The sequence below is a fragment of the uncultured Deefgea sp. genome, from assembly GCF_947072475.1.
Taxonomy (GTDB): Bacteria; Pseudomonadota; Gammaproteobacteria; order Burkholderiales; family Chitinibacteraceae; genus Deefgea.
In genome coordinates, this window is the sequence record NZ_CAMTIA010000003.1 from 57,672 (window position 1) to 115,342 (window position 57,671).

Below are 57,671 nucleotides of genomic sequence, written 5' to 3' on the forward strand. Positions count from 1 at the left end.
GAGGCCGTCACAGCACAAATACCATTGAGCAAAAAGATGAGGCGGGGTAATACGCAACAAGCATCTGTGATGCCCAATAAATCCACAGGGCTGAGATAGGGCCATCCAGTTTGACAATTACCGCGTAGATTGCAGGATCAAATGATTTAGCTTTGCCGAAAAATAATATTCAAACTATGGATTGCTCGGCAAGATGGCAACCTCATCTTTGTTGTCTGCCAAAATATTTAGGGTCACGCGCCGATTTTTAGCGCGTCCTTGCGCCGCATCGTTGGTATCCATGGGCCGAAACTCACCGAACCCAATGGCCGCCATTCGCTGTGGCGCAACGCCTGCCTGCTCAAATAGACGCACCACACTCGCCGCGCGAGCGGCCGAAAGTTCCCAATTACTTGGAAACTGCCCTGCTCGAATCGGCTGATTATCGGTATGACCTTCTACTTGTATGAGGTTGTCACTCCCTTTAACCAAGTCGGCAATCGTGCTTAAAGCGTCTTCTGAACTGGCCTGTAGGTCTGCACGTCCGGTATCAAATAAAATTGAATCACTAATTTCCACAGCAATCCCACGTTTTGACTGTGTCACTTTCACCTTGCCCTGATCAATTAGACTGCCCAATGATTCGCGCAAGTCATTGGCCATACCTTTCATTTTTTGCGTTTGTTGCTCGAGCTTAGGATTATTTGGACTGGTTTGAGGCGCTAATTTAATTTGTGCTGGACTGCCTTTGATTGCTTGGTTGTCTAGTTGCACGGCAGGGGGATTTTGCTGCGGCTTAAAAGCATCGACCAATGAATTAGAGAGTACTTTGTACTTGCCTTCGTTGACCGATGAAATGGCATACATCACCACAAAAAAAGCAAACAACAGCGTGATAAAGTCGGCATATGAAACCAGCCATCTTTCATGATTTTCGTGCTCTTCATGCCGTTGTTTGCGTGCCATAACGCCTACTTATTTAATTTGTAAACCAAGATGGGTGCTTAATGTCGTTGCAGCAGCAACCCCGAGTTGACGCGCCAAGCGATCGGCATAGGTCGGTTGTGGCGTAAAATCAACGATGTTATCGACTTTGACAATATCACGCGCCACACTTTCAACTGAGCCTAAGCCATCGACTAAACCAAGTTTAACGCCGGTTTCACCCGACCAAACCAGACCCGAGAATAAATCCGGATTATCGGCCAATTTTTTACCGCGCCCCGCTTTAACCACAGCAATAAATTGCTGATGAATTTCATCGAGCATGTTAATGGCACGCTCTTTTTGCTCAACGCTTTGTGGTGAAAATGGATCTAAAAAGCCTTTGTTGGCCCCAGCAGTGAGCAAACGACGCTCAATCCCGACTTTTTCCATGGCTCCGGTAAAACCAAAACCATCCATCAATACACCGATCGAACCGACAATCGATGCCTTATCCGCATAAATTTGTTGACCGGTTACTGCGGCGTAATAACAACCCGAAGCGCAGATATCTTCAATCACCACATAAAATGGAATTTGTGGATGCAGTTTTTTGAGTCGCTGAATTTCATCGTGCATCATGCCCGCTTGAACTGGACTACCACCAGGACTATTGGCACGCAAAATAACCGCTTTGGTATTTTTGTCTTCAAACGCAGCGCGTAAACCTTCGGTAATCAATGCACTGGTCACCTCGCCACCAGCGGCAATGGTGCCTTGCAGATCCACGACCGCGGTATGCGCTTTCATGCTGGCTTTATCACCCTCTTTACCCAACCAGCCCATCAGCAACGCCAAGATGAGAAATAAGTAACTAAAGGTCAGTAACTTAAAGAAAATCCCCCAACGACGCGCGCGGCGCTGCTCTTTAATTGAGGCGCCGAGCACCTCTTGTAAAACACTACGCTCTTGCGCTTCATTCATTCCTATTTCCTTCCTCATTCAGCCAAATGGCCTCATCTTGTTCAAATACAGCAATCGATTGCAATCGTTGCCCCGCGCATGGGCCACCTAAACATAGACCATTGCGAGGGTCGTAATAAGCACCGTGGGTAGAGCAGACTAAATACTGTCGACTTAAGTCAAATACATCACCAAGATTGTAATCGAGTTCCATCGGAATATGCGCACATTCATTCAGATAGCCGTAGACCGCACCCTGAAAACGAATCAATATGGCTTGACGTTCTCGCCCTTGCCGCATCAGAACAAAGCGAAACGCCAAGCCGCACTCAACCACCTCTACCGACACGCAAATTTTGCGCTCAGCCATGCGCCAAAATCCAATCCGTCAATTGACTAAAATCATCAAAATGGGCCAACGGTTGTAACGGTAATAAATCATGCAATGGATGCGCACCATAACTTAACGCCACACTCGCCGTTCCGGCATTGATTGCCAGCTGTAAATCATGCGTGGTATCGCCAATCATTAAAGTACGGCGGCCTTCGATATCACACGCCTCAAGAATGTATTCCAACATCGCAGGATGTGGCTTAGAAAAAGCCTCGTCCGCAGTGCGGCTCACCTCAAAAAATGGCGACAAACCGGTTGCGGCCAACACACGATCTAAACCTGCGCGCGATTTTCCGGTGGCTACCGCCATGCGAAAACCTGCGGCTTGTAAACGTAACAAACCCGCTTCTACACCCGGATAAAGTTGTAACTCATGGTCTTGAGATAAAAAATGACCCCGGTAGGCATCGACAATGCGCAAAATCTGCTCAGCGTTTAATTCTGGCCCCAAGTATTGCATCGCTTCCTGTAAACCATAACCAATGACAAAGCGTGCATCTTTATCACTTGGTTCTGCTAAACCCACATCGCGAAATGCACGCTGAATCGAGCGTGCAATCATGCCGGTACTATCCATCAAGGTGCCGTCCCAATCGAACACCAATAAATCAAATTGTCGGCTCATTATTTTCCTTGAGAATTTAATATATCTAAATAAGATTGCAACTCGACAGGCAAAGGCGCTTCAAGCACCATCCGCTCGCCTGTTAATGGGTGATCCAAACTTAAACGCCAAGCGTGTAAAAACATCCGTTTTAAGCCCTGTCGAGCCACAGTTTTATTCACGGAGAGATCGCCGTATTTATCGTCACCTAAAATCGCATGACCACTGGCAGATAAATGCACCCGAATTTGATGCGTACGACCAGTTTTAAGCTCACATTCAAGCAAACTGGCTTGATCTGCCCACACTTGCTTGCGGTTTACGGTGGTCTGAGACGTTAAACCATCGCTATGCACTTTAACTCGCCGCTCACCTTCTGGTGTTTCATACTTGAGCAGCTTAAATTTCACATGACTACGCTCGTTTTCCCACACACCGTCAACCAAAGCCAGGTAACGCTTATCAATCCGGTGGTTTTCACGCAACACTTCGTGCATTTTAACTAAAGCACTGCGCTTTTTAGCCACCAGCAATAATCCGGAGGTGTCGCGATCTAAGCGATGCACCAATTCTAAGAATTTGGCTTGTGGCCTTTGCGCGCGCAAAAGCTCAATCACCCCAAAGCTAATTCCGGATCCGCCATGCACGGCCATACCAGACGGTTTATTTAATACAATCAAGGCATCGTCTTCAAAAACGACCGGAATTTGTACCGCCTGTGCAGCACCAGAAACGGTCGCTGGCACCGGCGCTTTCTCAGCAACGCGTACTGGTGGAATGCGAATCACATCATTCGCAACAATGCGATAAGTCACATCGACGCGCCCCTTATTCACTCGAATCTCGCCAGCGCGAACAATTCGATAAACATGGCTTTTAGGCACCCCTTTCAACATTTTTATTAAAAAATTATCGAGCCGTTGACCGGCATCTTCTGCTTCGACCGTCACGAAAGTGACAGACGCTTTGCTAGTCTCGGACATATTGACATATACTCTGTGACGCGCTGCAATTTGCAGCAAGTTGTGGCCGCTTTAAGCTAAATACTTAAAGACTGGGGTGGCAACGCAATTTAGGTATTGATGAAAAAATACTGCTAAATTGCCCGTGGTGAGGCTTTACAAAAGCGCACCACCGATCTAATTACAAGTTCCGCTCTTTGACCGCAAACTCAGCTTTATCAGCTGACGAATTCTTTCCCGCCGTAGATAAAACACTTTATCTGCCAACTCCAGATTTGGAGCTGATGCGCGGGGCTCGTCATGCCAGAGCGGTGACGTCGGTTATCAGAGTCGGAGAACGGTTATAACGCTCACCGTAGCATCAAGCAGCGATGGTAATTGATTTATTACATTAGTGCACTGACCGGATTGATTCACACTAAGTTGTCTAAACCAAAGAAACTTAGGGTATAGCTAGACAGACCTCATAATGATTATTGTGGAGAACGATACCCAGTTCCTAAGCCGCAACAACTAGCCATTTTGTTAGCGCCCACAGATTTAATTTCAATCTGTGCCAGATAGCATGGCTGCTATTGTGCCGAACTGCCGTCTTCATCACCCTGTTGATTTGCACTCAATCTGAGCAGTGTGCGCCGGAGCCCTACATGAAGCGCATGCTATTTAACGCAACACAAGCTGAAGAGCTACGTGTTGCGATTGTTGACGGTCAAAAACTGATCGACCTCGACATCGAAACCGTTGGTAAAGAACAACGTAAATCTAATATCTACAAAGGCGTCATCACTCGCATCGAGCCATCGCTTGAAGCGTGTTTCGTTGACTACGGTTGCGACCGTCATGGCTTTTTACCGTTTAAAGAAATTGCTCGCTCTTATATGGGTGACGGCGAAGGTGGTCGTGGCCGCGTCGCTGGCAATCTTTCTGAAGGCCAAGAAGTCATCGTTCAAGTCGAAAAAGACGAGCGCGGTAATAAAGGCGCAGCCCTCACCACCTACATCAGCTTGGCCGGTCGTTATTTAGTTTTGATGCCAAATAATCCACGTGGCGGCGGTGTTTCTCGCCGTATCGAAGGCGAAGAGCGCAATGAATTGCGCGCAGCGATGGATCAACTCGATACGCCAGTGGGCACCAGCCTGATTGCACGTACTGCTGCCATTGGCCGTAATGCCGAAGAATTACAGTGGGATTTGTCCTATTTGCTACAACTGTGGCGCGCCATTGAAGACGCTGCGACCAAACAAACGGGTGCGTTCTTAATCTACCAAGAATCTAGCTTGGTGATTCGCGCTATCCGCGATTACTTCCAACCCGATATCGGTGAATTACTCATCGACAAACGCGACATCTACGAGCAAGCCCAGCAGTTTATGGCGCACGTGATGCCCGGCAGCGCGCACAAAGTCAAATTCTATCAAGATGATGTGCCACTGTTTTCGCGCTTTCAGATCGAACATCAAATTGAAACCGCTTATTCACGCGAAGTGAGCTTGCCATCAGGCGGCGCCATCGTGCTAGATCGCACCGAAGCCTTGTGGTCAATCGACGTTAACTCGGCCAAAGCCACGCGCGGTGGCGACATCGAAGAAACTGCAGTACGTACCAACCTTGAAGCGGCCGATGAAATCGCCCGTCAAATGCGTTTGCGCGACGTCGGCGGTTTGATCGTGATCGACTTTATCGACATGGAAAACCCGAAAAACCAACGCGAAGTTGAAAACCGTGTTCGTGAAGCGCTGCATCACGACCGTGCTCGCGTACAGACTGGCAAAATCAGCCGCTTCGGTTTGCTTGAATTATCTCGTCAACGCCTACAACCTTCGCTAGAAGAAACCAGCCACATGGCGTGTCCACGCTGCCACGGCACCGGTTTCATTCGTGGCATTGAATCATCGGCATTGCACATCTTGCGCATCATTCAAGAAGAAGCAATGAAAGAAAACACTGGCGCAATCCACGCGCAAGTGCCAGTTGATGTCGCCACATTCTTGCTCAATGAAAAACGTGCTGAATTGTTCGCGGTCGAAGATCGCCTCAAAGTCGGCGTGATTTTGATTCCAAATACGCACTTAGAAACGCCGAACTACAGCATCACGCGTTTACGCCACGATGATGTCAGCCAACTTGAAGATATCCTGCCGTCTTATCGTATGGTGGAACAACCGACTGATGAAGGCTACCAGCCAGCCAAAGCCAAAGAAGAGCAAGCCAAACGTCAAGAAGCGGCAGTGAAAGGCATTACGCCATCACAACCAGCGCCAGCGACATCGGAGCGTCCAACGCGTCAAGCTGCACCCGAAGTTAAAGCATCGCTATGGCAAAAAATTGTTTCATGGTTTAGTGCGGCGCCAGAAGTGGCTAAAGCTGAAGAAGCTAAACCTGCACCGCGTCCACAACGTGGCCGCAATGACCAACGTCGTCCGCGTAACGAGCCACGTCCAGAGGGCCAACGCAGTGAAACACGTGATGCCACTCGTGATCGCACAGAGCGTAATGCACGCCCAAGCAACAAGCCTCGCATTGAAGAAGACTTGCAAAAACGTGACGGTCAGAATCGACCTGAGAAAGCTGAACGAGCTGAACGTGGCGAGCGGCCTGAACGCCAGCCACGTCCAGAGCGCCAACCGAGAACGGAACGTGCGCCACGCAACGAGCAACGCAGTGAGGCCCTCAAAGCTGATTTAGCAGCAGTCACCACTGCGCCGGAACACACCGCAACCTCGTCCGCCGATAGCAATGCAGAAACGCGTAGCCGTCGTCGCCGTGGCCGTCGTGATCGTCGCGACCGCATGGATGTAGAAACGACAGTTGCTGAGCATAGCGCGGTCATTGTGACTGAAACACCCGCCTCAGCAACGACAGTAGAAGCGATCAAGGCAAGCGCCGTGGCACAAATTATTCCGCTACCAATCGCCACTACACCGGCAGTGGCAGAAGCCGTCACGCCAGCACCCGTCGCTATTACTCCTGCTATTGTTGCTCCTGCTATTGTTGCTCCTGCCATTGTTGCTCCGGTTGTAGCCTCGGTTGTCGCTCCAGTAGCGCCTACAGCCAATGATGAAGTGCGTGTTATTGTGGCACCAGCGACACCACAGGCAGCTGTCAGTGAGCCGCTTACCGTCACACCTGCAATACACCAAGCAGTCGTTACCAGCGTGACAACCGTCAGTGTGGAGACCCCCACTATTGAAGCCACAGCGGTAGCAGAAGCCAGTGGCTTAACGCAAGTCGCAACACGTCAATCTGCCGCGGATCAGCCCGAAGTCGTGAGCAATACGACAGCGACGCGTCGACGCAATGCCGCGACTAAACCGACCATCGTCAATGAATCCATTGAGCTAAAAATGGTAGAAACAACCGCAGCCGTTGTCGTTGCAGCGTCAGTTGATGCTCAGCCACTAAAAACAGTCCGTCGCCGTAGCGATATTGCGACAGATACTCAGGCCAAAAGCATTAACGTAGATGGCTTGTCGCAAATTGAGACTCATCACGACTAGCTCTTAAATCAGTCACCATCGCCAAAAGCCGTACTCAATCTATGAGTACGGCTTTTTTACGTTTGGAAACTGGCATAGTGATTTCTGGTGTTCTAGTATGACTAGGCGCAACTGACAAAAATACACAGGGAGTAAGACCAATGAAATTAGAAGAAGTCTTTGAACAAACTCATAAATTACCCACCATCCCTAAAGTCGTTCAGGAACTCATCGATAGCTTTAGTAACGACGACATCGATATTGACACGATTGCAAAAAAAATCGCCCAAGACCAAGTCATTACCGCCAAAGTCCTGCGCCTTGCCAACTCAGCACACTTTGGTGCCAGCCGCCAAATTGGCTCAGTTCAAGAGGCCGTTGTCGTTTTAGGTTTTAATACGGTGCGTACACTGGTAGTGGCTTCTGGTATTACCGGTGCTTTTGTGGCAACGCCTGGCTTTGACCGTAAAGCATTTTGGAAAAACAGCCTCTCCGTGGCCACCATTTGCAAATGGCTCGCCAAACAAGCCAAAATTAATGGCGAGGTCGCCTTTACCTGCGGCATGATTCACAATATTGGTGAAATGCTGATTCATATCATTGCACCAGAAATCGCCGCCAAAATTGATAAATTTGTTGAAAGCGGCGGTGATCGCGTTGCGCTAGAGGCCAATAACATTGGTTTTGACTATGTGATGGTCGGCGAAGAGCTGGCTAGACGCTGGAATTTCCCGATTGAGATCCAATTGGCAATTCGCGGTCAAAACGCCCCACTAAACCAAGAGCACATCAGCAAACTAACTGCAGTGCTGTTTTTAGCCAAGCTCATTACCGTTTTGTCGGCAGAAAAAATAAGCATCGAAGAACTGGCCGAACAAATCCCTGACTCGATCTTAGTTGAGACCGGCATCAATAAAGACGAATTGTTCTTCAAACTCTCCGAATTGGCAGAGCTATCCAGTGGAATGGATGACATCATTGGCTAAGTGCTCATGATCGCCATAAACCGAGGGTCTGTTGGCAAACCAAACATCAACAGACCCTAGGGATAATCCTGATTATATTGAACTTTAAAGCTTACTAGCATCTGGGCAGCGTGAGAATTTTGTATATTTCATATACAATTCTCGTCCTGCCCTTTTTCTTGTTGTACCTGGAGATAATAATGAATACAAAAAAACTAGGTTTTCTTGCTAGCGTTCTGTTTGCCAGTCTGATGTTCAGTACACAGGCCCATGCTGCAAAAGTGTATCAAGTTGCCACCGATGCCGCTTATGCACCTTTTGAATCACTCAACAGCAAAAAAGAAGTGGTTGGATTTAGTGTTGATATTCTTGAAGCGATTGCCCAAAAAACGGGAATGAAAATCAAATTTATCAATACACCTTGGGAAGGTATTTTTGCCACCCTACCCAATGGTGATCGTGACATGATTATTTCATCGGTCACCATTACCCCAGAACGCAAGCAATCTATGGACTTCTCTGAGCCTTACTTTGAAGCTAAACAATTGATTGCCGTGAACAAAAAAAGTAAAGTCAGTAAATTTACTGATTTAAAAACGCTCAAAGTCGGTGTACAAACTGGCACGACCGGCGATGAAGTGATTCAAAAGTTACAAGGTAAAACCAGCCCCAACATCAAGCGTTTTGAATCAACCCCGCTGGCCATCAAAGAATTAGAAAATGGCGGTGTGGATGCGGTCGTTGCAGATAATGGTGTGGTGGTGAACTTTGTTTCAAACAACCCAAAATCGAACTTAAAAACCATCGATGATGCCACTTTTGCCAAAGAGTACTATGGTATCGCCGTGAAAAAAGGCAACAAAGCCTTGATCGAGCAACTGAATAAAGGCTTGGCCGCAATCAAAGCCGATGGCACTTACGAAAAAATCTACACCAAATACTTTGGTAAATAAGCGAATGACCAGCAGTCGCTGAGCATTCATTTCAGTTTGATCCGTTCAATTTGCATTCAGCATCAACCTGAGAAGCGCACCGCTGAACGGTCGCGCTTCTTTTTCTTCTGTATCAAATAGGTATGACCATGGATTTCATTACGATTTGGCAACAAATCCAACAAACAGCCCCACTTCTTGAAAACTTCCAACTACAAATTGTTTGGGAATATCGAGATCTATTTATTGACGGCGCCAAAATGACGCTCGGCATCACCTTAGTGGCGGTGACCGTTGGGACTTTAATTGGTCTGTTTGCCGGTATGGCTCGATTGGCAGAGGTGAAACACGGCGTCTGGAAATATCCCGTCAAACTACTACTACGCTGGCCAGCCACGGCTTATGTGACGTTTTTTCGTGGCACACCGCTGTTCGTACAAATTCTATTAACGCATTTTGCCGTCATGCCTTTATTGGTTCATCCCGACACCGGTATTTTACTCAGTGGCGATATGGCGGCCACATTACGCCAAGAATACGGTGCATTTTTATCCGGTCTGGTTGCGCTGACTTTAAATGCCGGTGCCTACATTACCGAAATTTTCCGCGCGGGGATTCAATCGATTGCCAAAGGGCAGTTTGAGGCATCACGCTCGCTGGGCATGTCTTACGGGCAAACCATGCGCTTTGTGATTATTCCGCAAGCCTTCCGCCGCATGTTGCCGCCACTGGGCAATGAAGCCATTATGCTGGTTAAAGACAGCTCCTTGGTATCGGCCATTGGCTTGGCGGAACTGGCCTACGCGGCACGTACCGTTGCTGGGGCCTATTCGCGGTATTGGGAGCCGTATCTCACCATCTCATTGATTTACTTAATCATGACCTTGATACTGGCCGCAGGCGTGAGTCACTTAGAAAAACGCTACCAACAAAGCGGTGGCATGTAAGTACCGCCAAGGTTGATCGTTGCCGCGCGCGACGATCAACCCATTCAAACCCCATTCAAACCCCATTCAAGCCTCATTCAAGCCCCTATCAAACCCTATCAAACCCGATTCAATACAGCGCTTCAATAGATTGCTCGACCAGCGATGTGCTACTCACGTTTGCCGGATAAATTTGCTTGCGGCCAATCGGATAATACTCAAAACCCTGCTTGGCCAAATACTGCGGCTCGTACAGATTTCGGCCATCAAAAATAATCGCTTGCGACAATAAGGCTTTTATTTCAGCAAAATCCGGGCTGCGAAACACCTTCCACTCGGTCATGATCACCAAGGCATCCGCCTGCACCAGCACCGCCTGAGGACTTTCCCCATAGCGCAACCCAATGGCATTGGGCATGATCCGCTGCGCCTCCGTCATCGCCACAGGATCATACGCCGCAATCGTCGCGCCTTGCGCCAATAGATACTCAATCAATATGCGGCTGGGTGCATCGCGCATATCATCGGTATTGGGTTTAAATGCCAATCCCCATAATGCAAAATGCATGCCACTTAAATTACCCGCAAAACGCTGATTGATTTTATGAATAATCACGGATTTTTGCGCTAGATTGGCTTGCTCCACGGCCGAAAGCACCTGCAACTGAATGCCATTTTCGTTCGCTGTGCGCTGTAATGCTTGCACGTCTTTCGGAAAGCATGAGCCGCCATAACCCACGCCAGGGTATAAGAAATGGTAGCCAATTCGAGGATCGGCACCGATCCCTTTGCGCACCAGCTCAATATCAGCACCTAAAATCTCTGCTAAATTGGCCAATTCATTCATCAAGGAAATACGCGTTGCCAACATGGCATTGGCCGCATACTTGGTCATTTCAGCCGAGCGAAGATCCATCAATAAAATTCGATCATGATTACGTACAAACGGCGCGTATAAAGCATGCAATAAATCGCTCGCCGTTTCATCCTCACAACCAATCACAATCCGATCTGGCCGCATAAAATCATCAATCGCCGCCCCTTCTTTTAAAAACTCCGGGTTGGCAACAACGGCAAAACTCGAATTTAAACCGCGCTGCGCCAATTGATTGGCAATCACTGCGCGGACTTCATCCCCCGTCCCGACTGGCACCGTGGATTTATTCACAATCACTTTATAGGTATTCATATGGCGGCCAATATGACTTGCCGCCGCCACGACATATTGCAAATCGGCCGAGCCATCTTCATTGGGTGGCGTGCCCACCGCAATAAATTGAATCGTGCCATGCGCCACTGATTCAGCGATATTGGTCGTAAAGCGTAACCGTAAGGCGGCCCGATTGCGCTTAATCATTTCTTCTAAGCCCGGCTCATAGATCGGCACGCCACCTTGATTGAGCAACTCAATTTTGCTCGCATCCACGTCCAAACACAGCACATCATTGCCGTACTCCGCCAAACACGTTGCCGTCACCAAGCCAACGTAGCCCGAGCCAATAACCGTCACTTTCATTTTATTTCCCCAATCAGGGTGAAAATTGGATGACTTGCAAGAAATCAGCCATGGGTATAAACACCTAAGGCTTATCTGTATTTGTCTACAAGCAAATACCTAACAAAAACTAATAAGCAACCCGAAATAACATTCATTCGACACAATGAAAATAACAGATTGATTTTACTAATTCATGACAAGGCAATTGAATTAAGTATGTAAAACCAAGGCCAAAACACGGCGATTTTCTGCCGTGAGCACATTAAAAGTTCGGCACAAAGCGCCGGTATCCATCACATCGACCCCAATCCTTTGCCGCGATAGCGCCGCATACAGCTGTGGATGAGGAAACTGAATCTTGCTTCCCGTTCCCAACAGCACCAATTCAGGCGCATGCCCCAACAAGTCAGCAAAATCTTCTGCCGTTAAATCGGCAAACGACGTTGGACGCCACGAATGGATTTCATTAGGCAACACCAAAACGCTGCCTTCAAAACGCTCATCGTTGACTTTGACGCCAGTGGCGTCGTACGCCGTAAATTGATTCACATTTTTTACTCTGGATTGGTGCAGCTTCATCACAACAGACCTTATTTAAATGATTTTTAACGATTCTACCAAAGCCACCGTGTGCAAAATGCAAAAATACGTGCGAACTCAGGATTTAATACACGTAGATGACCATTTCCCTCATTCTTTCGTTAGAATACGGGGTTTCCCTGAAAAACCTTTGCGCAGGCCATACGATGGAAGCCATCCTCAAGTCCAACAAATTATTGAACATCTGCTACGAAATCCGTGGGCCGATTCCAGAGCGAGCGCGGCAGATGGAAGAAGAAGGCCATCGCATTATCAAACTCAATATTGGCAACCTCGCCAGTTTTGGTTTTGATGCGCCCGAAGAGGTCGTGCAAGATGTGATTCGCAATTTGGCCAATGCCGCTGGTTATGTGGATTCCAAAGGTTTATTTCAAGCGCGCAAAGCCATCATGCATTACACCCAACAAAAAAATATCGCCGACGTCACCGTTGACGATATTTATATTGGTAATGGCGCGTCTGAGCTCATCGTGATGAGTATGCAAGGCTTACTCAATACCGGTGATGAAGTCTTGGTGCCGATGCCAGACTATCCGCTGTGGACGGCCGCAGTCAGCCTCGCTGGCGGTACGCCACGGCATTACCTCTGCGACGAAGCCGACGGTTGGCTACCATCGATCAGCGATATGCGCGCCAAAATCACGCCAAAAACGCGGGCGATTGTGGTGATCAACCCGAATAATCCAACCGGCGCGCTGTATCCAAACTCGGTACTGCTCGACATCATTGCGCTGGCGCGTGAGTTTGGCCTGATTATTTATGCCGATGAAATTTACGATAAAGTACTTTACGACGGGGTTAGCCACACCTCAATCGCTTCGCTGGCCGATGATGTGCTGTTTGTCACGTTTAATGGGCTGTCGAAAAACTACCGCGCTTGCGGCTATCGCTCCGGTTGGATGATTGTTTCTGGCGAAAAACATTGCGCCAAAGACTATATCGAAGGCCTGAATATGCTGGCTACGATGCGTTTGTGCGCCAATGTGCCATCGCAATACGCCATCCAAACCGCGCTCGGCGGCTATCAAAGCATTAATGACTTGGTTTGCGAAGGCGGCCGTTTAGCCAAACAACGCGATTTGGCTTACAACATGCTCAGCGCCATGCCCGGCGTTTCGGTCGTTAAACCGCAAGCCGCGCTGTATATGTTCCCTAAGCTCGATCCGGCGATTTACCCGGTAAGCGACGATCAGCAATTGATGCTCGAATTGCTACAAGATGAAAAAGTGCTACTAGTTCAAGGCACTGGCTTTAACTGGCCACAACACGATCACTTTCGCGTGGTTTTTCTGCCTAATTTGGACGACCTCACCGATGCACTCAATCGCGTTGCCCGCTTTTTAACGCAATGGCGTAAACGCCATGGCACGGGTGAGTTTGCTGCAAAATAACCGTAGGGTGGGTCTGCCACCCGCTAATAAACCGTCGGGTTACGCTAACCCGAGCGACAAGGGAAGCAAAATGAAAGCAATCAACGTTGGCCTGTGTGGCGTAGGAACCGTCGGTGGCGGTACCGCCACCGTTTTAAAACGTAACGGTAATGAAATCGCCCGCCGCGCTGGCCGCCCTATCGTCATTACCATGGCCGCCAATCGCGACTTAGTTCGCGCACGTGAATTACTCGGTGATGATGTTCTGCTTACCGACAATGCGATGGATGTGGTAAACAATCCCGATATCGATATCGTCGTAGAGCTCATCGGCGGCACTACCGTTGCCAAAGACTTGGTTTTAGCCGCGATTGCCAATGGCAAACACGTGGTGACAGCCAATAAAAAACTCATCGCCGAATACGGCAATGAAATTTTTGCCCTCGCCCAAGAAAAAGGCGTGATTGTCGCGTTTGAAGCCGCCGTCGCCGGCGGTATTCCAGTGATTAAAGCACTGCGCGAAGGTTTAACTGCCAACCAAATCGAATGGGTTGCCGGCATTATCAACGGTACATCCAACTTTATCCTGACTGAAATGCGCGATAAAGGTTCAGCCTTTGCCGATGTCTTAGCCGAAGCGCAGCGCCTCGGTTATGCCGAAGCTGATCCGACCTTCGACATCGAAGGCCACGACGCCGCGCACAAGCTCACCATCATGAGCGCGATTGCTTTCGGGATTCCAGTTCAGTTCGACAAAGCGTATTTAGAAGGCATCAGCAAACTCGACGCGGCCGATATTAAATACGCCGCCGAATTGGGCTATCGCATCAAATTACTCGGCATGACGCGCCGTCGCCCGAACGGCATTGAATTGCGCGTGTCACCGACATTGATTCCAGCTGGCCGCTTGATCGCCAATGTCGACGGCGTAATGAATGCCGTATTGGTCAAAGGCGATGCAGTGGGCGCAACCATGTATTACGGCCCAGGCGCTGGCGCAGAACCAACCGCATCATCGGTGATTGCCGACTTGGTCGACATCACTCGCCTGCACACGGCCGATCCAGAACATCGCGTACCGCATCTGGCGTTCCAACCGTCGCAAATCGCCAATCTGCCGATTTTGCCGATCGACGAAGTGGAAACTTGCTATTACCTGCGTTTAACCGCCAAAGATTTACCCGGCGTGTTGGCCGATGTCACTGGTATTTTGGCTGAAGGGCAAATCTCGGTCGATGCCATGCTGCAAAAACCCGCAGCGGCTGCTGGCGGAACCGCTGAGATCATTATCGTGACGCACATCGCGATCGAAAAAAATATCAACATCGCCATCGCCAAAATCGAAAGCCTCGCCAGTACGCATGGCAAGGTGGTGAAATTGCGTTTGGAGCATTTAAACGGCTAAAACAGCGGCTGCGAGGCGCGAATGCGGCTTCATCAGCGCCCCTCAAAATCCTCATGTACACGAACGTACATTCCGGTTTTTCGACGCGCTGATGCATTGCCTTCACGCCTCTCGCTCGCTGTTGAATTTTGATTGCAAGGTTGTCGTAGGGTGGGTTAGGCCGGGAGATTACGTCGATTAACGCCAATGCTAATCGGCCGTAACCCACCGTTTCGCGTTCTTATTGACAGCGCAATGGTGGGTACCCGGCATAAAAACCGCCTAAGCCACCCTAAGTCAGTGCCAAGGAAATGCAGATGAACCCGATTGAGCAAATTGAAGCGGAAAAATTAGCGAAAGATATCGTTACACGCGCTAAAGCGCTGGCGGTTTTAGCAGCTCCGAACCGGATTTCCAAATAGGCTTGGACTTCTCCTGTATGCCTCGCTTTCATTGGATTAATTCAATCCGGCGGTTTGACTTGGTTAATGGGCGGTAAATTAGTGCCACTCAACCCTTTTCACGATGTGTTTGTCAGCATTTTGGCATGGGGTGGCTTTTCCTTAGCCGCACTCGCCTACCAAGAAGCCAGAGAAAACCGAAAGCGCTTAGCAGCAGCACTTGCAGTATTAGATTTAACATAAAACGTAAGTATATCAACCCAAGCCTTAAGAATACTAACCTACAAGCAGATACCCATGAAATACATCTCGACTCGTGGCGGTATGAACGCCCAAGCATTCAGCGATATTCTTCTTGGTGGCCTCGCGCCCGATGGTGGCCTGTCGATTCCAGAGCAATATCCGCAACTGTCTCAAGCCGATTTAGAAAGCATGGCAACGCTCAATTACCGCGATTTAGCCTTTGCGGTCATTAGCCGTTTTGTCGACGATATTCCTAGCGACGATCTAAAAGCCTTGATCGACAAAACCTACACCGCCGAAGTGTATTGCAATGGCCGCTCAAAGAATCAAGCCGATCACATCACGCCGCTGATTAAGCTCGATGCTTCGCTCTATATCCAAGAACTCTCCAACGGCCCAACGTTGGCGTTCAAAGATATGGCGATGCAATTGCTCGGCAATCTGTTTGAATATGTGCTCGACAAAAAAGGCCAGCAAATCAATATTGTCGGCGCAACGTCAGGCGACACCGGCTCTGCTGCCGAATACGCAATGCGCGGCAAACGCGGTGTGAATGTCTTTATGCTGTCGCCGTTTGGCAAAATGAGTCCGTTCCAGCGCGCACAAATGTTCAGCCTGCAAGAGACCAACATTTTTAATTTATCGGTGCATGGTTTTTTTGATGCTTGCCAAGACATCGTTAAAGACGTGAATAAAGACGCTGAATTTAAAGCCCAATACAAAATTGGCGCAGTCAATTCAATCAACTGGGGCCGCATCGTCGCCCAAGTGGTGTATTACTTTAAAGGCTACTTTGCCATTCTTTTGGCAACGGGCAAAAAGGTCGGCGATAAAGTCGATTTTTGCGTACCGTCGGGTAATTTTGGCAATATCTGCGCCGGCCATATCGCACGCCAAATGGGCTTGCCGATTGGTCAACTGGTCGTCGCGACCAATGAAAACGACGTGCTGGACGAGTTTTTCAAAACCGGCGGCTACCATCCACGCGATGTCGCCAACACCTTTGAAACCACCAGCCCGTCGATGGACATTAGTAAAGCTTCTAATTTAGAGCGCTTCGTATTTGATTTAATCGGCCGTGATAGCGCGCGTTTAGCCGCATTGTGGGCCGAAGTTGAATCGGGTGGCGGCTTTGATTTGTCCCCCGCTGAATTGGCGCTGATGCAAGAGGGCTATGGCTTTAAATCATCAACCAGCAATCACAGCGAGCGGATTGCCCATATTCGCGAAGTATTTGAGAAATACGGCGTACAAATTGACCCGCATACGGCTGATGGTTTTAAAGCCGCCAAAGCCCATCGCAATCTTGCCGTACCGATGCTGATTATGGAAACCGCCTTGCCCGCCAAGTTTGAAGACACCATGCTAGAAGCCCTCAAACAAGCGCCGTTCCGCCCCAAAGGTTTGGCTGGTCTAGAAGCCTTGCCTCAGCGCTTTGATGCGATTGATGCCGATGCAAATTTGGTCAAAAAATACATCGTTAAACACCTGGCTTAAATACCCAATAAAAAAGCCCGCTGCGAATGGAGCGGGCTTTTTTCATCGCGATACGGCAATGGGGTATTCTCTTATCGGCTGTTATTTCTTTAATACGTGAACCAATACCTCGTTACCTTTACCTTGGTATTCTAAACGATCAAACGACATCATTCTGGCCATTGAAATCCCTCGGCCATGCGGATCAAAAGCGCGCTCAGGCGAAAACTCTAAAAAGGGTTGCCAATCAAAGCCCTGCCCTTCATCCAGAATATAAATCTGAATCTCATCGGCCAAAGAACTAAATCGAACAATCACTTTACGCTGCGCATATTCTGGGCTAGCCAATCGATCCTCGACTTCATCTTGCCAGCGGCCCACTTGCAATAAGCGTGATTTATCGGCGTAGCTAATGCCCAAATTGCCATGCTCGATGGCATTGACTAGCAACTCAGACAAACCCATCGCCACCCGCTGAGGCTCTGGGCAAGCGCGTGACAGCATTAATGTCAATTGCCTGGCCTCATCTAAAGTCCGAAAATGAAATTCGCCGTTCACCAGTAAACGATAGGATTCGGCGTGCTCAGTAATCTGATCTTCTAGCTGCTTGCGCTCTTTATGAAAGCCCACTGCAGCCGCCACAATCGCCAACAACATTTCACGCTGAAACGGCTTAATCAAATAGTAATAAGCCCCAGCCGCAAGACCTTCACGCACATTTTCTGCCGCGCCGACTGCGGTTTGCATAATGACCGGAATATGCAAGAAATCAGGATGTTGCTTAAGCTTGGCCAAGACCTGCATGCCATCCATGCGTGGCATCATTCGATCGAGCAAGATGGTCGAAAAACCTTCCTGATCGTGCTGCAGGATTTCCCAAGCCGCCTCGCCATCTTCAGCGGTCACCGTTTCATAGCCGGCGTCGGCCAAATGCTCGGAGAGAATTTCTAAATTAAACGGTTCATCGTCAACAATCAGGATTCGATTGAGCGGTTTCGCTGGCATATTCACCTCAACTATTTAATGCTGACTGATCGCAACGGGCGATAACTCAGATAACTCAGCATACAACTGGCAAAATTCCTGTGTCAGTTTATGTTTGGCATCCAGAGCCATCAAGGGCATCGCTTGATCATGCGACTCACGAATTTTGACTGAACTAGATAGTTTTGATTGCAAAACAGGTAGGCCTTGTTCTATCAGGTCCTGCACCAAACGCTGCGGCAAGCTAGCACGCGACTGATATTGATTAACAATAATGCCCTCAATTTTCAGCTCGCTATTATGGTCTTGCCGAATTTCCTCAACCCTAGCCAGTAAGCCTAATAAGGCATCGCGAGAGAATGTATCACAGTCAAACGGAATCAAGCAGCCAGAGGCGGCGATCAAGGCCGAAAGTGTGAAAAAGTTAAGTGCTGGCGTCGTATCAATATAAACCTCATCATATTGCCCGGCCAATTCAGTCAAGGTTTCGCGTAATTTATATATTTTATAACGCGCTTCCAGCTTGGTTTGCTGCTCCGCAATGCACGGGTGCGACGGCATAATGAATAGGTTGTTAAACGGTGTCGGGTGAATAAATTGGGCGGGGCCCTTGGCATATAAAGAGAAGTTCAGCACTTGATCAAAAAAATCCCCCAGATGAGGTTCAATCTGATTCGCGGCAGATCCGAGTAAGTAATGACTGCTATTACCTTGCGGATCTAAATCAATAATCAATACCCGACGACCTTGCGCGGCGGCCACCGCAGCCAGATTCACCGTAATCGTCGATTTGCCAACCCCACCTTTTTGATTAAAGACGACCCGTCGTATCATCGCAGCACCCTCGCCAATTGATCTGATCACACTATAACACTGCACTTCATGTCAGCTTTAAAATGCCTTGTTGCACCGCACAAGCTGCGTCATTTATGACAAGAATATACTTTATTGTGAGTTTTAACTGTCATGCTCTCTGCTGGTATTTGTAAGTCATGGAGAATTAAGCGCCAAACTGACTTGAAGCAAGCTGCGATGCCCCCATTTGTAAAGCATCCATGTTGTTCAACCCACAGGAAGCAATAAGACTATGTCTAAAGAAACATTAGGCTTTCAAGCCGAAGTCAAACAACTCTTGCAACTGATGATTCATTCTTTGTATTCCAACAAAGAAATATTCTTACGCGAACTGGTGTCCAATGCCTCTGATGCATGCGACAAATTGCGTTTTGAAGCCATCAATAATGACAGCCTGTTTGGCAATGATCCCGAACTCAAAATCCACGTGAGCTTTGATACCGATGCCAAAACCATCACCATCAGCGACAGCGGCATCGGGATGAGCCGTGATGAAGTGATCCAAAATATTGGTACCATCGCTCGCTCTGGCACCAAAGAATTCTTTAGCCAACTCTCTGGCGACGCACAAAAAGACGCGCATTTAATCGGTCAATTTGGTGTGGGTTTTTATTCGGCCTTTATCATTGCCGATCAAGTCACCCTCACCACCCGCCGTGCAGGCGAAGCAAGCGCCACGCAATGGGAATCCAAAGGCGATGGCGAATTCACGCTAGAAACCGTTGAAAAAGCCAGCCGTGGCACGACCATCGTGCTACACCTCAAAGAAGGCGAAGAAGAGTTTCTCAACGATTGGCGTTTACGCAGCATCATCCGCAAATATTCAGACCACATCACTTTGCCGATCATGATGCCAGCGCAAGCGGGCTACAACGAAGACGGTTCAATTAAACCGGCGGAAGGCGAAGAAACCGTCAATCAAGCCAATGCTTTATGGACGCGTAGCAAATCCGACATCACCCCTGAGCAATACATCGAATTTTATAAACACGTTGCGCACGACTACGAAGAACCGCTCGCTTGGAGCCATGCCAAAGTCGAAGGCCGCCAAGAATACACCGAGCTACTGTACGTGCCCAAACGAGCCCCATTTGATCTCTACGACCGCGAACGTCGCCATGGGGTGAAGCTGTATGTGCGCCGTGTATTTATCATGGAAGACAGCGAAAAATTGCTACCGCAATACCTGCGCTTTATCCGCGGTGTAATTGATTCGGCCGACTTGCCGCTTAACGTGTCGCGCGAAATCTTGCAACACAGCAAAGACATCGAACAAATCAAATCCGGCTGCGTTAAAAAGATTCTCGGTCTTTTAGAAAGCATGGCCAACTCGGACGATGGCGCAGAACAAGCCAAATACGCCGCATTTTGGACTGAGTTTGGCAAAGTGCTCAAAGAAGGCGTTGGTGAAGACCTTGGCAACAAAGAGCGCATCGCCGCGCTCTGCCGCTTTGCTTCCACCCTCAATGACAATGCCGAGCAAACCGTATCGCTCGCTGACTACATCGGCCGCATGAAAGAAGGCCAAGAGCAGATCTACTTCATCACCGCCGACTCGTATGCCGCAGCGAAAAACAGCCCGCATCTGGAAGTGTTCCGCAAAAAAGGCATTGAAGTCTTGCTCTTGTCGGATCGCGTAGATGAATGGGCATTTAGCGGCTTAACCGAATTTGAAGGTAAAAAACTCCAGTCGGTCGCCAAAGGCGAGCTCGATTTAGAGCAATTTACCGACGAAGCCGAAAAGCAAGAGCAAGAAGCTGCTGCCACCGAGCTGAAAGACGTCATTGAGCAAATGAAAGCCGTGCTTGGCGATGCGGTCAAAGATATCCGCGTTACCCATCGCTTGACCGACAGCCCAGCTTGCTTAGTGGTTGAAAATCAAGATATGAGCGCGAACTTGGAGCGTTTACTCAAATCAGCTGGGCAAGATGTGAAAGGCAGCAAGCCTATTTTAGAGGTCAACCCAACGCATCCATTGGTCAACAAGCTCAAATCGGAAGCGGCCAGCGCGCAATTTGGCGATTGGACTCAGCTGATTTTTGACCAAGCTTTATTGGCCGAAGGTGGTCAGCTCGAAGACCCAGCTTCATTCGTCAAACGCTTGAATGGCTTGATGCTGGCCATGCAAAACTAAATGCGTTGACTTGAAGTTAACCAGCACCACCCTAAAAAAAACCGGCGAAATTCGCCGGTTTTTTTGTTATTACATCGACCCAAAACTAAAATCATTTCACAAAAAATAATTACAAAAAAATTACAGTTAATTTCACGTTAATTTCATTTCAATTGAAAACAACTAGCCTCATTACTTTGACTTTACGGTAATATGCGATTAGCATTTCATTTCAAGTAAATATTGTTAATAATCAATTAGTTAGAATATTAACATGTACTAACTTTAAAACCCTCAATGAGATTTGAATATGAAATTAATCCATATCGCCGCCGCAATCATCATCGGTTCAGTCGTCAGCTTAAGCCAAGCCGCCACCCTCAATTTAACTCCTGAGGAAAAAACCGTTAGTTCGCAACTAGTGACGTTATTTAGCGCCACTCAAGATGCGAGCAACGTCACCAGCTATGGCTTTTTTAATATCGGACGCACTGGAGACTATCAGCTGACGTTTAAAATTGACGCAGCACCCAATTCAGGCAACCTCATCAGTGCGCTGTCATTTATCACCCAAGTCAATTGGACCGGCACACACCCAAATTACACTTCTGCACCGCATATCCTTTCAACATTTCAAGACGCCATGGTGGGTACGTCCTCTTGGGCGCGCACCTATACCTTTAGTGCGATTCAAGATGCCAAATTTGCTTACAACACACAATTTACATTCGCTAACCCTGGCTTTAAGGGCGGTACGTTTACTGCAACAGTAACACCTGTAACACCCGTGCCTGAACCAGAAACGTATGCCTTAATGGGTTTGGGCTTGCTCGGGCTACTCGCAGCACGCCGTCGTAAACAAGCGCAATAATTAGCAGTACGACTCAACACAGCGCTAGCAATACGCTAGCGCTGTTTTTTATGGCGCAAACGATAGCCGCAAAATATCTGCCGCAATCAATCCAATGTTGCAAAAAGTAATTAAGAAACCCCCTCAGCTGAAAATAATTGCTCACGAATAAGGGATTAAAACTGGTAGGCGCTGGCTTGCCAGCGAATGCAATACTTTGCTAGCTGAGCAAATACTACGCAGAGTCAAAAGTGTTTCTCTTAAGCACTTAACTCATTAAAACGCACTGCTCATTCAATTGCAGAAAGTAATAAAAATGAAATCAATTGTGCCAAAAATACAGATATAAAAACAAATTCACCAACTATTGAACTTAATGCTATGAGCTAAAGGCATCACCAGTTAGAATGCCAACTATTAACATACCTTCAATTTAAGTAATCTATTATATAGGTATATATATGAAGCAGATTAACCACTTTGTATGTGCTGCAATCATTGGCCTGGCTGCGTTATCTAGCCAAGCAGCGGTAACAAAAGTGACATTAAATCAGGGCAGTGAATTTAGTGCTGAGCAAAAAATCACCAAAGCCTCGGGTGATGAATGGATCTATAACTCAATTAGCTTTAAAGTCACCGATCAATCGCCAATTTTGTTTAGCTTTTTTACTGAACAAAAAGCCAATAATGTTGGCAAAGGCAAATTTGACTGGTTGTCGGTAAAACTACTGGAAGGCAGTAAAGTAATCAGCACTCAATTCTTTGGTCCAACAGGGCAATTTTTATTTAGCAATACATTTGCTGCCAATAAAAACTATAAATTCCAATTTAATGGTATTAGCACCAACTACGTCGGTAACTTAAACTACACCGTTGCTGCCGTACCAGAACCAGCCACCTATGCCTTAATGGGATTAGGGCTGATTGGTCTACTCACGGCGCGTCGCCGTAGAATCAAAACTGCATAATTTAAATTGTAAATCCCTGTTCAAATTGAGCAGGGCTTTTTTCATCACTCAGCAACAGCATCAATCGAAAATCACCAAATTGATTTTACCTGCTTGCGTGCGCTCTAGCTTTTCCTTTACGACAATTTCAACATCAAACCACTCAGCCCAAAGTGCTTTCTGCCTGTTCATAATGAATTCGATTGCGCCATCAATATGTACATCCATTTTTAATACAACATACAGTATAATGCAGCCCGATTTGGGTTGCTTAATCTGAATTTGGCTAATATATTGCCAAGGAACATCGTCAACAATAAGACTTGGTATTTTTGATCCGTCTTTAGCTATTAAATAATGCTGTTGTCTACCATCTATATGTATTTTATTGTCTGATGTTATTTTTACATAATCCTGAGTTTGATAACGAATTAAGGGCATAGCCTCATTCCACAATGATGTACCAATAATTTGAGTGCCTAACTCATCATCAATAAATTCATTCACGCTATACAACTCATCAAATGTATAACTCATACCCTCATTTTCTTCATACGTTGAAAATGCCAAATTAGTTCGTTCTGACAAGCCATAATTTGCAGATATTTCTCCGATAAAAACATCTTTCATCATCTTCAATTGAGAATTGAACACCGGCTCTGATGCCAACAAAACAGCTTTGACTTTAATTTTTACGTTAATTGAATCGAGTAAACAGGCAAGTTGATATATACAACTTGGATAACCATGAATAAAGTCAGGTTTAAACTTTAAAATACTCATGGCAATCTCATCTATATTATTTTCAGAAATATGCGTTGGTGATAGCATTAAGCGACTGCCTTGCCTGAACGTTGGTCTTTGACTGCTTGCTCTTAAAGCATCTTGACCAATACGAATGGTCCTAGACGACTCGACATTAAACCCAAACTTACCCCAGTGGTGCGAAAAGAAAGCTTTTTCAATGTCCGCCGCTTTTTTATTGCGATAAACTTCAACACCAAACCCAGACGAACCACTTGACGATGATTTAGATAGAAATGATTTTCTATATTGTCTATTCAAAAAATCATTTTTATGCGTAATCAAATCACTTTTAGAAATAATTGGAAATGATTTTAGCATCACAAAAGGATCGTTGTGTTCAATATCCGCCAACGAAATAGCGACATTATTTTTGTAGAAATTAACATCTCTTAAACAAACTAACAAAACATGCTTCAACTGAGCCTCTACCACGGCGCTTATCTGAATTTTATTATGACTTCAACACCAAACCCAGACGAACCACTTGACGATGATTTAGATAGAAATGATTTTCTATATTGTCTATTCAAAAAATCATTTTTATGCGTAATCAAATCACTTTTAGAAATAATTGGAAATGATTTTAGCATCACAAAAGGATCGTTGTGTTCAATATCCGCCAACGAAATAGCGACATTATTTTTGTAGAAATTAACATCTCTTAAACAAACTAACAAAACATGCTTCAACTGAGCCTCTACCACGGCGCTTATCTGAATTTTATTATGACTGGCCAAAATAGACTTAATCGAAAAATATTCTTTTGCATAAAGTAGGCGTTCTGGAATATAGCACCGAACTTCGTTATAAATACTTTTAAACACTTTGACCGACATGTCATGTCTCGCAAACTTGTCTCGTTATGTATTTATTTACTATAGAGCAATCCAACTGAAAATCAGCTGGATTGCTTGTATCAATTATTTATTCGACCAAAATCCACGGGTATCAATCACGACGCAACGTTGTAATTTCTCGGCACGAATGCGGCCAAAATGCTTATGATCGACCAACAGAATAATAATATCGGCTTGATCAATTGCAGTTTGTGTATCGACCAATTCAACCTTGCCTTGTAATTTTTTCGGCAAGGTATCAACGTGTGGCTCAACCGCCAAAATACGACCTACGCCTTTTGCTGCTAATTCAGCCACAATGCCTACCGAAGGGCTTTCACGTAGATCGTCAATATTGGCTTTAAACGCCAAGCCCAAGCACGCAATCACGGGCGCTTTAAACTTGCTCGCCGCCTCTACTACCTGTGTCACCACATAATGCGGTTTAAAATCATTCACTTCGCGTGCCGTGCGAATAATACGTGCTTCTTCTGGTGCTGAATCCACAATAAACCAAGGATCAACGGCGATGCAATGGCCACCAACGCCTGGTCCCGGTTGCAAGATGTTCACACGTGGATGACGGTTAGCTAGCTTAATCAATTCCCAAGGATTAATCGCCAATTTATCGCAAATAATTGACAGCTCATTCGCAAATGCAATATTGACATCGCGGAATGCGTTTTCAGTTAGCTTCGCCATTTCTGCGGTACGGCAATCGGTCAGTAAGCATTCGCCTTTCACAAAAATATGGTATAAATCGGCCGCCATTTCTGCGGCACGCTGGGTCATACCACCCACAATACGATCATTCTCAACCAGCTCACGCAGCACATGGCCTGGCAAAACACGTTCTGGGCAATACGTCACTTGCACATCCGCTTCTTCGCCAGCTTGTTGCGGAAAGCTTAAATCTGGGCGTGCTTGGGCCAACCAGCCGGCCAGCTTCTCGGTAGTGCCAACGGGCGACGTCGACTCCAGAATCACCAAATTGCCCTTTTTTAAGAAAGGTGCAATGGCTTTACCAGCAGCCTCGATGTAGCTCAAATCAGGCTTAGTACCTTCGGTAAAAGGCGTAGGCACCGCAATCATAAAGGCATCAGCTTCTGATGGCGTAGTTTGCGCGACCAACAAGCCTTCATTCACCACGTGATGTACCAAACCATCTAAATCGGGCTCAACAATATGAATTTTCCCACGATTGATGGTATCAACCGCGTGTTGATTCACATCGACACCAATTACTTTAACGCCACGGCTGGCAATCACCGTCGCCGTCGGCAAGCCGATATAACCCAAGCCTATCATTGAAACAGTTTGATACTTAGCCATGCTTAAAACTCCCAGTTGCAAGAATATCGTTAATTCGTTTTGCTGCTAAACCATCACCATATGGATTATGTGCGCGTGACATTTGCTCATACGCGGCAGGATTGTCGAGTAACTCGGTCGCCTCTTTCACAATCAGCGCTTGATTAGTGCCGACCAATTTCACCGTACCGGCATCGACCGCCTCTGGGCGCTCGGTGGTATCGCGCATGACTAATACTGGTTTACCGAGAGATGGCGCTTCTTCTTGTACCCCACCACTATCGGTCAAAATTAAGTAAGCACGCGTCATCAAATACACAAACGGTAAGTAATCTTGCGGCTCAATTAAATGCACATTACTCAAGCCTGATAAAATACGACGCACCGGCTCTTGTACATTTGGGTTTAAATGCATCGGATAAAGAATCTCTACATCCGAGCGTTGCGCCAACTCGGCCAGTGCCGCGCAAATATTCTCAAACCCTTGACCAAAATTCTCACGGCGATGACCTGTCACCAAGATCAGGCGTTTGGTCGCATCCAAGAATGGGAATTGAGCGGCTAATTCAGCATTTAATTCGCTATCGTTTTTAATCCGCGCCGCCACATCCAGCAAAGCATCAATCACCGTATTGCCCGTTACATGCACATGAGCGGGATTGACCGCTTCGCGCAGTAGATTATTTTGCGACGTTTCAGTCGGTGAAAAATGCACCGCACTAATCGCCCCCGCAATTTTGCGATTCATTTCCTCTGGCCAAGGCGAGTAAATGTTGCCAGTACGTAGGCCAGCTTCTACATGACCAACAGGTATACGCTGATAGAACGCAGCCAGACTAGCCGCCATCGTGGTACTGGTATCGCCATGCACCAAGACAATGTCCGGCTGCCACTCAGCAAACACTCCGCGCATCCCTAATAGAACCCGACTTGTAATGTCAGTAAGATCTTGGCCTTGCTGCATTAAATCCAAATCAAAGTCAGGCTTAATTGCAAACAGCGCCAGTACTTGATCCAGCATTTGCCGATGTTGTGCAGTCACGCACACCTTGGCATCAAAACGCGCATCGGCCTGCAAAGCAGCCACCACGGGCGCCATCTTGATCGCCTCGGGGCGAGTGCCAAATACCACTAGAACTTTCATCATGATTTACCCATCGCTTTTGCAAAAACAGCCTTGCCCAATAAGACAAAGAAATACATATCTTCAATAAAATAACGTTTAAACATCCGGCGTGGTTCTTGCAAAAAGCGATAAAACCATTCGAATCCCGTTTTTTGCATCCAAACCGGCGCACGCTGAGTTTTACCCACCATCACATCAAACGTACCGCCCACGCCCATTGCAAACGGCACTTTCATTTGCGATTGATACTTACCTAAAAATTGCTCTTTCTTTGGCGAGCTAATCGCCACAAACAGCAAATCAGTTTTACTTAGGGTAATGGCATCCACAACAGATTGCTCCTCGCCTGCAGACCAATACCCATTGCGATAGCCAGCAATCTGTAGGTTCGGGTACTGCGCGGTAAATTTATCCACTACGCCCTTCACCACTTCTTCTTTGGCACCCAAAAAATAAACCCGCCAGCCCTGCTCAGCCGAGTAGCGCATTAGCTCAACAAACAAATCAACGCCAGCCACCCGCTCTTTTAAAGGAATGCCCAATAATTTAGACGCCCAAACCACTGGCATACCATCGGCATTAATTAATGCACAATCATTAATAATTTGGCGTAATTCTGGATCTTTATCAGCCTTTACAACTTTATCTGCATTAATGACGACATGCTGATTCGGCATTCCTGATTCAATTAGCTCACCAATTCGTACTAATGTTTCTTGCATATTTAAGTTATCAACATAACAACCTAAAATTTCTAAACGAGCATTATTCATATAATAATTAACCAATTTATAAAAATTCAATTTTAAATTCGGTAATCCAAATTGATTTACCTACATGGTTTGCAATACGACAATCTAAACGAGTTGCAGGTTGCTTTTCGCCATAACGCTCAGAAACCCATCCCGCAATTGGACTCAATGCACCACATTGAGAAATCAAAGAAAAATCAGCACCAGATACCGTGGCCACAATCTTAAATTTTGGTGAACAAATCACCCATCCCGCATCAGCGCAAACCACTTCAAGATCTGCTGCATGCTGCCAATGGATAGCAATCGAACAAGGCAAAGCGGCATCAATTTCATCAAACACCCGCACAATCCGCTCCGCGTGTGAATATTCAACACGTCGCTTATGAGCCACTTTGCTATCTAATCGCTGATAACCATCGTGAGAGGCGCACCAAGTCGTCAAGCCATCCCCAGAAGTAAAATCATGCAGTAGCGATTTGGCCTGCTTCACCCACATAAATTTACCGCCACTGACGGACTGATCTTGCCCATTAATGCAGACCGTATTGTGGGCAGCAGTGCCACGAAAATAATCACGCCACCCGCCTTCAGCGTGATAACTATACGTACCTGAATCAACCAGTACCGGCATGCCGCCAACAGAAAGTAATATAGCTAAGGCATCAGCATGACCGTGAGCCGCTATACCCAGATAGCCTAATGGGCCCGAATCCAGTATTAGCTTAATCTCTGATGGCATACCCCAGTCAGAGCCAATCACGGCATACCCGCCCTCAGGAAACAGCCTCGGCGCGACGAGAACGCCAGTACTACGTTTAGATTTTGATAAAGGAAAAGACAACCACCATTTTGCCGCAGCTGAATGACACCCTAATGTCTGCCACTGCTCGCATCCAAAAACTTCGCCACAAACTTGCAATAAATGATCAAACGGTGATGTCGCTGAATCGCGAGCTAACTGAGTGACATAGCCATCATCTGCATCACCAATACCAGGGACATTGCCAGCCACATCTCGAACAGCGGCAACCCACTCGCCCATTGCATACAAGCGCTCCCAATAGTCCGCAGAGAATGCATACGGCGTACTCTCAACACAGCGCCCAGCCCAGAACAAAAATTCAAACACAAATTGCTGGTAAGACATGGCCTGTTCGCGATTGACACCATCAGCACCGTTTTGCAACAGTGCTTGTTTTAGCAAGTTTTCCTTGGCGAAATCTCGCCATTCGCTGCATTCAGTCCAAAAAAGCCAAGTCATGCAAGCCACCAGCAAGCCAGACAACTCACCAATTAAATGATTATTGGCAGAAGAATGTTTAGATAAATGATGCCGAATAAAAAATAAGGACTGATATATATGCGCCAACCAATCCGATTTGAGTTTTTGACCGACTTCACCCGCCCACAAAGCAGAATCATCTTGCCCGACTAATTGCCAAATAATCGACCAATTAATCAAGCGAATTGCAGTTTCAAGGCTACTCGACCAATGTGGCCCATTCGGATAGGGCGCATCTTTCAACCACGAAGCGAAGCAATCTTGCAGTGCCGATATGTAGCGTAAATCTTGTGTTAAAGCCCAAGCCTGCGCCAAAGTCACTAATTCAAGATGACGGGCTGGCTCCCATAGATATTTGATATCACCAACGACGTTACGTTGACTAATCGGTAAGCGCAAACCGAAGCTTAATGGGGCACGAATGCCCGTTAAAGGATCAACTTGCCAATCCGGTGGCATGCCCAGTGGCAATCTTTGACCAAAGACATCCCAACTCCCAGCCAACAATTGCTCTGCAGAATTTAAAATTGCCGCACATTCATCAGCACTCAGATGCTCAGGTTTTTGAATCCAAGGTGTAGTCGCCACAATCCGTTCGGGCGTTTTTGAAGACGCTAATAGACATCCCTTTTCTTGCAATACTTTACGTGAATGCTCAGCAACACGATGCGCAACCTCTGGCAAACTCATACAGCGCAAACGATTAATATACCAATCTAAAGTAGCCATCACTTCACTTCCAACAAGCGGTTGTAAAGTTGTGTCAATTCATTGGCAACGACTTCAACATCAAATTTTTCCGCCACGGTTTGCTGCAATTTGCGTGCAATGTCCTCACGCAAATCATCGTCGCTCAATAAATGATTAATTTTGTTTGCCAAATCAAGCACATCGCCTGGCTGCACAATGCAATCGGTAACGCAGCAAGCAAGTGCCTCGGGAATACCGCCCACATCACTAGCAATCACCGGCAAGCCATGCACCATCGCCTCTAAAATAGACATAGGCAAACCTTCGTTATACGAAGGTAGTAGTAATAAGGTCGCCGAATTGAGTAGCCGCTCTTTATCCTCACCCACCACCCAACCTAAGAACTCTACGTGCGCTTCGACTTTTAATTCAACTGCCAATTGGCGAGCCGCTTCAATTTCACCGGTGCCACCAATCTTTAATTGAACAGCAGGATTTAATTTAATTACATCAGGCATGGCACGAATCAAATCAAATGTACCTTTTCTATCACCGACATGCCCGAGAAACAATAAAATATTTCGCTCACGAACAGCAGAAGATACGGCTGGACTAGCTATCGGATTATAAATAGTAATCACATTCGCTGCATTACAAATACCGCGTAACTGCTCATTCCATTTATTCGACAAAGCAATAACATAATCCGCCTTAGATAAAACATAGAGAACCATTTTCTTCTGAAAATAATTACTTTTTTCACGAAAGAAAAGTTCAAACTCAGCGCCATGCACATGAACGATAGTACTTATATTAAATACTCTAGCAACAACAAAGAATAGATACTTCCTCATAAAGCTGCCATAAGATGCCGTTTGTAAATGCAAAACACTTACTTTACCCAGGCAACAATAAAAAATGAATTGCATAAATCCACAGCAAAAAATCGCTACTTTCCTTAAGGCACTACCACCATTATGTGAAGAAATAAACAGAATATTATTTTTCTCAAATAATCCTGCATTTTGATAAGTACGCACCACAGAAGCAATTCCACCCTGCCCTTGTGGATCAGTACCAACCATAATTATTTTTTTCATATTAATTCTTCATCTCGTTCACAACCCATCTAAACTTGCCAGACAGTGTATTTGGTAAATCGTCTCTTAGAATAATATTAATTTTAATGCTAGCATCAACTAATTCGGCGACATTGCGTATAAGCAATTGCCCATCTGCATCCGAATATCGATGATCTGGAACAATCCTGACTTCCCAAACATCAGGTGTTATTTGAGCCACCTGTGATTTCACAATATTTTGAACGCCTTTAAACGCAAAAGTTAAAACCGATGGACTAATTGGCTCGCCACTGCCACCAAATATCTGATCTTCATATTTTCCGACAATAGGCTCAACCACGGGAAAAACACTCGCACATTGACAGGCTATTTTTTTCCATCTAGTTCTATCGGATAATTTATAACGAATCAAAGGCATTGCCTTATTATGAAAAGTAGTACCAACTACATAACCATAATCATCTGTTGCAATGCCATTATCATCGACAATTTCAACCAAAGAGTATTCGTTATTAACATGCATTTCACCATGTTCACATTCAGTTACAAAAGCAACACGCTCGGCCATACCGTACATATCATAAATTTTACCCTGCAAGCGTGATTCAATAAGTGCTCGTTGATGTGAATACAATGGCTCCGAACTGGTAAATATGATTGGAATAGATAAATATTGATTTTTCTCTTCCAAATATTTGGCCAAAGTAAATGCAGTAGAAGGATAAGCCTGCAACATTTGAGGGGAAAAACCCCTTAACTCATTTATAATTGCATCTATACATGCAGCAACCAAATGACGTGAAGAAATTAACAGCTGATTATTATATCGATTAAAAAACCAAAACGGAGGGGTGCTACTATTTAATTCAACAATATGATCACCGCGTAACGAAGCACATTTCTGCCCAAGAACAAAACCACATTCTTGCCAATGGCGTTTTACAAAGTAATTCTCAATGACTACAGAATATAAATCACGAAATATCACAAGTGGCGATCCAGTTGTACCACTGGACTTCCCTACCGAATACCATCGTTTCGGCTTAGCCTGATAGGGATAATACATAGTCGGTTTTTCTAGTAGATCCGCCTTGGTGACGATTTGAAATTTACTAATTAAATCCGCCAAAGAACGGTGATTACTCTCTTGTAAATCAATCTGAGTATAAGCAGGTAAGGCTTCAACAGCACGAACTAGACTTTTATTCAACATTTTAAATTGATAATCAAACGAGCTTTGTCCAGTAGGCTGCGACCCCAGAACCTTACGCAAAACAAAATCTGCAATAAAACCATCTCGAATAAGGTATCGAAAAAAATACTTTAATTCTTTTTTTACGTGCATAAAAATCACTTATTAAATTGACTATGAATTGAGTTGATTAATCTTATTCTGATCAGACTCTTTAACCCAATGGCCATCATCAAAAAAAACCCAATGCCCATGTCGGCTATAAAATCGATTATCTAAAGTCTTTGATCTTATGATGACTTTCTGCTCACCAGACACAACAACTGAGTTATCTGGGACATCTTTATGTACAACTGTATTGGCTCCAATACGAACATTATTACCAATAATTACTTTCCCCACGATTTTGGCACCCGCACCAATATAGCAGTTATCGCCAATTATAGGCGCCCCTCTTCCATTCGAATCTAATAGGGTATTAGAACCAATTGTAACTTGCTGGAAAATCACGCAATTTTTACCGATGACTGCTGCGCCAGATACAAAAATACTTTTCATGCCATGAGGAAAGCACGGTTCACTTAAAAAAGTGGAATCGAAAGCAATCGAAGAAGCATTCTCGTATTGATACCATGCATGCAACCCTTTATAAATTTTTCTTATTAATTTACCATCTGAATATTGACATCTATTCTTAATTTTCCATGCACCACCTAATAATTCAACAATAACTCTAGCCAGCATAAAACACCTTAAACATAAAATTAAAAATCAATTGATTCATCTCCAATTTGCAATTTTGATTGCTTAAAATCAAATTCATAGTCCGGATTTTTCAAGCAATTTAAATTAATGATATGCACAAATTGTTGTTCAAACATTAAACTCGAAGCCACCCGCAGATGCCAAACAGGGGGAATTGACTTCATTTCAGGCAGAACATCGTAGCCACTTGTTTGAACAGCATTAATCAATTCTGGCCAAACCGTATTAATACAAATCGGTTTTCCTTTATTTGGCAAAACGTATTGCTTTGGTAGCGAAAGATCAAATGCCTCATTCGCATGCAGATTCCATTCAAATTGTCGCGCCACGGGGGATTTCAGCTTATCCCAAACCACAATCAAATTCTTATCTCGCAAGAACCAAACACGGCGCACAGCTTGGCTTAATTGCCCACCATAAGCTTGCGTTGCATCCCCTTCAACCATATCGCTAATTGCCGACAATTGCTGCTGAGTAATTTTTCCTTTTGCCAATGTACTCGCATTAGTATCATGGGTAATTTGCCCTTGGCCACCATCAAACGTGATCCCATTATGGGCCTTAGTATGTCGATACCATTGATGCCAATGCGCAGATCCATACCAATCATAAATTCCACTATCCACTAAAATTGGCCGGCCTTGATCCACTAAAGTAAACGTATTTTGATCGCCATGGCTGTGATTAAAGCTGCCATAAGGGCTAGATTTAAAATACAGCGAAGTCCTGCTGCGATCGGCCAATTCACTGTGCATTGCAGCCCAACCTATCGTTGGTAAATACAGCGAATTCACATCGGGCGCAGTATTAGCCAAGCCATCGATTGGCAAAGGCATTGGTGCCGAAAGTAAAGTACTGGCCAATTCATCGCCCACTAAATTTCGATAATACCAAGCAGCTAATGGCGAATTAAATCGACTTGCATAGGCTTTTAATAATCGATTAACTGGCTTAGTCTCAGCGGCATCGCCAAACTGATGGCTAGGTGTACCGGGCGGAACAAAATAGGCAAAGAAATCCAACATCCCTTTTGACCAAGGTTTGTGATAAAAACTCACCCCAGTCGCGATAGACATCGGATCCCACAGCTGTAAATACACATCTGCCGAATACTCACCGTAAGCAGTACCGCCCGCATATCCGCCGTCTTCACCACCAAGTGGGTTGATATATTGCGCATAGCCTCGAAAGGTGTCGCGAAACCAAATATCCGCCTCAGGCACATCGCCGACCAACAGTGCAGCAATCGCGGCCACATAGCCATACTGCGTCGAGCCGTGCGAATCAAAAGGCCGCTGATCTAAGCGCCAATAGTTATTGGCTAAATCTCGATACATATCCCAGGTTCGGGACTTGGCATTATTCAGCCAAGCAGTACGGGTAATCGAAGGCAAATCAAGTGCCAATAAATCATTCGCCTGCACCAACCCCCAAGCAATGACACGAGTTGCTTGATCTTGATTTTTAAAGTGAGTTGCGCCGTTTAAATCCAGCTTAATCAATCCATTGCCACGCAGAATTGCCTCAGAGAAATAACGCGGGTCACGAGTAATTTGCCAAAGTAAAGCACTACTGCGTAACTGCCTCGACTCAGCCTCTGCTCGCTGACGGATCTTAGTTACAGACGCGACCCAAGCCGCTTGATCAACACTTGCAGCGACCAGTGGAATATCTGCATCAGTTAAAACCGCTTGCTGCATATAGCCGTCGACATCATTACGCAGGCTGAGCACTGCATTGGCCCGAGATGAATTAATTTGCTGCCGCCAAGCTTCGATCCCTGCAGCACTAATAGGCAGAGACTTAGGTCTAGATTTGGCTTTTAAACGGCTTAATAACACATTGTTTTCTGGGACAAGAAAAACATCCGCATTGGCCGTGATGCTAAATTTGCGCCAATCACTCCAAGCTGCGCCCGCCGTCGTCGTTCGTACTCGCCAAGAATACGTATCCGCAGCAAATATTTGGCTCGGCAGCAGCCAGTTTCGCCCCACCGTATAGTTAGAGCTTTTGCCTTGACTACTCAATATTTGAACTTCATACCCAGATGGAATTCGTGCCGGTTGCGGCCAACGAAATTGCGGCGGATTTTGTTTAATTTCAGCCTGCTGGCTAGGAAATGCTTTTACAGTGAGGGGATCAGGAGTGTCGATCCAATCTGCAAAGGAATAACTCGCAATTAAAGAAAAAAATACTCCATAAAATAAGCGCATAAATATTCCTGTGTTTAATACTGGTCTAGCGGTGCCCGATTATAAACATCAGGAATACAACTTGATTTAGCAATAACACCTTAATTACTAAATTCTATGGAAAACCCAGATAAATAAAATAAAGCACAACCAACAATACGGCCACCCGATCTAATTCAAACACCACCAAAATCAACAACATGGCCAGCCTAAAATTTACAAATGCAAATTTCATACCGAATTTTAAAAAAATCAGCTAGCAATCATTTTTAATTCTAATTACTTTAGCTGGAATACCAACCACAACAGCATAATCAGGAACATCATTAACAACGACTGCATTTGCACCAATATCAACATGATGCCCCACTTTAATAGGTCCAAGAATTTTTGCGCCAGTGCCAATGACCGTATGATTACCTATTACTGGAACAGAATAAATTTTGCTTCGACCGCCAATTGTAACGTTCGTACCAATAACAACGCCATCACCAATTACTACTCTAGGATGAACTACAATACCTAGCCCGTGATAACCAAAAATTACATTTTTTCCAACTTTAGTTGATGCTGGCAGCACAACGGAGAAAAAAATTCTATTAAAATAATAGATAATCTTAGGTAAAAAAGGTATATGATTCCTGCTTAAAAAATTTGCAATCCTGAATAGCTTCAACATAAATACACCATTAAATTAATTCATGATATTTTAAAAAAACACTTTCCGACAAGACGGTGTAATTACGGTTATGTAAAACATAATTTTTAGCTTTGACTGACATCACCTCACGCTCATGAGGCTGATGCCATAAATCAACAATCGCCGTCACAAATGAATTTACATTCATTTCGACACACAAACCTGCTTCACTTTCATCTAAAACCAATTTCTGATCTGGAATATCGTTACCAATACAAGGAATACCGCAAGCAAGATACTCTACAGCCTTGGTCGGCGAGGAAACATCAAACAAAGCCCCCCTAGGTATTGGAGACAAACCAATGTGTGAATTAGCAACCAAGGATATACCCTCGCTTTGAGGCAACCATCCAGTGAGCTCTATAGAACCAGCTAGCCCCCTAGCATCTATCTCTGATCGAAACCAAGACTGCTCACCAGCTGTCAGAGCATCACCCACAATAATGAGCTGTGCATCTGGTATATGCTGAAGCACTCCCTTTAACACATCCAATATGAAGTCCGATTGTCGTGCCTTAGCCACAGTACCTAAATAACAAAGCTTGAGTGGCCAATCCTCTTTGTCATTAACATTTAGGCGTGTAATTGAAAACATTTCTAAATCGACCCCCATAGGTACAGGCATCATTTTCGTTTCAGATATACCTAGCAAAGAAAATTCTTCTTTCATTGCACTACTCTGTACAAATATATAATCGCAACAAAAAGGCATGATTCTATAAAAAATAACCTTAGAGAAACAGTAACGAATATTTAAAATAAATTTCCTTAAAAATTGACCTTGGTTATAATCTAAAAAAACTTTACGATAACCCTCAACAATAGGAAATGATACCCAATACACCAAAGGCTTACGCCATACAAAACTCGATAGCCAAGCCGCAGGCAATAATCGAATCCGGTCGCGAACTTGAATAATATCGGCAGTGCGCCCGTACCATAAAAGGAAAAAAGATTCCAATAGCAAGCAATAAAACGTCTTAATTACGCCTTCACCATCGAGCGCAGAGATCGACATTTCACCAGCAGGCCAACTCTCGGCACTGACTGCCTTAACTTTTGAACGGCCAACTAAATGCGTTGAAATACCTTTCTTAAATAAATACTGACCAAACAGCATTTTGACATCAACCCTAAACGGCGGCAGCGCATCTCGCATTGCAAATAATATCTTCAACCCCATACTATTTTTTTTCCTCTAACAATTTGTAGCATCACTACAAATGCTTGCTTTTGCATATCGGCTAAGTCTTTGAATATAGGCAACATGCGATACAAAATAGTCTGCATTAAAATAAATGAACACAAAGTAGCAATGGCGGCCCCCACCCCTCCCCAAAGAGGAACAAAAAAATAATTAAGTACAAAATTAACTAACAATAAGAAAATAGATTTCCATATCATTTGTTTTTGCCGTTGCTGCGCTAGAAGATATTGCCCCGTTGGCGCATCAAAGAAAATAAGAATTGCAGTAAATACATGAACATACAATATTGGCAAAGCTTCAGCATATTGCGCGCCCAACAAAAATTGAATCGCGTACTGACCCAGTATTAAAACACCCGCAACCGGAATAAATGACAACAAGAAAAGATAAGCCATTATATTTGAAATATTACTTTTCAATGCCGTATCATTATCAACATTAAAGATATATTTTGGCGACAAAGAATTCATAATAATTGGTGCAAATGACCACCATATTTCAGAAAATCGTAAAGCCGCTGAATACATCCCCACCTGAGTAAAGTCAGTAAACCATCCCAACATGAGTTGATCTGTTCTAGCACTTAAGGAGCTAACTAAAGAAGCGAGTGCAATTGGAGCACCCTGCCTCAACATAAGAAAAACACTACTTAGCTTATATCGCCAAAGACTAACTTTACCACCATGCATTTTATATAAAATAAATAATGAAACGCAAATAAACACAGACTCAATAAAAATAGCGAAGCCAAACCAGAGCAATTCAAATGCACCAACAATCAACACAACCCTAAACAATGCGCCTAAAATTCTAATTATATTTTGAGCCATAACAGGCTTTGCAACATTCAGCTGACTTTGAAAATATAAAAATATTCCTGCTGGCATCTCAGCAAATGGGATTGCCAAACTCATAAATAGAACTAATTTAATAAGCAGCACATCATTGCCATGAGTAAGCACAATACCTAAAATTGCTAGACTACCTGCCAATATAGATCCCAACAATCTAATTGCAAAAGCAGAACCCATTAGCTCTCCCTCGCTCCCCTCCCCACGGACTAAATTTCTAATTACATTTTCACCGACACCAAACCAAGCAATTGCATTAAACAGAGATACCCAAGCCAATGCAAAAGTAAACACACCATATTGGTTTGGGCCTAAATATCGCGCAATCCATAGGCCAACAAATACCCCCAAAAACATCCGAATTAGCTTTTCGCTCACAAGCCATAGCATCGACTTGATACTAGCGGATTTCATTTTGTTTTTAATTTTACTCAGCATTGATGCACCAAGACTTTGAATACTAAACGAGTAAAATCAAGACCAACAAAGCGACCTGGATTATTATTTAAATATTTAAAAATAATTTTAAATCCAAGCAACGGAGCATGCTGTTCACAAACAGAAATCCAAATGCTGTTTAATACTCTATCTAAGGCAATCTGATCATAAATATGCAAATTTGAATTTACAGTCTTAATTTGATTAAGCCAGTCGCAGCAATTTTGCATAAGTTCTACTGACGGTGGTAAATTAAACCACTCTAAGTATCGATGAATAATTAGTTCATCTGGGGAGGCGTTGATATTCAGTGACCTTAGTTCATCAAGGGTAATTATATCTAGACAACGTGATAACTCATTTTTTTTCTTCTTAGATGTATTCGTTGAATGCACACGATAGAAAGTGAGTACTTCAGGAAGATTAACGAGTCGATTATTTTTGCTTAACTGAATATACAATGCATAATCTTCGGCATAAGGTATCGCCAAGTTGAATAAATTGCTTTTTAAAACATTCGCTCGAATCATAAATGAAGAGGTATTTATACAAATTTTAAATAGCAATAGTGCTTTTATTTCTTCTGCTTGCGTTGGATATCTCCATGGTTTTCCACGAATAGTCCCATTAGAATCAATCGACTGCACAAATGCCCCTACACCTGCTACGCTACGCTCAGTCTCTAAAAAATCAACTTGTTTCTCTAGCCTTTTTGGCAAAGCCATATCATCTGAATCTAAAAAGGCAATATAAAGACCATTTGAGTTGGCAATCGCATAGTTTCGTGTATAAATCAGCCCTTTATTTTCAGGGTTAATATGAAGTTTTACTCGATCATCGGTATAACGCCGCACTATTTCTAATGTAGCATCGCTAGAACCATCATCAACAATTATCAATTCGAAATTGCGATAAGTTTGATTTAATACACTATCTATCGCTGCCTCAATATATTTTGCGGCATTAAATGCGGGCATAATTATTGAAACCAAGGGTTTACTTGTCATTGAAAATTTTATTTTTTATGTGGTTGAATCGGAACCATAATCTACTGCGCAGGGTTTTAGTTTCATTATTCCATGAGGCCGCCCAGCGATGAATTCCATACGCATTGGGGAATTCTTCACTTTCTCTATGCGTCTCATTCCAATTATAAGGATAGAAATATTCACGCGGAAATAGAGTTAAATCACCATTAAAGCCATGATTTAAAATTGCATAGGTAAAAAATGCAGGTCCCGTTTCTTTCGTTGGCACAGTCAGACCAACAACTTTTGGCATATTAATAATGCACTGTTCCATTATTTTAGAATTCTTCTCTGCGCCAACTAAACCTATAGAAATAGTACGCCCATCTTCTGAGCAAGAAAAATTCCGAACATCTTTTAGTAGAGGCTCAATAGATTTTCTACACTCAAAATCAGTATCAATATATACGCCACCTAATTCATACAAAATTTCATACCGCAAAATATCTGCCATTTGTGCATAATTTGTACATTGAGCCAACTGATTAGAAAATCTAGTTTTAAATGGCAAATTATCTAAATTCCACAATTGATACGACCAGTCAGGATGTAGCGCCAACCAAGAGTCACGATATTTAGTATACTTTTCGGGTAGATCTGGATTTTCTTTATTGATCCAAATTTGATGAAAAACCTTGGGTATATATTGCACGCATTAACTCCTTTTATATACATTATTACCATACAAAATAGTACCAACAAGAAAGGCCAAAAAAATTTGAATTGAAGGTGAGTCAATCGCATCACGATTGTAAATATAAAGAACTACACTGATAAAAATAAACATTGAGCATACTTTAAGTACAGAACTAAAAATACTTTTTTGATTGCGTTCTGAAAATGAGAAACCTAATCTAGCAATTTGTATATTAAAAATAATCATTGCAGATAGCCCTAGAATTCCCAACTCCCATAGCAAAACTGATACCGTACTGGTTGAAAGCGAAAATGGGTATTTCATTGCTAAAGCACCAGCACCCAACGTTTGACTTTCCCTGGTACTACCAGCGCCGTTTCCGAAGAGTGACGTTAAATCAAGAAGATTTGGATTATAATAAAACCAACGTTCTATCGCACCCAGGCGGGAAACCTCACGAGTAATTGGATTATAAAAACCAATATTCTTTTCAGAAAAAAACATATAATCAATATATCGGTCTAAATTTACATCCGCATAACCAGATTTTGAAGAATACATCGCAGCATATACATACAAAATAAAAAACGAGAGCAACAATATAAGCATCAATACAAGCATGAATCGACCTGGTGATTTCGCTATTTCACGCCAATTTAAAATAAAAAAACCAATCGGCAACAAGAACAAAATAATTTTCACTTCCGCCAATGCAATTGAAACCACAGAAAACACAACCACAATTGAGCTTGCTAACAAGCTAAGTTGTTTTTCTTTATAAAATTCAATCGCTAAAAAAATGGCAAAAAATAAGAACAGCGCTAAAGCACCACTAGAACCTCCAGTTAAGTAATTTCCACCAAAAGTGCCAACAACGACATCCCAACTTGCACCATTACGGCCAACCATATAAAAACGCTGAAATAGCACCAATGGCAATTGAATAACCGCAATGACCAATATCGTTTTAAACACATTAATCAATTTGCTGCTATCTAAGAATCCCAAGGCAACACACAGCGCGACAACCCAAGGCAACATATAATTTTTAACAATTAATGCCATTCCACCGAAATTTGCACCATTGATAATCCATGAGGCAATTGCAACGATAAAAAAGACCAACAAAAAAAATAGCTCTCCCCCCAAACCTGGGGTTTGAACTTTATTTACGTCGTCTTTAAATCCCGACTTAGACCAAGCTTTAAACCAAACCATTCGAATTAGAATTAGAATGCAAAATATATAATTCAGCCAAAATGCCTGAGAAAAACCCAGCCAAAATGAAATTTGTCCCGTAACAAGCACAGGTAAAAATAAGGTTGAAATTAACAGATAACTAATGGGTATATATAATCCAATGATAAAAGCAAAAAAAATTACGACTAGCAATGCAACATACACCGGCCTAAATGTAAGCTGGTAGCCAATAAAGCATGAAATTAATACCGATACAACAAAAAGAGCAAAAATAGGTTTATTCCATCCATCAGGATGAACTAGACTCAGACAATACGCCTTGAATGAATTGTTACTATTCACTAGTCACTCCAAATAGCCTTGCTCTTGACTTTTCTTTTAATGATTTATATAGATCATTAATAAATTCTTCTTGAATTTTATATTCTTGATAACGATCTTCGCCAATTGTAGAAATTCTAACAAGAAGGCCATCGGGTACTTTTCTAGATAATGCATACTTCAACTGAATTAGCTTTGTTGAATTACCAGGCAGGGTTAAATAATTACCAGTGACAGTCCAATATATAATCGGCTCTCTTCGTTCCCCTGCGACTGCATTAATTCTATTTACAGGTAAATCCCTATCATTCAACTTTAAACTAATTGAATCGACCTTTTCCACAATAAAGCCTTGGGCTGGATAACATACCTCAGGTAAATGAACACCCATAGCATCACTTTGATCACTAACATATGCCAAACTAACCATTACCCTCTGATTATTCGCATTCACATATGTTTTGCTTGCAACATCAGAATATATTCTGCTAACAGTATCTTGCAATTCTTGATTCTCAATTACATTAACTTGCTGCTTATCGACATTCCACTCGCCAACCGAGTCAGGCAAGGTATCCGCAAGCAAAGTAGTCCTTTCCGCAGAGATCTTTTTATTTGGCTTCACATAATCAACAATAAAATATGAAGAAACCATCAATACACATAGCACGGCTTGAAGAATGATTTTAACTGTCAATTTTTCCACCCTGCTCTTTCAGAAACAAACCAAGAAATACATCCAAAGTAAACATCCCAATTAATGCAATCGCAAATAAAGCCATGCCAGCAAAATCATGAATGAATCCTTGCCCTGCAGCATCACCAAAATGATATGTGACTAAAATTAAAGTCATTACACGGATAATATTAGCGGCAAAGGCAATGGGAATGATGGCCAAAATTAATAAGGCATTGCGAATCTTGCTGCTATGATTGGTAATGTAAACATACAATGAGCCAACCGCTAATAAGCTGAACATCGAATGCATGCCCGAGCAAGCATCGGCCACCAGTAATTGATATTGCCCAACGGTAATCAATACGCCACTGCGCGCCACTGGGTAGCCGGCGGCATAAAGTAATACTTCGGCAATGTGCGACACCTGCCCTTTTAATACCCCAGTTAATGCATCGACAATTGATCCTGGCAGCGGAATCAAAAACAGCATAAAGATAATAGCAAACCATGCTATTGAGATCGCACGCCAGCCTTTGCTAATCAGTAATAAACCACAAACCAAAGGGATAAAAGCGCCAATTTCAAATATCAATATCGCTTGCGAGCGGCCTAATATATAAAACAACAAGGCGATAATGACAATTGCAAAGCCCATGATTGGATTTGATTTTGCATCAATTGCAGCAATTTGATCTTTTACTTGCCAAAACAACCAGACCACAATCGCCAAAATAATTGGCCCATGGGCTTGATCATCACTTTGCCAAAGGCTTTTTGCTAGACCGATAATGGTTGGCACTGCTAGCGCCAGAAATCCAATCAATATTAGAATATTCTGTTTCAAAAAAACGGCCAAATTAAATTGGCCATTTTTAATTGCAATATTTGTTTGTTTCATCATCACTCTTCCTGCGATAAGACACAACCGAGCAAAGTTGCATTGGCTGATTGCAATTGTGATTTAGCGGCTTCCAGCCCTTTTACGGGTGTTTTATTACGGCTGGCCACCAAGATCGTACCTTTAACACGTGAAGCAACTAATTGCGCATCTGCGGCATCTTTTAATGCGCTAGTGCAATAGATCACTACGTCATAGGCTTGTGCTAATTCAGCAACGATATTACTGAATACGTCTCTTGATAGTAGTTCTTGTGGATTAGGCGCCGTCGTACCAGCCGTTAAGATTGATAAATCCCTAAACTCACTAATGCGCTGTACTGCCTCTATACCACTACGGCCAACTAAGATATCACTCAGGCCTTTGCGGTTTTCTACCGCAAAGAGTTGGTGTTGCACGGCATTGCGTAAATTAGCGTCAACCAACAAAGTGTGTTCACCCAATTGCGAGAATACAATCGCTAAATTGGCGGCCAAGATATCGCAGGTGTTATCGGCGTCGTAGGAGGCTAATGCCACCGATTTATTTCCAGCTTCTACCCAACGTAATAAAATTTGGCTGCGTAAGCTACGTAAAGCTTCAACCCGCGAATCAAATGGTGAATAAGCCGCTACCAACTTTTGATCGACGGCACTTTGCCCTGCAACGAGGTAGGCATATTCAAACTGCTGCGCCAATACATCTTGAATATCATTTTCGGTAACAAATCCCAGCTTGATGGCGGCTTCGCCAAAACGTCCACCAGTTTCTTTCTGTAGTCTTAAAATCTTTTCAGCTTGTTGCGCATTAATTTTGCCATTAACCAACAATTGCTGGCCAATATTGCCATTGATCACTTCATTGGCGATTGGATCAGGGATTGCATTCATGCTGGGGCTCCTACTTTAAAACCAAATCGGCGTTTCTTTTTGGGAGGCAATAAATCCGCTAAGACCGTCAGCCCTAGCATGACTTCAATATCATCTTTAGACCGAATACGTCGATCAGCTAATTCAGCCAACATTGCAAATCCAATCGCCAACAATCCGCCGACAAAAATCGCCAAAATGAAGTTCAGCAGCGTTTTGGGACTGGAATGTTTCATTGGCTCAGGCGCTGATTTGATAATAGAAATATTACTTTGATCGGAGCGGCTCTCTAGCATTGTTTGGCTAAAGCGTTGCAATGCTAGGTCGTAGCTACGCTGGGCACTATCCACGTTGCGTAACAAAACATCGATCGCGGCGCGCTGTGACTTTAAATCCAATATTTTTTCTTTTTGTGCTTGCAATGCGGTATTGAGTGACGCTTGGCGTGATGCCGAATTACCTGCTGCGCTATTGAGGCCACCGGCATATTGCCCCATTAATTCATTGAGTTGATTGCGCGTTGAATTCAGTTCGGCCATTGCTTGTTGATTATGTGGATGATTGGCACCATTTTTTTCCGAAAGTTGATTGTATTTGGCCTCTTGCACCGCCAGCTGCCCTTTCAGTTGTTGAATCAATGGATTATTTAATACATCCGGCGCAACATTGCCGCCACGTGCACGTGATTGTGCGTCATAGGTTTGCGATTGCGCGCCCACTACTTGGCTGGATAATTCATTGAGGCGTTGAGTTTCAACATCCAAACGCTCGTCTGAGCCCACAATGCCATTGGTTTGCTGATATTCAGAAAGTTTATTCTGCGCTTTTTCTAAATTACTTTGTAATGATTTAAGCTGCTCTTGGAAAAACACATTATTTTGCTGCGCAGCGTCTGTTTTAATATCAATCGAGGTACGGATATATGCTTTTGCAAAATTATTCGCTAATGCAGCAGCAAATTTAGGATCAGTCGCGGTGTATTCCAAATTAATGATATTACTTTCCCGGCTTGGTTTTACATCCAAACCTTTGAGCAAAGACTCGGCAAACCAATTGCGAATATCACCCCTACCATTAGTGGCCTCTTGAAATTGCGCTTGCGCCTCCGGCAACTGCGCAAAACCTAAAGTATCCACCACTTTTAATGCCGTATTTTGACTAGAAATCATCTCAACCTGAGTCGCCATATAGCTGGGTGCCATATACCCAGCGATCTGTTGCCCAGTCACTGGATCCGCCGCTTTTACATCTAGTGCTAATGTAGCTTCTGCGGTGTATTGCTTAGGGAGCGATACACTGACAAGCAACGTTGTCAGTATTACGGTAAAGAACACCGAGATTGCGATCCATTTTCTAGCGCGCAGGATATTTAATAATTGTTCAAAAGTCATCGAATTTACTCAGCAGTGATAGGGCGCGATTAAAACCAGCTTTCTTGCACATAAACGGTATCGCCTTCACGAATGAAGTCGGAAAGTTTTGCCGAAAGTTTTTCTATTTGTCCTTCTGCTGTAACACGATGAATTTGCAGGCTGCTATGCGACGCACGTGGATTAAATCCACCAGCGAGCGAGAGCGCTTGCATTAAGGTCATTTTTGGTTCTAAGCGAAAAGCGCCGGGGCGATTCACCTCGCCATATACATAAAATTGCTGTGCTCTCGGTATATACACCGTATCGCTATTCATAATTTGAATGTGGCGTTTTTCAGGATTAGCTAATTGCGTCAGTTTGCTCAGCTCATACTCAATGCGTTGCTCGCCGCGCAAGATCACCACCTTGTCGCCGCCATTCGGACTTATACCGCCCGCGATCGCCAGTAAATCAATGATATTGGTGGCACTATCGAGCGCATAGCGGCCCGGTTTATTCACTTCGCCCAATACCGCCACCCTTTGGCTGCGGTATTGCACGATAAGTACATTAACATTGGGCTTTTTAATGAAATTACCTTCCATTAATTTTTTAGCAATTAATGCCTCAGCTTGCGTGTAATCTAAGCCCTCGAGTTTCACCACACCAATCAAGGGAAAAGCCAAAGACCCTTCATTATTAAGCTGAACCTCGGTGGTTAAATCCGGATGGTCATAGACTTGGATTTTCACCACATCGCCAGAGCCCAAAACATAGTCACCTTTCGGTTGGGCCCAAGCAATGGCAGTCAGCAGACTTAGCAAGCTAAAACACAGCAGCATGCCCAATTTTTTAAACATTATTTCAGTCCTTTTAATCCAGCTTTAAGGCTGTCATCGACTGCCGAGGCTGCGCCAGTAGTTGGCGCCGCCACAGGAGCGGAAGCAAATTTTTGTAAGTACTCAATTTTTGCCGCAGTTCGTAAAGCTTTAAGTTTGGTTTTTGCGTTTTCTTGTGCGTCATTAGTGCCTAAATAACGCTTAATTAATGGCTCAGCCTCAACCGGCGTGACAGGCGCTGCTTGGCTGTCCTTTAATTGCAACAGCATAATTTTGTTACCTTCATTCATCGACAAAATATCGCCTTGCTTCATTGCGACAAATTTAGGTAGCATTTGCATTGGTAATTGCTCTGCTGCGCGGCGGCCTTCGTTGATTTCAAATGGAATATTGGCGGCATCTAAGATGGTTTTAACTTTCATCGGCGTTACAGCACTATCTAGCTGAGCAATGATTTCATCATTGAATTTATCCTTATCAAACAAAAACATTACAAATTCATAGTTTTTTCTATCCGCAAATAAACCTGAATTTTTTGCATAAAAATCATCAATTGCCGCTTTGCTGGGTTCCGCTGGTTTACCCATCACACGCTCTGCGGCGGCTTGCGCTAAAATTTGGCGTTTAGCCGCTTCAATCGCTTGAACAATATTTGGTTCACGGTCGAGCTTTAACTCGGTTGCTTTATTCACCAATAATTCTTGATCAATCAGTTGATCTAATACTTGTTGTTTTTGTTCAGCAGTCGCTTGTGGAATTTTGCCTAATACAAAATTTAGTTGGTGTACGGTAATCTCAGCATCATTCACTTTGGCGAGGACTTGGCTAGGTGATTTCTTTTCTTCTTTATCGTTACATGCCGTGAGTAAAAATAGCGTTGAAAGCGCAAGGACTGCTGTGCTTAATTTTTTCATTATTCATTCCTCAAAGTTTAAAACGTTATTTTCAAAAAGCATTTTTGTCTCGGAACATACTAGTCGCTGTCCGCCAAATAATCTTTAAATCAAGCCAGACAGACCAATTTCTTAAATATTCTAAATCGTATAAAATTCGGCCTTCCATTTTTTCTAAAGTATCGGTTTCTCCCCGAAAACCATTGACTTGCGCCCAGCCAGTAATTCCTGGCTTCACTTTATGGCGAATCATGTAACCTTTAATTAATTTTCTGTATTGCTCGTTATGGGCATTCGCATGTGGCCTTGGACCAACAATACTCATTTTTCCCTGCAATACATTAATAAATTGTGGCAGTTCATCCAGTGATGTTCTACGAATAAATTTACCGATTGGTGTAAGCCGTCTATCGTTTTTTTTAGCTTGAATCACTTGATCGCCATCTTCCATCACCGTCATCGAGCGAAACTTATAGACCAAGACACTCTGACCATCTTCACCATAACGCTTTTGTTTAAAAAAGATAGGTCCTGCAGAGGTTAGTTTGACTGCAATAGCGACGATCAGCAGAACCGGCCAAATCAACAGCAAAATCAGCAACGACAGTACAATATCTGTAATCCTCTTTACTAAGCCGTTAAGCCCTAGAAAAGGACTTTCACAAATAGCGACCACCGGCAAACCAGCGACATTATCAAACCTAGCATTAATCAAATCAAAAACAAACAAATCCGGAATAAAATAAATCGATGCGGTACTATCTTTTAAATAATCAAGTAATTCCATCACCCGAGGCTGCGCCGTCATTGGCAATGTAATATAAATTTGATGCACTGTATTTTTACAAATATATTCTGGAAATACGCTCAAATCGCCAATGATCTCTTCTGAATTAATACCATCTAATCTTGAAGCATCTCTATCCTCAAAAAAACCTAAGAATTCCATTTTAAGAAATGATTGCTGTTGAATATTTTTTGCCAGCATTTGACCCGGCTTATTCGCGCCAATAATCAGTATTTTTTTAACATTATTTTGAACTGGGTGCAGTACAAACAATCTAAATAGCAAATGCGTTAATATCAAAACTAGAGGAGCTACAACGGCCCATGTTAGATAATAAGGTGGATACATATAAGTGCTAAATCCGGACACTTGCCCGATAAAAAACAAACTTAATAATACACAGCCCCATTCAAGCGCAAAACGGCCTAAACCTAATAATTGTCTAGAATAACCAGGAACAAATAAAAATATGCCATCTAGCAAAATTGCCGTAAGCAAAAAAGCTAACACGCCGAATACAAACTCAACGCCATCAACTGCAATTTCAAAAGGTATAGCAAGCGCATACAGCGTAGCCACAACAATAAATGGATCTAAGCACAGCTTAAAAAAACCGATGACTGGCGACGAATTACTAAACTCGCGAAAACGATCACCGAGCAAGCTGGGTGCCTGCAAAGTTTGATCGCCACTCTGAACCGGCTTGAATAGATTTTTTTCAGGAACATCTTGATGCAAAGCAGTTACACCCTATTAATCATATCAATCAGAAATTGTATTTTAACGACACACCAACTTGCTCGTCGTTATAATCAAACTGCTTAATTTTTTCATTTCTTAATTCAAATTGAACATAAGATTGAATCATCATGCTGCGCAACACTTGATAATCGTAGGACACTCGAAAAGTGTCATAAACAGAATCTTGCGTCACAATGCCAATGGATGTTTCTGTTTCTAACTGCCGATAGTTATATCGCGCACCCAGTTTTGATTTATCTGTAACAGCCCAATTCGCAGATAAATAGGCAGTTCGTTCTAAATCACGGCCAATCACATTGCTTCCAAATGATTGGAAATTTTGTCCGGCACCGGTGTTTAAAGTTGTTTTTTCTGTTACAGCCCACATTAAATCTATATTTGCGGTTGGTTTTTTATTTTTAGTGCCATTAAATTGTGATTTCCATTGGCTATAGCCGGCCGTTAAATTGGCACTCAATTTATCGGATACCGGCCAATTCAGCCCCAAACTCGTATTTTGATCTGAATAGCCGCGCAAATTAGCGGGGATAAAAAACAAGGGCTCTGCATAATTGTATTTAGACCAGTTGTGTAGCAAGGTCAGAGCGAATCCTCGATCTGAGATATACCGCAAGCCACCGCCAAATTGTCGATCATTCGCATTTTGATACTTTCTTACATCATGGTTTTCTTCGGTATACGATGTGTTCGCCACTAAAGCCCAATTGCTCAACAGCCGCCAGCTGCCATTCCAATTGGCCCGATTAGTTTTGACGGTATCAACGACGGCGACACGTACGTCGTCAAACGAGGATAGTTGACTGCTCGATGACACGGACAAATTGCCATTCCATTGATTACCCACGACCCAATTCCAGCCTAAGCCCACGTCCCAAGCAGGGCCATTGAGCTCATCAAAAACCAAATAATTCGCCTGTGAAAAATCAGCGGTTGCATAGAAATTTTGCCGACTCACAGGCAGATCAAGCCGCCCCCCAACGCCAACGGTAAAACTTGAGTCACCTTTTTGCTGGTGTTGACGTGTTGAGTTATTTTGTTGCGTGTCCGATAGCCGAAATACGTTTGAGTCATAAACATAAGCAATATTTGTAAATAATTTGACCGTATCCTCAGGGTCAGAAGCAGCTTGTGTATTCCCGATGGCCAGCACACTCAATAGCAACAAATTCTTTTTCAACATTACCGGTTTATTCCAAAAATAGAGCGCCAGATACATTATCAACACAAAGTCTTACGATTTAATTACTTATTTACAAGTCAGCTCCGGACTATACCACTGTCATTGATTACTGTGAATAATATACAAAAACACTTATTTAGTAATTAATCATAGTCTAATATTACTTCAGGCTTATTTCTATATCGCTATAAACTTACCAATAACCCCGTTAAATCTTGAAAATTATCTTAACTTGCATCATGCTATTCACATAAATTAATTTTTGACGCGCATAAATCTTGCTGATTTTGGGCTTAATTTGGTCGTTTTCAGTCGTATTAACCCGCAGCGTTCAGCACCTAAAGTGCTTAGTCCTATTCGCTAACCCATTGACCCAAAATAGATATCGCCAATTCGAGCATTTGCATCGATCAATAAAACGAATATCATCCATACAGAATGCATACAGCCAATGAAATTTAATTTTATAGCCTTACTTTGTCTAGTTTGCTTAAATTCGCATGCATCCATCGTGCAATACAAAGAGGTTATTGACTTACCATCGATATCCGTACTGCCAGGTGAACAGCAAAATGGTTATGCCGCGATTGAGTCGCTATTTACCAACACTACAAGATCAGCACAGGATGCTTTGTCAGGTAGTTTGGTTTCTTTTTTCGACTCGCCCGCTGTTGCAGGCGCGTCCGAGCGAAGTGCGGCACCTGCTGCTTTTTCTGCGCAGAGCGACTCAACCCCAATTCCAGCAGTACCAGAACCTGAAACCTATGCACTGATGGGCATTGGACTGTGTGCTCTATTGGCGGCACGCCGCCAACGTAATTCGCCAACGTAATTCAGCCGACATAAAACGCAGGCGTAAAAAAAGAAGGGATATCCCTTCTTTTTTTACGTTCTAATCACGCTGCTGAGCCGGTATCAGCGCCGTGCCATGCAGGTTTCGTAACGCCATAACACACGCTTTGCAAACCATTCCGTGGTTAGTTTTCGGGTGATTTTTGGGCTTTTTAAATCGATTTGCGGTAATGCCGCCCGAGGGTAGCTCTGGCCGTTTTTTTCTGCGAGTGCATAGGTTTTTTTATACAGCTCGGTTTGACCAAAGCCAGATAATTTTTCTAGTTTTAGATCGCGTAAAATCGCTTCATGACTCATGCCTAATTGCTTAGCAAGGCGATAAAGGGCCGTTTGCGTACTGCTGGTGCCTGTCGGTGCGCCATTGCTATAGCGGAGTAAATCGCCATCTTGCTCTAAGGCTTGACCGGTGAGTTTAGAAACCAGCTGTTGAAATGCGGTATTGCGACTGGCATAGCGTCCGGCATTGTAATCAGCAAAGCGATACACCATATCGGTATAGGGCGCTGGGTATTGCAGCAAAATGGCTAGACCGAAATACGTCCCCCCACGACGGGTAAACACTTCATTACGTACACTACCTTTCATTGCATACGGATAAGGCCATGCCTTGACGTGGCCTTGCGCAAATTCAACACTTACTTGCATTGGGCCACCGGTACGAATCGGGTTTTTCATATTCAGTGGCAAATTGAGGTTTTGTGCTTCATCGGCCAAATCCTCAAATAAAGCATTCATTTCACGTTCGGTACGCAGCGTATCAATGCGTGCTTTATAGCTCTGTCCCGTAGGTGATTTTTTTAGCAAGGCAGTTTGTACTGCTATCAACGGAATATGGTATTTCGCCGCCCGATCGCCAATCGCACTCCAGACAATTTTTGGCAATCCCGGTACCGTTGGATCGCCCTGCCAGCTTGATTCTTGCTCAATCGTTGCTGCGGCCGCGCAAAAATAAGCGGCTGTATACGGCAATTTTAACGCCGTAAAAGCATCCAAAATATCAGCCGACCACCCTGCTCGCTCAGGCATTTTGGCCGGCAGTAGTTGATTTAACAATGCGCGGGCTTCTTGCACATTTAATGGTTTTGCGGTTGCAACCGGCGCTGGAATTAATGTCGGCTCGATCACGACGACGGGGATCGGTGTTGCCGTGGGGGTCGGCGTTGGCAAGATGCTTGGTGTGGTGAGCGCAGTCGGCGTTGCGGTCGGCATAGGCAGCACCGTTTGCGGCGATGAAGGTGTCGCACAGGCTACCAAGGTCATGCTGATGGCTAATGCCCCCAGACTACGTAAATTCATGTTCTAACTCATTTTATTTGCTGAATCGCGCAGCTTAAAAAATCTGTCTCACAACAGCAAGCAAAAATACAAATGGTTACCCGAATTTAAGCGTCCATCCCTCGGAAGGGCTTAAAAATGCTGGCTTTTAGCTGCATTGATTTCACCGCCTTCATCGCTAAAACTCCACTTGATTTTTATTTTTTCTATTCCTTTTTTGGCTATCTACAGGCTTACCGCACTAGGGATGTAGTGTATTTATTTTCACTACATTAATTTGATATAAATCAATTTTGCAGTGCTGATTACGGTTTAGCATACCAAATCGATGAGAAATTCATCACCTAATCCGATTAGCATCGTTGCGGAGGCATCATGAGTCAGGTTTTGGTTGTTGGTAGTATCAATATGGATTTAGTCGTTCATGTCGCGCAGTTTCCCCGCCTAGGCGAAACGCTGTTTGGACAATCTTTTGCCACCTATCACGGTGGTAAAGGCGCCAATCAAGCGGTTGCCGCAGCGCGATTGGGGGCTCAAGTGACAATGATTGGCCGCGTCGGTGACGATGCTTTTGGTCAAGAACTCATCACCGCACTCGCCGATGAAGGCATCAATACTGAATGGCTTAGTCAAAGCAAAAACCAAGCCACCGGCATTGCCGCCATCACCCTTGCCGGTAGCGACAACGCCATTATTGTCGTGCCAGGGGCCAATGCCGATCTAAGTCCTGCCGACTTACTCGCTGCTGAAACAGCATTTATCCATGCCGATGTCGTGCTGGCCCAACTTGAATCACCGATGGCCACTATCGAGATGGCGGCACAGCTCGCCGCACGTCACAACAAACCTTTTATTCTCAATCCAGCACCTGCAATGCCTTTATCCAAAGCCTTGCTAGAGCAAGTGAGCTTACTCACGCCCAATGAATACGAGCTTGCTGCAGCATTAGGTCTTCCCGAGGCCGATTGGCAAGCCAGCCTAGCAGCTCATCCGGGTAAAGTTTTAATGACCGCCGGCCAAGACGGCGCTTATTACACCAATGCACATGGCGAACTACAGCAGCAAGCCAGCTTTAAAGTAACGGCAGTCGATACCACAGGCGCAGGAGATACATTCAATGGCGCATTGGCCGCGTTCTGGCATTTGGGCTTAGCCGAGGCTAGTAAAATGGCGTGTGCAGCAGGCGCTTTATCGGTCACTCAAGCTGGCGCCCAAGGCGGCATGCCCACTTTGGCGCAATTGCAGGCTTTTTTAGCCGCCAATGATGCTAAGGAATCGGTATGAAAAAACATGGACACCTCAACCGAGATATCAGTCGGGTGCTGGCCAGCATGGGCCATACCGATTGCATCGTGATTGCCGATTGTGGCTTACCCATTCCACCACATGTTGAATGTATCGATTTATCGATTGAACTGGGCAACCCGGCTTATTTCACCGTCTTGGATAGCATTTTGGCCGACTTTCAAGTCGAACGGGCGGTACTTGCCAGTGAATGCCAAAGTCTCAACCCTGCAGTCGCCAGCCAAGCTGAAACCATGCGCCAACAAGGCGTCAAGATTGACTTTGTAGCGCATGAACAATTCAAACAGTTAAGCCACCATGCACGCGCCATTATTCGTACCGGTGAAGCCAGCCCTTACGCCAATATTGTGCTGTATTCCGGTGTTATTTTTTAGGGGGCGGCATGTTGATAAAAATGAGTGGCATCAGCAAGGCCTTTGGCCCAGTCAAAGTGCTGGAGAACGTTGAGTTTTCGCTCGAACGCGGTCAAGTCCATGCCTTAATGGGTGAGAACGGCGCTGGCAAATCAACACTGATGAAAATCTTATGCGGCGTGCACCAAGCCGATCAAGGTCAAATCGCAGTGGATGGTAAAACGGTCAAAATCCACAGCACCAATGACACAGAGCAGTACGGCATTGCGATTATTCACCAAGAACTCAATCTCATTCCGCAATTATCGGTGATGGAGAATATGTTTTTAGGCCGCGAGCCGCAACGCTTTGGTGTGATCAATAGCATCAAAATGCGCGAGCAATGCTTGGAATATCTGCAATTACTCGGCATTGAAAATCTCGACCCTGATATTGAAGCTGGGCAATTATCGATCGGTCAGCAGCAAATGGTCGAAATCGCTAAAGCCCTATCGCTCAATGCACAAACACTGATTATGGATGAGCCGACTGCGGCCCTTTCTGAGCGCGAAACTGAAAAACTGTTTGCGATTATTGCCGATTTGAAATCGCGCGGTGTGGGCATCGTTTACGTCTCACATCGAATGGAAGAAATCTTTAAAGTCTGCGACAAAATTTCAGTACTACGCGACGGGCAGTTTGTTGGCGAACGCGAAATTGTGAAAACCAATTTTGATGAAATTGTTCGCATGATGGTCGGTCGTGAGATCGGTGATCGATTTCCCGTGCGCAACGCCCAACTGGGTGAAATTCGACTTAAAGTCAGTGATTTAGCCGACGCTAGCATTAGCGGTATTAATTTTGAAGTGCGGGCCGGCGAAGTGCTCGGTATTGCAGGCCTGATGGGTGCTGGGCGCAGTGAGATTCTGAAAACAATTTTTGGTATTAACCGAAAATTAGCCGGTCGCATCGAGCTTGATGGTCAAGCGCTCAATTGTAATCAGCCCAGTGACGCCATCGCCGCCGGTATTGGCTTTGTCACCGAAGATCGAAAGAACCAAGGTCTCGTGCTGGGCATGTCGGTGCGTGAAAATGCCACCTTAGCCAATTTATCGGCCCATGCCAGCTACGGCGTTATCCACCATGCGCGGCAAATGCAAGTGGTACAGCGAGAAATCGACCGTATGCATATTCGCACTCGTGACGCCGAGCTTGAAGTGCAATCGCTCTCAGGTGGCAATCAACAAAAAGTCGTGTTTGCCAAATGGTTGGGGATTGCGCCAAAAGTGTTACTGCTGGACGAACCCACTCGCGGTGTCGACGTGGGTGGTAAAGCCGAGATTTATCAAATTATTAATGAATTAGCCCAATCAGGTGTTGCGATTGTCATGGTCTCGTCTGAGCTACCCGAAGTCTTGGCCTTAAGTGATCGAATTTTAGTGATGCACCAAGGTCGTCAGGCTGGCATTTTTAGCCAAGCATCCGCCGAAACCATTATGACTGCCGCAACCGGAGGTTTGAAATGAACGTACAACAAAAAGCCACGCTCCAAAAATTAGGTCCTTTTTTGGCGCTCTTGGTCTTAGCCACAGGCTTGGCCATAACGAGTCCCGACTTTCTAACTGTTGGTAACTTATTGAATGTATTTCGCCAAGTTTCGATCAATGCTTTGATCGCCTTTGGCATGACGCTGGTCATTTTACTCGGTGGGATTGATCTATCGGTCGGCTCGATCCTAGCGCTGTCTTCGGTCCTTACCGCGCTAATGCTTAGTCATGGGATAGACCCCGTAGTTGCGACCAGCGTAGGGGTTTTGGCGGGTGCCGGTATGGGGATGCTCAATGGGCTAGTGATTAGCAAAGGCAAGGTTGCGCCGTTTATTGCCACTCTTGGCATGATGACTATTTTGCGTGGGCGCTCTTTGGGGTTGTCTGATGGCCGCCCGATTTCGGGTTTACACAGCGACTTTTTTGCCATGCTCGGCGGAGGCTATGTTGCCGGCTTGATTCCGGTGCCGGTGATTATCATGCTGGTGATGTTTGCGGTGTTTTGGTTTGTCCTTAAAAAGACTGTATTTGGTCGCCACGTCTATGCCGTGGGTGGCAATGAAGAAGCGGCGCGTCTTTCTGGGATCAATACCGATCGCATCAAAATCTGGGTTTACACCCTATCAGGTGCAATGGCGGCAACAGCCGGGATGATTTTGACCTCTCGACTCAGCTCAGCGCAGCCAACAGCAGGTACTGGCTATGAATTAGATGCAATTGCGGCGGTGGTCTTGGGCGGCACCAGTCTCACTGGTGGTCGTGGTTGGATCTTCGGCACTTTAGTCGGCGCCCTATTAATCGGCATTTTGAATAACGGTTTGAACTTGCTTGGCGTTTCATCGTTTTACCAGCAGGTCATCAAAGGCGTGGTGATTTTGCTCGCCGTCTTACTGGATCGCGCTAATAAAAAATAATCGACTTAAAACAAAGCAGTAGCGAGACCGATTACCTTGCATATGAATGTAATCGGTCACTACAAATAACAGCAGTATTGCCCTACATCGAATAACAAGCAGTGCATAAGAAGCAATACCCCGTAGTTTTTCTTTTGATTGGAGTCAAACATGAAACGCATTCTTTCCCCGCTTTTAGTTGGTTTATTGGCTGCAGGTTTAATGGCTTGTTCTAAACAAGGCCCAGATACACAAGCGGCCAGTGAACCTGCTGCGGCCGCTTCAGGTGCGGTCACCATCGGCCTGGCAATCTCAACCCAAAACAATCCATTTTTTGTTGCGCTACGCGATGGGGCAGATACCGAAGCTAAAGCCCAAGGCGTCACTTTAATTACGGTGGATGCACAAGACGATTCGGCAAAACAAATCTCGAATATCGAAGATTTGATTCAGAAAAAAGTCCAAATCATTATGATTAACCCAACCGATTCGGATGCGGTGGCCGGTGTCGTTAAAGAAGCGATGAATGCCGGCATTAAAGTGATTTCTCTGGATCGTAATGTCAACGGTGCCGACGTTAGCGCGCATATTGCATCCGACAATAAAGCGGGCGGTAAAATGGCTGCCGAGTACATCCTGGAAAAAATCGGCAATAAAGGCAATCTGGTTGAGCTTGAAGGCATTCCGGGTTCTTCAGCGGCACGCGAGCGCGGTCAAGGCTTCCATTCAGTCGTAGATGGCCATGCCGATGTCAAACTTGTTGCCAAACAAACTGCAGATTTTGACCGTGCTAAGGGTTTATCGGTCATGGAAAACATCTTGCAAGGCAATAAAAATGTCACCGCCGTTTTTGCTCACAACGATGAAATGGCCTTAGGTGCATTTAAAGCGATTGAAGCGGCAGGCTTAAAAAATGTGGTCGTCGTTGGTTTTGACGCCACCCCAGATGCCGTAAAAGCCGTCAAAGCCGGGCAATTAAGTGCAACTGTGCAACAAAAACCCGAACTTATCGGTAAAATGGGCGTAGATACAGCAATCAAATTAAGTAAAGGCGAAGCTGTTGAAAAATCGATTCCAGTGCCACTGGCATTAGTGACTCAATAAAGCTTCACCGCAACAAGATCAGCCGATACCCAGGTGTCGGCTTTTTTATGGGATGAGTATGAGCGCTTTTCAACGCCTGACGATGGCGGATATTGCCCAACTGGCCGGGGTTTCAAAAACAACGGCCAGTATGGTACTCAATGGCCAAGCGGAACAATACCGCATCGCTGCCAGTACCGTGGCACGAGTGCGGCAAGTCGCCGCTGAGCATCATTTTCAACCATCGGCTTCGGCACGCTTATTGCGCTCACGCCGCAGTGGCACTTTGGGTTTAGTGGTGCCAGAGCTCACCAATTTTGCCCATGCCCTGCTCGCTCAAGCCCTCGAGCCCTTATGTCGTGATGCGGGATTTCAACTGTTTGTGGTCAGCAGTAACGATCAAGCTGATATGGAAACCAAAGCGGTTGAGCAATTATTAGCGCGCCAAGTGGATGGACTGATGCTGGTGCCGTGTACCAATAATGCCAAGCTTTACGCCAAATGGGCCAAGCGCTTGCCGCTGGTGTTGGTCGACCGCCGCGTGATCGATAGCAACTTACCTTTTGTAGTGAGCAATGCCGAAGAACAAGTATTTACTTTAATCGAGCATACGCTCGCGCAAGGCGTGACTGAGATCGCCTATTTTGGTGGACAAATGCTGCTATCACCCAGTATTGACCGGCTCGCCGGCTACCAACGCGCTTGGCAAACCAGGCAATTAGCACTCAATCCGGCGCTTATTTGGCAGCGTGATTATCAAAATCAAAGTGGTTACGCCATGATGAGCGAGTGTTACACCCTTTTAGGGCGCTATCCTGAAGCGATTTTTACCGCCTCGATTTCATTGCTCGAAGGCGTTTTAGCCTTTATGAATGAACAC

The 57,671-nt window shown here is 44.7% G+C and carries 51 protein-coding genes and 1 pseudogene (1 of these 52 only partly in view); 18 read left to right on the forward strand and 34 right to left on the reverse strand.

All coding sequences use genetic code 11. The annotated features are described in order from the left end of the window. Window positions 1-174 precede the first annotated feature (174 nt). The 5 genes from motD to Q0V82_RS02125 are packed head-to-tail and all read right to left on the reverse strand — an operon-like array spanning window position 175 to window position 3,847. Entirely contained in the window at window positions 175-945 is a 771-nt protein-coding gene (gene motD / locus Q0V82_RS02105) for a flagellar motor protein MotD (RefSeq protein WP_297572234.1), read from the reverse strand. 9 nt (window positions 946-954) lie between these two features. Beyond that, window positions 955-1,887, reverse strand: coding sequence for a S49 family peptidase (locus tag Q0V82_RS02110; RefSeq protein ID WP_297572236.1), 933 nt, complete (start codon window positions 1,885-1,887; stop codon window positions 955-957). Then, a complete protein-coding gene (locus Q0V82_RS02115) occupies window positions 1,880-2,236 on the reverse strand; it encodes a Rieske 2Fe-2S domain-containing protein (RefSeq protein ID WP_297572237.1) in 357 nt (118 codons plus the stop codon). Before Q0V82_RS02115 ends, Q0V82_RS02110 begins: the two co-directional genes overlap by 8 nt. Then, window positions 2,229-2,885 (reverse strand): HAD-IA family hydrolase, encoded by a 657-nt coding sequence (locus tag Q0V82_RS02120; protein WP_297572238.1) that lies wholly within the window; start codon window positions 2,883-2,885, stop codon window positions 2,229-2,231. The genes Q0V82_RS02115 and Q0V82_RS02120 overlap by 8 nt, the downstream gene beginning before the upstream one ends. After that, window positions 2,885-3,847 (reverse strand): RluA family pseudouridine synthase, encoded by a 963-nt coding sequence (locus Q0V82_RS02125; RefSeq protein ID WP_297572239.1) that lies wholly within the window; start codon window positions 3,845-3,847, stop codon window positions 2,885-2,887. The genes Q0V82_RS02120 and Q0V82_RS02125 overlap by 1 nt, the downstream gene beginning before the upstream one ends. Before the next feature lie 626 nt (window positions 3,848-4,473). Between Q0V82_RS02125 and Q0V82_RS02130 the strand changes: the two genes are divergently transcribed. The 4 genes from Q0V82_RS02130 to Q0V82_RS02145 all read left to right on the forward strand — a co-directional run bounded on the left by Q0V82_RS02130 (window position 4,474) and on the right by Q0V82_RS02145 (window position 10,146). Next, window positions 4,474-7,323, forward strand: coding sequence for an Rne/Rng family ribonuclease (locus tag Q0V82_RS02130; protein WP_297572240.1), 2,850 nt, complete (start codon window positions 4,474-4,476; stop codon window positions 7,321-7,323). A 140-nt stretch (window positions 7,324-7,463) separates the two neighbouring features. Next, on the forward strand, window positions 7,464-8,288 hold the full coding sequence (locus tag Q0V82_RS02135) for an HDOD domain-containing protein (protein ID WP_297572241.1): 825 nt from the start codon (window positions 7,464-7,466) through the stop codon (window positions 8,286-8,288). Window positions 8,289-8,467: 179 nt separating this feature from the next. Next, window positions 8,468-9,220 (forward strand): basic amino acid ABC transporter substrate-binding protein, encoded by a 753-nt coding sequence (locus Q0V82_RS02140; protein ID WP_297572243.1) that lies wholly within the window; start codon window positions 8,468-8,470, stop codon window positions 9,218-9,220. Window positions 9,221-9,348: 128 nt separating this feature from the next. Then, complete coding sequence (locus Q0V82_RS02145; RefSeq protein WP_297572245.1) at window positions 9,349-10,146, forward strand: amino acid ABC transporter permease; 798 nt, start codon at window positions 9,349-9,351, stop codon at window positions 10,144-10,146. A gap of 109 nt (window positions 10,147-10,255) precedes the next feature. Here Q0V82_RS02145 and Q0V82_RS02150 read toward each other — a convergent pair whose 3' ends face one another. Then, the gene (locus tag Q0V82_RS02150) at window positions 10,256-11,641 is read right to left on the reverse strand and encodes a UDP-glucose/GDP-mannose dehydrogenase family protein (protein ID WP_297572247.1); all 1,386 of its coding nucleotides are present in this window, start codon (window positions 11,639-11,641) and stop codon (window positions 10,256-10,258) included. A gap of 192 nt (window positions 11,642-11,833) precedes the next feature. After that, window positions 11,834-12,202 carry an Mth938-like domain-containing protein gene (locus Q0V82_RS02155; RefSeq protein ID WP_297572249.1) on the reverse strand — a complete coding sequence of 123 codons (369 nt, stop codon included), beginning with the start codon at window positions 12,200-12,202 and terminating at the stop codon, window positions 11,834-11,836. A 167-nt stretch (window positions 12,203-12,369) separates the two neighbouring features. Between Q0V82_RS02155 and Q0V82_RS02160 the strand changes: the two genes are divergently transcribed. The 4 genes from Q0V82_RS02160 to thrC all read left to right on the forward strand — a co-directional run bounded on the left by Q0V82_RS02160 (window position 12,370) and on the right by thrC (window position 17,118). Next, the gene (locus Q0V82_RS02160; RefSeq protein ID WP_297572251.1) at window positions 12,370-13,614 is read left to right on the forward strand and encodes a pyridoxal phosphate-dependent aminotransferase; all 1,245 of its coding nucleotides are present in this window, start codon (window positions 12,370-12,372) and stop codon (window positions 13,612-13,614) included. Between the two features lie 70 nt (window positions 13,615-13,684). After that, window positions 13,685-14,998, forward strand: coding sequence for a homoserine dehydrogenase (locus tag Q0V82_RS02165; protein WP_297572254.1), 1,314 nt, complete (start codon window positions 13,685-13,687; stop codon window positions 14,996-14,998). Window positions 14,999-15,453: 455 nt separating this feature from the next. Then, on the forward strand, window positions 15,454-15,621 hold the full coding sequence (locus tag Q0V82_RS02170; protein WP_297572256.1) for a hypothetical protein: 168 nt from the start codon (window positions 15,454-15,456) through the stop codon (window positions 15,619-15,621). Between the two features lie 54 nt (window positions 15,622-15,675). Further along, window positions 15,676-17,118 (forward strand): threonine synthase, encoded by a 1,443-nt coding sequence (gene thrC, locus Q0V82_RS02175; RefSeq protein WP_297572258.1) that lies wholly within the window; start codon window positions 15,676-15,678, stop codon window positions 17,116-17,118. An 81-nt stretch (window positions 17,119-17,199) separates the two neighbouring features. Here the strand turns inward: thrC and Q0V82_RS02180 are convergent, their stop codons facing one another. Continuing rightward, window positions 17,200-18,102 carry a response regulator gene (locus tag Q0V82_RS02180; protein ID WP_297572260.1) on the reverse strand — a complete coding sequence of 301 codons (903 nt, stop codon included), beginning with the start codon at window positions 18,100-18,102 and terminating at the stop codon, window positions 17,200-17,202. A 15-nt stretch (window positions 18,103-18,117) separates the two neighbouring features. Next, a complete protein-coding gene (locus Q0V82_RS02185) occupies window positions 18,118-18,912 on the reverse strand; it encodes a ParA family protein (protein WP_374758518.1) in 795 nt (264 codons plus the stop codon). 256 nt (window positions 18,913-19,168) lie between these two features. On the opposite strand from Q0V82_RS02185, the gene htpG reads away from it, so the two are divergent. The 3 genes and pseudogenes from htpG to Q0V82_RS02200 all read left to right on the forward strand — a co-directional run bounded on the left by htpG (window position 19,169) and on the right by Q0V82_RS02200 (window position 22,867). Beyond that, window positions 19,169-21,070: a molecular chaperone HtpG gene (htpG, locus tag Q0V82_RS02190; protein WP_297572263.1), complete on the forward strand. Its 1,902-nt coding sequence runs from the start codon at window positions 19,169-19,171 to the stop codon at window positions 21,068-21,070. A gap of 757 nt (window positions 21,071-21,827) precedes the next feature. After that, window positions 21,828-21,920: pseudogene (locus Q0V82_RS16550) on the forward strand (PEP-CTERM sorting domain-containing protein); the annotation flags it as partial. 440 nt (window positions 21,921-22,360) lie between these two features. Then, window positions 22,361-22,867, forward strand: coding sequence for an FxDxF family PEP-CTERM protein (locus Q0V82_RS02200; RefSeq protein WP_297572265.1), 507 nt, complete (start codon window positions 22,361-22,363; stop codon window positions 22,865-22,867). A 60-nt stretch (window positions 22,868-22,927) separates the two neighbouring features. Here Q0V82_RS02200 and Q0V82_RS02205 read toward each other — a convergent pair whose 3' ends face one another. The 24 genes from Q0V82_RS02205 to Q0V82_RS02320 all read right to left on the reverse strand — a co-directional run bounded on the left by Q0V82_RS02205 (window position 22,928) and on the right by Q0V82_RS02320 (window position 49,540). Beyond that, window positions 22,928-24,070, reverse strand: coding sequence for a hypothetical protein (locus Q0V82_RS02205; RefSeq protein ID WP_297572266.1), 1,143 nt, complete (start codon window positions 24,068-24,070; stop codon window positions 22,928-22,930). Window positions 24,071-24,090: 20 nt separating this feature from the next. After that, on the reverse strand, window positions 24,091-24,489 hold the full coding sequence (locus Q0V82_RS02210) for a hypothetical protein (protein ID WP_297572267.1): 399 nt from the start codon (window positions 24,487-24,489) through the stop codon (window positions 24,091-24,093). A gap of 84 nt (window positions 24,490-24,573) precedes the next feature. Further along, a complete protein-coding gene (gene wecC, locus Q0V82_RS02215) occupies window positions 24,574-25,821 on the reverse strand; it encodes a UDP-N-acetyl-D-mannosamine dehydrogenase (RefSeq protein WP_297572268.1) in 1,248 nt (415 codons plus the stop codon). Beyond that, window positions 25,814-26,947 carry a non-hydrolyzing UDP-N-acetylglucosamine 2-epimerase gene (gene wecB, locus Q0V82_RS02220; protein WP_374758517.1) on the reverse strand — a complete coding sequence of 378 codons (1,134 nt, stop codon included), beginning with the start codon at window positions 26,945-26,947 and terminating at the stop codon, window positions 25,814-25,816. The genes wecC and wecB overlap by 8 nt, the downstream gene beginning before the upstream one ends. Further along, window positions 26,944-27,699 carry a WecB/TagA/CpsF family glycosyltransferase gene (locus Q0V82_RS02225; RefSeq protein WP_297572269.1) on the reverse strand — a complete coding sequence of 252 codons (756 nt, stop codon included), beginning with the start codon at window positions 27,697-27,699 and terminating at the stop codon, window positions 26,944-26,946. Before Q0V82_RS02225 ends, wecB begins: the two co-directional genes overlap by 4 nt. Before the next feature lie 16 nt (window positions 27,700-27,715). Further along, complete coding sequence (locus Q0V82_RS02230) at window positions 27,716-29,692, reverse strand: alginate lyase family protein (RefSeq protein WP_297572270.1); 1,977 nt, start codon at window positions 29,690-29,692, stop codon at window positions 27,716-27,718. Continuing rightward, window positions 29,692-30,753: a glycosyltransferase family 4 protein gene (locus tag Q0V82_RS02235; protein WP_297572272.1), complete on the reverse strand. Its 1,062-nt coding sequence runs from the start codon at window positions 30,751-30,753 to the stop codon at window positions 29,692-29,694. The genes Q0V82_RS02230 and Q0V82_RS02235 overlap by 1 nt, the downstream gene beginning before the upstream one ends. A 1-nt stretch (window position 30,754) precedes the next feature. Next, window positions 30,755-32,080: a phenylacetate--CoA ligase family protein gene (locus tag Q0V82_RS02240; protein WP_297572273.1), complete on the reverse strand. Its 1,326-nt coding sequence runs from the start codon at window positions 32,078-32,080 to the stop codon at window positions 30,755-30,757. Between the two features lie 21 nt (window positions 32,081-32,101). Next, the gene (locus Q0V82_RS02245) at window positions 32,102-32,671 is read right to left on the reverse strand and encodes a serine acetyltransferase (RefSeq protein ID WP_297572274.1); all 570 of its coding nucleotides are present in this window, start codon (window positions 32,669-32,671) and stop codon (window positions 32,102-32,104) included. A 20-nt stretch (window positions 32,672-32,691) separates the two neighbouring features. Beyond that, window positions 32,692-34,905: a heparinase II/III family protein gene (locus Q0V82_RS02250; RefSeq protein WP_297572275.1), complete on the reverse strand. Its 2,214-nt coding sequence runs from the start codon at window positions 34,903-34,905 to the stop codon at window positions 32,692-32,694. Between the two features lie 235 nt (window positions 34,906-35,140). Then, window positions 35,141-35,563: a serine O-acetyltransferase gene (locus Q0V82_RS02255; RefSeq protein ID WP_297572276.1), complete on the reverse strand. Its 423-nt coding sequence runs from the start codon at window positions 35,561-35,563 to the stop codon at window positions 35,141-35,143. A 10-nt stretch (window positions 35,564-35,573) separates the two neighbouring features. Then, on the reverse strand, window positions 35,574-36,767 hold the full coding sequence (locus Q0V82_RS02260; protein ID WP_297572277.1) for a glycosyltransferase: 1,194 nt from the start codon (window positions 36,765-36,767) through the stop codon (window positions 35,574-35,576). Continuing rightward, window positions 36,758-38,080, reverse strand: coding sequence for a flippase (locus tag Q0V82_RS02265; RefSeq protein ID WP_297572278.1), 1,323 nt, complete (start codon window positions 38,078-38,080; stop codon window positions 36,758-36,760). Before Q0V82_RS02265 ends, Q0V82_RS02260 begins: the two co-directional genes overlap by 10 nt. Then, window positions 38,074-39,057, reverse strand: a complete 984-nt coding sequence (locus Q0V82_RS02270) for a glycosyltransferase (protein WP_297572280.1) — start codon at window positions 39,055-39,057, stop codon at window positions 38,074-38,076. The genes Q0V82_RS02265 and Q0V82_RS02270 overlap by 7 nt, the downstream gene beginning before the upstream one ends. Window positions 39,058-39,076: 19 nt before the next feature. Beyond that, window positions 39,077-39,760, reverse strand: coding sequence for a glycosyltransferase family 32 protein (locus Q0V82_RS02275; protein WP_297572281.1), 684 nt, complete (start codon window positions 39,758-39,760; stop codon window positions 39,077-39,079). A gap of 3 nt (window positions 39,761-39,763) precedes the next feature. Next, the gene (locus Q0V82_RS02280; protein WP_297572282.1) at window positions 39,764-41,287 is read right to left on the reverse strand and encodes a hypothetical protein; all 1,524 of its coding nucleotides are present in this window, start codon (window positions 41,285-41,287) and stop codon (window positions 39,764-39,766) included. Continuing rightward, window positions 41,280-41,963 carry an exosortase-associated protein EpsI, B-type gene (gene epsI / locus Q0V82_RS02285; RefSeq protein WP_297572283.1) on the reverse strand — a complete coding sequence of 228 codons (684 nt, stop codon included), beginning with the start codon at window positions 41,961-41,963 and terminating at the stop codon, window positions 41,280-41,282. Before epsI ends, Q0V82_RS02280 begins: the two co-directional genes overlap by 8 nt. Then, window positions 41,953-42,846, reverse strand: a complete 894-nt coding sequence (xrtB, locus tag Q0V82_RS02290) for an exosortase B (protein ID WP_297572285.1) — start codon at window positions 42,844-42,846, stop codon at window positions 41,953-41,955. The genes epsI and xrtB overlap by 11 nt, the downstream gene beginning before the upstream one ends. Next, the gene (epsG, locus tag Q0V82_RS02295; RefSeq protein ID WP_297572286.1) at window positions 42,846-43,712 is read right to left on the reverse strand and encodes a chain length determinant protein tyrosine kinase EpsG; all 867 of its coding nucleotides are present in this window, start codon (window positions 43,710-43,712) and stop codon (window positions 42,846-42,848) included. The genes xrtB and epsG overlap by 1 nt, the downstream gene beginning before the upstream one ends. Then, entirely contained in the window at window positions 43,709-45,082 is a 1,374-nt protein-coding gene (gene epsF, locus Q0V82_RS02300; protein WP_297572288.1) for a chain length determinant protein EpsF, read from the reverse strand. The genes epsG and epsF overlap by 4 nt, the downstream gene beginning before the upstream one ends. 29 nt (window positions 45,083-45,111) lie before the next feature. After that, window positions 45,112-45,903, reverse strand: a complete 792-nt coding sequence (locus tag Q0V82_RS02305; RefSeq protein WP_297572289.1) for an SLBB domain-containing protein — start codon at window positions 45,901-45,903, stop codon at window positions 45,112-45,114. Continuing rightward, window positions 45,903-46,796, reverse strand: coding sequence for an EpsD family peptidyl-prolyl cis-trans isomerase (locus Q0V82_RS02310; protein WP_297572290.1), 894 nt, complete (start codon window positions 46,794-46,796; stop codon window positions 45,903-45,905). The genes Q0V82_RS02305 and Q0V82_RS02310 overlap by 1 nt, the downstream gene beginning before the upstream one ends. Window positions 46,797-46,827: 31 nt before the next feature. Then, window positions 46,828-48,300 carry an undecaprenyl-phosphate glucose phosphotransferase gene (locus Q0V82_RS02315; protein ID WP_297572291.1) on the reverse strand — a complete coding sequence of 491 codons (1,473 nt, stop codon included), beginning with the start codon at window positions 48,298-48,300 and terminating at the stop codon, window positions 46,828-46,830. A 28-nt stretch (window positions 48,301-48,328) separates the two neighbouring features. After that, window positions 48,329-49,540, reverse strand: a complete 1,212-nt coding sequence (locus Q0V82_RS02320) for an outer membrane beta-barrel protein (protein ID WP_297572292.1) — start codon at window positions 49,538-49,540, stop codon at window positions 48,329-48,331. Between the two features lie 415 nt (window positions 49,541-49,955). On the opposite strand from Q0V82_RS02320, the gene Q0V82_RS02325 reads away from it, so the two are divergent. After that, entirely contained in the window at window positions 49,956-50,336 is a 381-nt protein-coding gene (locus tag Q0V82_RS02325) for a PEP-CTERM sorting domain-containing protein (RefSeq protein WP_297572293.1), read from the forward strand. Between the two features lie 83 nt (window positions 50,337-50,419). On the opposite strand, the gene Q0V82_RS02330 is transcribed toward Q0V82_RS02325, so the two are convergent. After that, window positions 50,420-51,652, reverse strand: a complete 1,233-nt coding sequence (locus tag Q0V82_RS02330; protein ID WP_297572294.1) for a DUF1615 domain-containing protein — start codon at window positions 51,650-51,652, stop codon at window positions 50,420-50,422. Window positions 51,653-52,006: 354 nt separating this feature from the next. Between Q0V82_RS02330 and rbsK the strand changes: the two genes are divergently transcribed. The 6 genes from rbsK to Q0V82_RS02360 form a co-directional block, all read left to right on the forward strand. Beyond that, window positions 52,007-52,915, forward strand: coding sequence for a ribokinase (gene rbsK, locus Q0V82_RS02335; protein WP_297572295.1), 909 nt, complete (start codon window positions 52,007-52,009; stop codon window positions 52,913-52,915). Beyond that, complete coding sequence (gene rbsD / locus Q0V82_RS02340) at window positions 52,912-53,310, forward strand: D-ribose pyranase (protein WP_221022282.1); 399 nt, start codon at window positions 52,912-52,914, stop codon at window positions 53,308-53,310. The genes rbsK and rbsD overlap by 4 nt, the downstream gene beginning before the upstream one ends. Before the next feature lie 8 nt (window positions 53,311-53,318). After that, window positions 53,319-54,794, forward strand: a complete 1,476-nt coding sequence (locus Q0V82_RS02345) for a sugar ABC transporter ATP-binding protein (protein ID WP_297572297.1) — start codon at window positions 53,319-53,321, stop codon at window positions 54,792-54,794. Next, window positions 54,791-55,729, forward strand: coding sequence for an ABC transporter permease (locus Q0V82_RS02350; RefSeq protein ID WP_297572298.1), 939 nt, complete (start codon window positions 54,791-54,793; stop codon window positions 55,727-55,729). The genes Q0V82_RS02345 and Q0V82_RS02350 overlap by 4 nt, the downstream gene beginning before the upstream one ends. A gap of 150 nt (window positions 55,730-55,879) precedes the next feature. Next, window positions 55,880-56,812: a ribose ABC transporter substrate-binding protein RbsB gene (gene rbsB, locus Q0V82_RS02355; RefSeq protein ID WP_297572299.1), complete on the forward strand. Its 933-nt coding sequence runs from the start codon at window positions 55,880-55,882 to the stop codon at window positions 56,810-56,812. Window positions 56,813-56,870: 58 nt separating this feature from the next. Further along, window positions 56,871-57,671, forward strand: the 5' portion of a protein-coding gene (locus tag Q0V82_RS02360) for a LacI family DNA-binding transcriptional regulator (protein ID WP_297572300.1). Its footprint extends 204 nt past the window's final position; the window shows 801 of its 1,005 coding nt (coding positions 1-801); its start codon is at window positions 56,871-56,873; the stop codon falls past the right edge of the window.

Coding starts and splice junctions, on each gene's coding strand:
- Q0V82_RS02155 (WP_297572249.1), bottom strand. CDS start 12,202: ATGAAGCTGCACCAATCCAGAGTAAAAAATGTGAATCAATTTACGGCG.
- wecB (WP_374758517.1), bottom strand. CDS start 26,947: ATGATGAAAGTTCTAGTGGTATTTGGCACTCGCCCCGAGGCGATCAAG.
- Q0V82_RS02325 (WP_297572293.1), top strand. CDS start 49,956: ATGAAATTTAATTTTATAGCCTTACTTTGTCTAGTTTGCTTAAATTCG.
- Q0V82_RS02345 (WP_297572297.1), top strand. CDS start 53,319: ATGTTGATAAAAATGAGTGGCATCAGCAAGGCCTTTGGCCCAGTCAAA.
- Q0V82_RS02235 (WP_297572272.1), bottom strand. CDS start 30,753: ATGAAAAAAATAATTATGGTTGGTACTGATCCACAAGGGCAGGGTGGA.
- Q0V82_RS02125 (WP_297572239.1), bottom strand. CDS start 3,847: ATGTCCGAGACTAGCAAAGCGTCTGTCACTTTCGTGACGGTCGAAGCA.
- Q0V82_RS02310 (WP_297572290.1), bottom strand. CDS start 46,796: ATGAAAAAATTAAGCACAGCAGTCCTTGCGCTTTCAACGCTATTTTTA.
- epsG (WP_297572286.1), bottom strand. CDS start 43,712: ATGAATGCAATCCCTGATCCAATCGCCAATGAAGTGATCAATGGCAAT.
- htpG (WP_297572263.1), top strand. CDS start 19,169: ATGTCTAAAGAAACATTAGGCTTTCAAGCCGAAGTCAAACAACTCTTG.
- Q0V82_RS02210 (WP_297572267.1), bottom strand. CDS start 24,489: ATGTCGGTCAAAGTGTTTAAAAGTATTTATAACGAAGTTCGGTGCTAT.
- rbsK (WP_297572295.1), top strand. CDS start 52,007: ATGAGTCAGGTTTTGGTTGTTGGTAGTATCAATATGGATTTAGTCGTT.
- Q0V82_RS02200 (WP_297572265.1), top strand. CDS start 22,361: ATGAAGCAGATTAACCACTTTGTATGTGCTGCAATCATTGGCCTGGCT.
- xrtB (WP_297572285.1), bottom strand. CDS start 42,846: ATGATGAAACAAACAAATATTGCAATTAAAAATGGCCAATTTAATTTG.
- Q0V82_RS02250 (WP_297572275.1), bottom strand. CDS start 34,905: ATGCGCTTATTTTATGGAGTATTTTTTTCTTTAATTGCGAGTTATTCC.
- Q0V82_RS02115 (WP_297572237.1), bottom strand. CDS start 2,236: ATGGCTGAGCGCAAAATTTGCGTGTCGGTAGAGGTGGTTGAGTGCGGC.
- Q0V82_RS02255 (WP_297572276.1), bottom strand. CDS start 35,563: ATGTTGAAGCTATTCAGGATTGCAAATTTTTTAAGCAGGAATCATATA.
- rbsD (WP_221022282.1), top strand. CDS start 52,912: ATGAAAAAACATGGACACCTCAACCGAGATATCAGTCGGGTGCTGGCC.
- wecC (WP_297572268.1), bottom strand. CDS start 25,821: ATGGCTAAGTATCAAACTGTTTCAATGATAGGCTTGGGTTATATCGGC.
- Q0V82_RS02160 (WP_297572251.1), top strand. CDS start 12,370: ATGGAAGCCATCCTCAAGTCCAACAAATTATTGAACATCTGCTACGAA.
- Q0V82_RS02230 (WP_297572270.1), bottom strand. CDS start 29,692: ATGGCTACTTTAGATTGGTATATTAATCGTTTGCGCTGTATGAGTTTG.
- Q0V82_RS02260 (WP_297572277.1), bottom strand. CDS start 36,767: ATGGGGTTGAAGATATTATTTGCAATGCGAGATGCGCTGCCGCCGTTT.
- Q0V82_RS02165 (WP_297572254.1), top strand. CDS start 13,685: ATGAAAGCAATCAACGTTGGCCTGTGTGGCGTAGGAACCGTCGGTGGC.
- Q0V82_RS02180 (WP_297572260.1), bottom strand. CDS start 18,102: ATGCCAGCGAAACCGCTCAATCGAATCCTGATTGTTGACGATGAACCG.
- Q0V82_RS02120 (WP_297572238.1), bottom strand. CDS start 2,885: ATGAGCCGACAATTTGATTTATTGGTGTTCGATTGGGACGGCACCTTG.
- rbsB (WP_297572299.1), top strand. CDS start 55,880: ATGAAACGCATTCTTTCCCCGCTTTTAGTTGGTTTATTGGCTGCAGGT.
- epsF (WP_297572288.1), bottom strand. CDS start 45,082: ATGACTTTTGAACAATTATTAAATATCCTGCGCGCTAGAAAATGGATC.
- Q0V82_RS02320 (WP_297572292.1), bottom strand. CDS start 49,540: ATGTATCTGGCGCTCTATTTTTGGAATAAACCGGTAATGTTGAAAAAG.
- Q0V82_RS02130 (WP_297572240.1), top strand. CDS start 4,474: ATGAAGCGCATGCTATTTAACGCAACACAAGCTGAAGAGCTACGTGTT.
- Q0V82_RS02305 (WP_297572289.1), bottom strand. CDS start 45,903: ATGTTTAAAAAATTGGGCATGCTGCTGTGTTTTAGCTTGCTAAGTCTG.
- Q0V82_RS02270 (WP_297572280.1), bottom strand. CDS start 39,057: ATGCCCGCATTTAATGCCGCAAAATATATTGAGGCAGCGATAGATAGT.
- Q0V82_RS02150 (WP_297572247.1), bottom strand. CDS start 11,641: ATGAAAGTGACGGTTATTGGCTCGGGCTACGTTGGCTTGGTGACGGCA.
- Q0V82_RS02240 (WP_297572273.1), bottom strand. CDS start 32,080: ATGCACGTAAAAAAAGAATTAAAGTATTTTTTTCGATACCTTATTCGA.
- thrC (WP_297572258.1), top strand. CDS start 15,676: ATGAAATACATCTCGACTCGTGGCGGTATGAACGCCCAAGCATTCAGC.
- Q0V82_RS02350 (WP_297572298.1), top strand. CDS start 54,791: ATGAACGTACAACAAAAAGCCACGCTCCAAAAATTAGGTCCTTTTTTG.
- Q0V82_RS02135 (WP_297572241.1), top strand. CDS start 7,464: ATGAAATTAGAAGAAGTCTTTGAACAAACTCATAAATTACCCACCATC.
- Q0V82_RS02225 (WP_297572269.1), bottom strand. CDS start 27,699: ATGAATAATGCTCGTTTAGAAATTTTAGGTTGTTATGTTGATAACTTA.
- motD (WP_297572234.1), bottom strand. CDS start 945: ATGGCACGCAAACAACGGCATGAAGAGCACGAAAATCATGAAAGATGG.
- Q0V82_RS02265 (WP_297572278.1), bottom strand. CDS start 38,080: ATGCTGAGTAAAATTAAAAACAAAATGAAATCCGCTAGTATCAAGTCG.
- Q0V82_RS02145 (WP_297572245.1), top strand. CDS start 9,349: ATGGATTTCATTACGATTTGGCAACAAATCCAACAAACAGCCCCACTT.
- Q0V82_RS02110 (WP_297572236.1), bottom strand. CDS start 1,887: ATGAATGAAGCGCAAGAGCGTAGTGTTTTACAAGAGGTGCTCGGCGCC.
- Q0V82_RS02330 (WP_297572294.1), bottom strand. CDS start 51,652: ATGAATTTACGTAGTCTGGGGGCATTAGCCATCAGCATGACCTTGGTA.
- Q0V82_RS02140 (WP_297572243.1), top strand. CDS start 8,468: ATGAATACAAAAAAACTAGGTTTTCTTGCTAGCGTTCTGTTTGCCAGT.
- Q0V82_RS02245 (WP_297572274.1), bottom strand. CDS start 32,671: ATGCTGGCTAGAGTTATTGTTGAATTATTAGGTGGTGCATGGAAAATT.